The 57,671-nt window shown below is 53.1% G+C and carries 52 protein-coding genes (2 of these 52 cut by a window edge); 31 read left to right on the top strand and 21 right to left on the bottom strand.

Going from position 1 to position 57,671, the window contains the following annotated elements:
• Both ACMZ66_RS08670 and ACMZ66_RS08665 read left to right on the top strand, forming a co-directional pair.
• On the top strand, positions 1 to 1,012 hold the 3' end of the coding sequence (locus ACMZ66_RS08670) for a protein kinase family protein (protein ID WP_416936412.1). It extends 1,124 nt beyond the left edge of the window; only the last 1,012 of its 2,136 coding nucleotides appear in the window; its start codon lies off the left edge, out of view; the stop codon is at positions 1,010 to 1,012.
• Positions 1,013 to 1,021: 9 nt separating this feature from the next.
• Positions 1,022 to 1,498 carry a hypothetical protein gene (locus ACMZ66_RS08665; protein WP_416936410.1) on the top strand — a complete coding sequence of 159 codons (477 nt, stop codon included), beginning with the start codon at positions 1,022 to 1,024 and terminating at the stop codon, positions 1,496 to 1,498.
• Between the two features lie 99 nt (positions 1,499 to 1,597).
• Here ACMZ66_RS08665 and rpoH read toward each other — a convergent pair whose 3' ends face one another.
• Positions 1,598 to 2,464, bottom strand: a complete 867-nt coding sequence (gene rpoH, locus ACMZ66_RS08660; RefSeq protein WP_416936408.1) for an RNA polymerase sigma factor RpoH — start codon at positions 2,462 to 2,464, stop codon at positions 1,598 to 1,600.
• Positions 2,465 to 2,561: 97 nt separating this feature from the next.
• A complete protein-coding gene (locus ACMZ66_RS08655; protein WP_416936406.1) occupies positions 2,562 to 3,554 on the bottom strand; it encodes an RluA family pseudouridine synthase in 993 nt (330 codons plus the stop codon).
• A gap of 282 nt (positions 3,555 to 3,836) precedes the next feature.
• Between ACMZ66_RS08655 and ACMZ66_RS08650 the strand changes: the two genes are divergently transcribed.
• Complete coding sequence (locus ACMZ66_RS08650) at positions 3,837 to 4,208, top strand: hypothetical protein (protein ID WP_416936404.1); 372 nt, start codon at positions 3,837 to 3,839, stop codon at positions 4,206 to 4,208.
• A 44-nt stretch (positions 4,209 to 4,252) separates the two neighbouring features.
• Positions 4,253 to 4,741: a Mov34/MPN/PAD-1 family protein gene (locus ACMZ66_RS08645; protein ID WP_416936402.1), complete on the top strand. Its 489-nt coding sequence runs from the start codon at positions 4,253 to 4,255 to the stop codon at positions 4,739 to 4,741.
• 26 nt (positions 4,742 to 4,767) lie between these two features.
• On the opposite strand, the gene ACMZ66_RS08640 is transcribed toward ACMZ66_RS08645, so the two are convergent.
• The 3 genes from ACMZ66_RS08640 to ACMZ66_RS08630 form a co-directional block, all read right to left on the bottom strand.
• Positions 4,768 to 5,859 carry an HD-GYP domain-containing protein gene (locus ACMZ66_RS08640; RefSeq protein ID WP_416936400.1) on the bottom strand — a complete coding sequence of 364 codons (1,092 nt, stop codon included), beginning with the start codon at positions 5,857 to 5,859 and terminating at the stop codon, positions 4,768 to 4,770.
• Positions 5,860 to 5,967: 108 nt separating this feature from the next.
• Positions 5,968 to 6,990, bottom strand: a complete 1,023-nt coding sequence (locus ACMZ66_RS08635; protein ID WP_416936398.1) for a quaternary amine ABC transporter ATP-binding protein — start codon at positions 6,988 to 6,990, stop codon at positions 5,968 to 5,970.
• The gene (locus ACMZ66_RS08630; RefSeq protein WP_416936396.1) at positions 6,987 to 7,850 is read right to left on the bottom strand and encodes an ABC transporter permease; all 864 of its coding nucleotides are present in this window, start codon (positions 7,848 to 7,850) and stop codon (positions 6,987 to 6,989) included. The genes ACMZ66_RS08635 and ACMZ66_RS08630 overlap by 4 nt, the downstream gene beginning before the upstream one ends.
• Positions 7,851 to 8,099: 249 nt before the next feature.
• Here ACMZ66_RS08630 and ACMZ66_RS08625 point away from each other — a divergent pair, with 249 nt between their 5' ends.
• On the top strand, positions 8,100 to 8,483 hold the full coding sequence (locus ACMZ66_RS08625) for a thiol-disulfide oxidoreductase DCC family protein (RefSeq protein WP_416936394.1): 384 nt from the start codon (positions 8,100 to 8,102) through the stop codon (positions 8,481 to 8,483).
• A gap of 92 nt (positions 8,484 to 8,575) precedes the next feature.
• Here ACMZ66_RS08625 and ACMZ66_RS08620 read toward each other — a convergent pair whose 3' ends face one another.
• Positions 8,576 to 9,610, bottom strand: coding sequence for an ABC transporter substrate-binding protein (locus ACMZ66_RS08620; protein WP_416936392.1), 1,035 nt, complete (start codon positions 9,608 to 9,610; stop codon positions 8,576 to 8,578).
• A gap of 340 nt (positions 9,611 to 9,950) precedes the next feature.
• Between ACMZ66_RS08620 and ACMZ66_RS08615 the strand changes: the two genes are divergently transcribed.
• The 17 genes from ACMZ66_RS08615 to ACMZ66_RS08535 all read left to right on the top strand — a co-directional run bounded on the left by ACMZ66_RS08615 (position 9,951) and on the right by ACMZ66_RS08535 (position 31,063).
• A complete protein-coding gene (locus ACMZ66_RS08615) occupies positions 9,951 to 10,784 on the top strand; it encodes a 3'-5' exonuclease (protein ID WP_416936390.1) in 834 nt (277 codons plus the stop codon).
• Between the two features lie 205 nt (positions 10,785 to 10,989).
• On the top strand, positions 10,990 to 12,006 hold the full coding sequence (locus ACMZ66_RS08610) for a Fe(3+) ABC transporter substrate-binding protein (protein ID WP_416936674.1): 1,017 nt from the start codon (positions 10,990 to 10,992) through the stop codon (positions 12,004 to 12,006).
• A 247-nt stretch (positions 12,007 to 12,253) separates the two neighbouring features.
• On the top strand, positions 12,254 to 13,279 hold the full coding sequence (locus ACMZ66_RS08605) for a Fe(3+) ABC transporter substrate-binding protein (protein WP_416936388.1): 1,026 nt from the start codon (positions 12,254 to 12,256) through the stop codon (positions 13,277 to 13,279).
• 83 nt (positions 13,280 to 13,362) lie between these two features.
• Entirely contained in the window at positions 13,363 to 15,123 is a 1,761-nt protein-coding gene (locus ACMZ66_RS08600; protein ID WP_416936386.1) for an ABC transporter permease, read from the top strand.
• Positions 15,124 to 15,163: 40 nt separating this feature from the next.
• Positions 15,164 to 16,417, top strand: coding sequence for a gephyrin-like molybdotransferase Glp (glp, locus tag ACMZ66_RS08595; RefSeq protein ID WP_416936384.1), 1,254 nt, complete (start codon positions 15,164 to 15,166; stop codon positions 16,415 to 16,417).
• Positions 16,418 to 16,503: 86 nt separating this feature from the next.
• Positions 16,504 to 18,075 (top strand): MBL fold metallo-hydrolase, encoded by a 1,572-nt coding sequence (locus tag ACMZ66_RS08590; RefSeq protein ID WP_416936382.1) that lies wholly within the window; start codon positions 16,504 to 16,506, stop codon positions 18,073 to 18,075.
• Between the two features lie 133 nt (positions 18,076 to 18,208).
• The gene (locus ACMZ66_RS08585) at positions 18,209 to 19,411 is read left to right on the top strand and encodes a glycosyltransferase family protein (protein WP_416936380.1); all 1,203 of its coding nucleotides are present in this window, start codon (positions 18,209 to 18,211) and stop codon (positions 19,409 to 19,411) included.
• A gap of 21 nt (positions 19,412 to 19,432) precedes the next feature.
• The gene (locus tag ACMZ66_RS08580) at positions 19,433 to 20,707 is read left to right on the top strand and encodes a glycosyltransferase family 4 protein (RefSeq protein ID WP_416936378.1); all 1,275 of its coding nucleotides are present in this window, start codon (positions 19,433 to 19,435) and stop codon (positions 20,705 to 20,707) included.
• 11 nt (positions 20,708 to 20,718) lie between these two features.
• Positions 20,719 to 21,861, top strand: a complete 1,143-nt coding sequence (locus ACMZ66_RS08575) for a glycosyltransferase family 4 protein (protein ID WP_416936376.1) — start codon at positions 20,719 to 20,721, stop codon at positions 21,859 to 21,861.
• Positions 21,862 to 21,863: 2 nt separating this feature from the next.
• Positions 21,864 to 22,463 (top strand): histidine phosphatase family protein, encoded by a 600-nt coding sequence (locus tag ACMZ66_RS08570; RefSeq protein ID WP_416936374.1) that lies wholly within the window; start codon positions 21,864 to 21,866, stop codon positions 22,461 to 22,463.
• Positions 22,463 to 23,593, top strand: coding sequence for a glycosyltransferase family protein (locus ACMZ66_RS08565; protein ID WP_416936372.1), 1,131 nt, complete (start codon positions 22,463 to 22,465; stop codon positions 23,591 to 23,593). The genes ACMZ66_RS08570 and ACMZ66_RS08565 overlap by 1 nt, the downstream gene beginning before the upstream one ends.
• Positions 23,590 to 24,348 (top strand): polysaccharide deacetylase family protein, encoded by a 759-nt coding sequence (locus ACMZ66_RS08560; protein WP_416936370.1) that lies wholly within the window; start codon positions 23,590 to 23,592, stop codon positions 24,346 to 24,348. Before ACMZ66_RS08565 ends, ACMZ66_RS08560 begins: the two co-directional genes overlap by 4 nt.
• Entirely contained in the window at positions 24,339 to 24,968 is a 630-nt protein-coding gene (locus ACMZ66_RS08555) for a hypothetical protein (RefSeq protein ID WP_416936368.1), read from the top strand. Before ACMZ66_RS08560 ends, ACMZ66_RS08555 begins: the two co-directional genes overlap by 10 nt.
• A complete protein-coding gene (locus tag ACMZ66_RS08550; RefSeq protein ID WP_416936366.1) occupies positions 24,965 to 26,893 on the top strand; it encodes an ABC transporter ATP-binding protein in 1,929 nt (642 codons plus the stop codon). The genes ACMZ66_RS08555 and ACMZ66_RS08550 overlap by 4 nt, the downstream gene beginning before the upstream one ends.
• The gene (locus ACMZ66_RS08545) at positions 26,890 to 28,821 is read left to right on the top strand and encodes an ABC transporter substrate-binding protein (protein WP_416936364.1); all 1,932 of its coding nucleotides are present in this window, start codon (positions 26,890 to 26,892) and stop codon (positions 28,819 to 28,821) included. Before ACMZ66_RS08550 ends, ACMZ66_RS08545 begins: the two co-directional genes overlap by 4 nt.
• A gap of 77 nt (positions 28,822 to 28,898) precedes the next feature.
• Positions 28,899 to 29,897 (top strand): ABC transporter permease, encoded by a 999-nt coding sequence (locus ACMZ66_RS08540; protein ID WP_416936361.1) that lies wholly within the window; start codon positions 28,899 to 28,901, stop codon positions 29,895 to 29,897.
• On the top strand, positions 29,894 to 31,063 hold the full coding sequence (locus tag ACMZ66_RS08535) for an ABC transporter permease (protein ID WP_416936359.1): 1,170 nt from the start codon (positions 29,894 to 29,896) through the stop codon (positions 31,061 to 31,063). The genes ACMZ66_RS08540 and ACMZ66_RS08535 overlap by 4 nt, the downstream gene beginning before the upstream one ends.
• 70 nt (positions 31,064 to 31,133) lie before the next feature.
• Here the strand turns inward: ACMZ66_RS08535 and ACMZ66_RS08530 are convergent, their stop codons facing one another.
• Genes ACMZ66_RS08530 through dusA form a run of 4 tightly spaced genes read right to left on the bottom strand, consistent with a single transcriptional unit; the run spans position 31,134 to position 36,290 of the window.
• Positions 31,134 to 31,991, bottom strand: coding sequence for a class I SAM-dependent methyltransferase (locus ACMZ66_RS08530; protein WP_416936357.1), 858 nt, complete (start codon positions 31,989 to 31,991; stop codon positions 31,134 to 31,136).
• A 59-nt stretch (positions 31,992 to 32,050) separates the two neighbouring features.
• Entirely contained in the window at positions 32,051 to 33,259 is a 1,209-nt protein-coding gene (locus ACMZ66_RS08525; RefSeq protein WP_416936355.1) for a 3-phenylpropionate MFS transporter, read from the bottom strand.
• Complete coding sequence (gene mnmC, locus ACMZ66_RS08520) at positions 33,256 to 35,298, bottom strand: bifunctional tRNA (5-methylaminomethyl-2-thiouridine)(34)-methyltransferase MnmD/FAD-dependent 5-carboxymethylaminomethyl-2-thiouridine(34) oxidoreductase MnmC (protein ID WP_416936353.1); 2,043 nt, start codon at positions 35,296 to 35,298, stop codon at positions 33,256 to 33,258. Before mnmC ends, ACMZ66_RS08525 begins: the two co-directional genes overlap by 4 nt.
• Positions 35,295 to 36,290: a tRNA dihydrouridine(20/20a) synthase DusA gene (dusA, locus tag ACMZ66_RS08515; protein ID WP_416936351.1), complete on the bottom strand. Its 996-nt coding sequence runs from the start codon at positions 36,288 to 36,290 to the stop codon at positions 35,295 to 35,297. Before dusA ends, mnmC begins: the two co-directional genes overlap by 4 nt.
• Before the next feature lie 143 nt (positions 36,291 to 36,433).
• On the opposite strand from dusA, the gene ACMZ66_RS08510 reads away from it, so the two are divergent.
• A complete protein-coding gene (locus ACMZ66_RS08510) occupies positions 36,434 to 36,787 on the top strand; it encodes an ArsC/Spx/MgsR family protein (RefSeq protein WP_416936349.1) in 354 nt (117 codons plus the stop codon).
• 11 nt (positions 36,788 to 36,798) lie between these two features.
• A complete protein-coding gene (locus ACMZ66_RS08505; protein ID WP_416936347.1) occupies positions 36,799 to 37,473 on the top strand; it encodes an HAD family hydrolase in 675 nt (224 codons plus the stop codon).
• A 77-nt stretch (positions 37,474 to 37,550) separates the two neighbouring features.
• On the opposite strand, the gene ggt is transcribed toward ACMZ66_RS08505, so the two are convergent.
• Both ggt and ACMZ66_RS08495 read right to left on the bottom strand, forming a co-directional pair.
• Positions 37,551 to 39,359 carry a gamma-glutamyltransferase gene (gene ggt, locus ACMZ66_RS08500; RefSeq protein ID WP_416936345.1) on the bottom strand — a complete coding sequence of 603 codons (1,809 nt, stop codon included), beginning with the start codon at positions 39,357 to 39,359 and terminating at the stop codon, positions 37,551 to 37,553.
• Positions 39,360 to 39,506: 147 nt separating this feature from the next.
• Complete coding sequence (locus ACMZ66_RS08495) at positions 39,507 to 40,343, bottom strand: alpha/beta hydrolase (protein ID WP_416936343.1); 837 nt, start codon at positions 40,341 to 40,343, stop codon at positions 39,507 to 39,509.
• Positions 40,344 to 40,586: 243 nt separating this feature from the next.
• Between ACMZ66_RS08495 and ACMZ66_RS08490 the strand changes: the two genes are divergently transcribed.
• Positions 40,587 to 41,267 (top strand): Crp/Fnr family transcriptional regulator, encoded by a 681-nt coding sequence (locus ACMZ66_RS08490; protein ID WP_416936341.1) that lies wholly within the window; start codon positions 40,587 to 40,589, stop codon positions 41,265 to 41,267.
• A gap of 263 nt (positions 41,268 to 41,530) precedes the next feature.
• The gene (locus ACMZ66_RS08485; protein ID WP_416936339.1) at positions 41,531 to 41,905 is read left to right on the top strand and encodes a DUF423 domain-containing protein; all 375 of its coding nucleotides are present in this window, start codon (positions 41,531 to 41,533) and stop codon (positions 41,903 to 41,905) included.
• A 120-nt stretch (positions 41,906 to 42,025) separates the two neighbouring features.
• On the opposite strand, the gene rpmG is transcribed toward ACMZ66_RS08485, so the two are convergent.
• The 3 genes from rpmG to ACMZ66_RS08470 all read right to left on the bottom strand — a co-directional run bounded on the left by rpmG (position 42,026) and on the right by ACMZ66_RS08470 (position 44,418).
• On the bottom strand, positions 42,026 to 42,193 hold the full coding sequence (gene rpmG, locus ACMZ66_RS08480) for a 50S ribosomal protein L33 (protein ID WP_008890790.1): 168 nt from the start codon (positions 42,191 to 42,193) through the stop codon (positions 42,026 to 42,028).
• A 94-nt stretch (positions 42,194 to 42,287) separates the two neighbouring features.
• On the bottom strand, positions 42,288 to 43,916 hold the full coding sequence (locus ACMZ66_RS08475) for a S41 family peptidase (RefSeq protein ID WP_416936337.1): 1,629 nt from the start codon (positions 43,914 to 43,916) through the stop codon (positions 42,288 to 42,290).
• Positions 43,917 to 44,013: 97 nt separating this feature from the next.
• Positions 44,014 to 44,418: a DUF983 domain-containing protein gene (locus ACMZ66_RS08470; RefSeq protein ID WP_416936335.1), complete on the bottom strand. Its 405-nt coding sequence runs from the start codon at positions 44,416 to 44,418 to the stop codon at positions 44,014 to 44,016.
• A 186-nt stretch (positions 44,419 to 44,604) separates the two neighbouring features.
• Between ACMZ66_RS08470 and ACMZ66_RS08465 the strand changes: the two genes are divergently transcribed.
• Positions 44,605 to 45,387 carry an Hpt domain-containing protein gene (locus ACMZ66_RS08465; protein ID WP_416936333.1) on the top strand — a complete coding sequence of 261 codons (783 nt, stop codon included), beginning with the start codon at positions 44,605 to 44,607 and terminating at the stop codon, positions 45,385 to 45,387.
• A 76-nt stretch (positions 45,388 to 45,463) separates the two neighbouring features.
• On the opposite strand, the gene rnr is transcribed toward ACMZ66_RS08465, so the two are convergent.
• The 4 genes from rnr to dprA form a co-directional block, all read right to left on the bottom strand.
• Positions 45,464 to 47,890, bottom strand: a complete 2,427-nt coding sequence (gene rnr, locus ACMZ66_RS08460) for a ribonuclease R (protein WP_416936331.1) — start codon at positions 47,888 to 47,890, stop codon at positions 45,464 to 45,466.
• Between the two features lie 49 nt (positions 47,891 to 47,939).
• Positions 47,940 to 50,570 (bottom strand): type I DNA topoisomerase, encoded by a 2,631-nt coding sequence (gene topA, locus ACMZ66_RS08455; RefSeq protein ID WP_416936329.1) that lies wholly within the window; start codon positions 50,568 to 50,570, stop codon positions 47,940 to 47,942.
• A 168-nt stretch (positions 50,571 to 50,738) separates the two neighbouring features.
• Positions 50,739 to 51,122: a hypothetical protein gene (locus ACMZ66_RS08450; RefSeq protein WP_416936327.1), complete on the bottom strand. Its 384-nt coding sequence runs from the start codon at positions 51,120 to 51,122 to the stop codon at positions 50,739 to 50,741.
• 22 nt (positions 51,123 to 51,144) lie between these two features.
• Positions 51,145 to 51,993 carry a DNA-processing protein DprA gene (dprA, locus tag ACMZ66_RS08445; protein WP_416936325.1) on the bottom strand — a complete coding sequence of 283 codons (849 nt, stop codon included), beginning with the start codon at positions 51,991 to 51,993 and terminating at the stop codon, positions 51,145 to 51,147.
• Between the two features lie 287 nt (positions 51,994 to 52,280).
• Here dprA and ACMZ66_RS08440 point away from each other — a divergent pair, with 287 nt between their 5' ends.
• The 4 genes from ACMZ66_RS08440 to ACMZ66_RS08425 all read left to right on the top strand — a co-directional run bounded on the left by ACMZ66_RS08440 (position 52,281) and on the right by ACMZ66_RS08425 (position 55,916).
• Entirely contained in the window at positions 52,281 to 52,787 is a 507-nt protein-coding gene (locus ACMZ66_RS08440; RefSeq protein WP_416936323.1) for a hypothetical protein, read from the top strand.
• Positions 52,780 to 53,451, top strand: coding sequence for a PspA/IM30 family protein (locus ACMZ66_RS08435; RefSeq protein WP_416936321.1), 672 nt, complete (start codon positions 52,780 to 52,782; stop codon positions 53,449 to 53,451). The genes ACMZ66_RS08440 and ACMZ66_RS08435 overlap by 8 nt, the downstream gene beginning before the upstream one ends.
• 11 nt (positions 53,452 to 53,462) lie before the next feature.
• Complete coding sequence (locus ACMZ66_RS08430) at positions 53,463 to 54,125, top strand: YqiJ family protein (protein ID WP_416936319.1); 663 nt, start codon at positions 53,463 to 53,465, stop codon at positions 54,123 to 54,125.
• A 123-nt stretch (positions 54,126 to 54,248) separates the two neighbouring features.
• Positions 54,249 to 55,916 carry a flotillin family protein gene (locus ACMZ66_RS08425; protein ID WP_416936317.1) on the top strand — a complete coding sequence of 556 codons (1,668 nt, stop codon included), beginning with the start codon at positions 54,249 to 54,251 and terminating at the stop codon, positions 55,914 to 55,916.
• Between the two features lie 73 nt (positions 55,917 to 55,989).
• On the opposite strand, the gene plsY is transcribed toward ACMZ66_RS08425, so the two are convergent.
• Positions 55,990 to 56,634 carry a glycerol-3-phosphate 1-O-acyltransferase PlsY gene (gene plsY, locus ACMZ66_RS08420; RefSeq protein ID WP_416936315.1) on the bottom strand — a complete coding sequence of 215 codons (645 nt, stop codon included), beginning with the start codon at positions 56,632 to 56,634 and terminating at the stop codon, positions 55,990 to 55,992.
• 1 nt (position 56,635) lies between these two features.
• Positions 56,636 to 57,671, bottom strand: partial view of a dihydroorotase gene (gene pyrC, locus ACMZ66_RS08415; RefSeq protein WP_416936313.1) — the 3' portion only. The gene runs 287 nt beyond the window's last position; 1,036 of the gene's 1,323 nt are visible here — the last part of the coding sequence; the start codon falls outside the window, past its right edge; its stop codon occupies positions 56,636 to 56,638.

Below are 57,671 nucleotides of genomic sequence, written 5' to 3'. Positions count from 1 at the left end.
TCTTGGTGATAACGAACGCGCCAAGGCCATGGCCGATGCCATGCGGCAATTGCAATGGGCCGGGGCGGACAAGCGATCTGCGGAAGATGTCCTTGTGGCCCGCTCTATCCTGATTATGGATCCGACCGGGCCGATCCGGTTCAAGGGCTTTGCTGCCATGGTCGATGGGCTTGGTTTCATGTTGTCATACGACGTGCAGCATGGTCGCGGGCCGCAGCGTTTTGCTGATGTGATTGTGCGCGATATTCCGTCCTTCTGGTTCAGCCGCCAAGAAGGCTACAGCCCGGAAGTTCAAAAGCTTCAGCAGCTTTACAAAAACATGCGTTACTACATCCAGCAGCAAAGTGCTGGTTATGGATATGAGCGTTGCCTCTATGCCGTTGTGCGCAATCAGCATTGCCTAAGTCCGCTGATCGAACAGGAATATGTTGTCAGCATCTCGCAGCTTCTGCCCGCGTTGGAAAAAGCAGCTGAAAGTGCATCCGAGGATAGCTGGCCGGTTGATCGCCATATCGCGGCCTTCATCGCGACCCGCCTTGAAGATGACGTTGAAAGCCAGTTGATGGCGATGCAAAATCCGTCGGACGAGGTGGAATATAGCCGCGCGATCATTAGCATGCTTGCCATCGTTCAATGGCGCCACGGGCCAGATAACCTTAACAACTTGTCGCACTGGGTTGCGCGTCTGATGGAACCGGCGATCAAGGTCTTTCACAGCAAAGCGCGCCGGGAACGGGTGGAAACCGAAATTCCAAAACTGGCCAAGCGCGGCAATCTGGTCGAGCTTTACAATCTGATCAACGACGAACAGGAACGGCGCAAGGATCAGTCCGAATTTGTCGAGGCTGTGACGGAATATTCCGAAGCCGAAAGCGAAGTGTTTGACCTTGAATTGTCAGGGCCAGCACGACTTGAACTGGCCGAAAAGGTCGGACAGCAGGCCGCGGCCTTTGCGTCGACCATGATTGCGTTGCTGACAGTGTCGGCATTGTTCTTGATGCACATCTTCTAAGGGATCGACATGGCAAAAGGTAAAAGCCCCAAAAAGGGCCGCAGCGCATTTTCCGGTTTGTCGGTGGTTGCATCAGCAGTTTTGCTGTTCATGGTCGCATTGCCGACCTTCATCACGCTGGTAGTCGGATTGTTGCCATCCATGGTGGCCTTCATCTTTGACCGCAGCCCGGGCCGTACTATGGCGCGTTGTGTGTTTGGTCTGAACTTTTCAGGTGTCGCGCCCTATATCCTTGAGCTGTGGCAGGTGCCATCCCAAACGGTTGGCAGTGCAACCCAGCAGATTTTCCAGCCCTTGGCACTTTCGATCATGTATGGCGCAGCCGGTCTTGGCTGGTTGCTTTATCTGGCCATGCCACCCATCGTTGCCAATGTGTTGAACCTTTCTGCCCAACGTCGGGTGGGGGAGCTTCGTAAAAAGCAGCGCAGTCTGATCAAGACCTGGGGCGATAGCCTGATCAAGGAAGTCGACCGATCCGGCAATTGATCCGAAATCACACTTTACATTCCGGACAGGCAAACAAAAAAGCGGCGGACATCTTGTCCGCCGCAGTTCGTTGCAAAGGGGGGAAGAGGGTGATGATTATTAGTGTGGCAGATCGCTATGGATCGATTTGCGGACTTTTTCAAAGGCGCGCACTTCAATCTGGCGAATACGTTCGCGCGAGATGCCATAAGCAACACTAAGGTTCTCAAGCGTTACCGGGCTTTCAAGCAGGCGGCGCTGCGTCAAAATGTCGCGTTCGCGATCGTTAAGATGCGACATCGCACTTTTCAGCATGTTCATGCGCTGCAAGAATTCTTCGCGTTTGCCATACAGGGTTTCCTGGTCTTCATCGTCGCTTTCGATCCAGTCGACCCATTCGCCGTCGCCTTCAATCCTTACCGGCGCATTCAATGAATGGTCCGGCCCTGCGAGGCGGCGGTTCATCATGATCACATCATCTTCGGAAACGTTCAGCTTGGTGGCGATGAGCTCGACCTGTTCTGGCAACAGATCCCCCTCATCAATCGCCTGCATCTGGCTTTTGAGTTTGCGAAGATTGAAGAAAAGCTTTTTCTGTGCAGCAGTCGTGCCCATTTTCACAAGCGACCAGGAATGAAGGATGTATTCCTGAATGGCTGCACGGATCCACCACATAGCATAGGTGGCAAGTCTGAAACCCTTGTCAGGGTCGAAGCGTTTAACGGACTGGAGCAAGCCGACATTGCCTTCGGAAATCAATTCATTCAAAGGCAGGCCATAACCGCGATAACTCATGGCGATCTTGGCAACCAGCCGAAGGTGACTGGTAATCAGTCTTTCCGCGGACTTGTCACAATCCTTGTCACGAAAATCACAGGCGTACGTCGTTTCCTGTTCAGGGGTAAGCATCGGGTAACGGCGGATACGCTGCAAGTAGACAGTCAGACCATCTTGAGAGATTACTGGAAGAGCATTTCCTTGTTTCATTGAAGCCTCCCGTTATGCTTCGATAAAGTGCTGTTATCCCCTAGCACTTGAATCAGGGTATACGGGAGTATTAGAACTCGTCAATGAGTTTTACGACTTAAAGGTTAGGTGCTCCTATTCCTAGGGATAGGTTTAGGCTCTCGATCAGCTCCAAAAGGTCTTCCGGCAGGGGGGCAGTGGTCGAGATATACTCCCCGGTCCTGGGGTGCACAAATCCAAGCGTTCTGGCGTGTAGAGCCTGTTTGTTGAATGCGTTCAAAATCTCTTGCGTCTTAAAGTTGCACTTTTGAACAGTTCTATTGCGACCGTAAACTGGATCACAAACAAGTGAGTGCCCGATATGGCTCATATGCACCCGGATTTGATGCGTACGCCCGGTTGCAAGGCGGCACTCGACCAGGGATGCCAACGAGTTGTCGCGAATTTGCAGTGTTTTGTAATGAGTTAGTGCGTATTTTCCCGTAGATTTAAGCACTGTCATCTTCTTGCGGTTCTTCGGGCTGCGGCCAATGTTTCCCTCGATTTTGCCCTCTAACGGGCGCGGAACGCCCCATACAACCGCAAGGTATGCCCGGTCGATGTTTTCCTTATCCTCGGAAAACAGGGTCGAAAGTGCGCGATGTGCCGTATCGTTCTTTGCAACCACCATTGCGCCACTGGTGTTTTTATCCAGTCGATGGACAATACCTGGGCGCTTGACCCCGCCAATCCCTGACAGGCTATCGCCGCAATGCGCCAGAAGGGCGTTTACAAGCGTACCGCTTTCATTTCCCGCGGCAGGATGGACAACCATCCCGGCTGGCTTGTTGATCACCAGAAGGTCATCATCCTCGTAAAGAACATCAAGCTTGATGTCTTCTGGTTCAGGTTCCGCTGCCTCGGCCGGTGGGATTGTCAGGTTAAAGACATCGCCTTCCTTGACCTTGGTCGACATTTTGCGGGCGGGCTGACCGTTCAGGCTAAGCTGCCCGTCCTCGATCAATGCCTTGATCCGCGAACGCGACTGATCTGGCCATGCAGTTGCCAGCACCTTATCAAGGCGCGCACCTTCATCTTCGCTTGTCGCGGTATAGCTCAGTTCATCAGACATCGGATCGCGGTTGATTTCCAATTGGGATTAGATGGTGTGCAGCTTTTAGCGTCTTTGCACCGGATTGCAACGAATTGCGACATGATCAAATGACTTGTGTACAAACGTTAGAGCCAAGCACGTTTGATCCGTTTCACATCAATCATCTGCCAATATGTGCGATTGTCGTTGTCATCTTGCAATTGCGCGTGCTTGTCGCTATGGCCTTGGTTTATATTCTATATGCGCGGTAGCGTTTGCCGAGCATGCGGCTTTCACCCGGTTTTGTCAGTTGGAAATACGATGCGTGTAGTTAAGGCTTTGGTTGCGTTCATGGGGCTTTTGATCGTGATTGGCATTGGGCTTGTCGCCTATGGCCTGTCACTTGATAAGAATGCCAAGGACGATGGTGCGTCCCAAACGGCCTCAACGCCATCCGTTCCGGTTGCTGGTGATATGGTTGAAGTGATGCTGGCCCCGCAGATGCTTTCAGCCTTTGGCGATATCGTCATTGACATCGAACCGGGCGAGAAACTGGTCAGCTATGCCATTGACGGCAATCAGGCGACCGTTCACATCGAGGGCCCGGATGGGGCAGGTGCGCGACTTGTGGTCATCTCGCTTGCAGACAAGTCGGTTCTTGGACGTATTTTGCTTCAACCAACAGCGCAATAAGACGCAACAAAAGGGCAGGGCTTGCCATGGCGGACGGGCAGGGCGTGAGCAATCAGAAACATGCCAACGGCACTGCGGATAATGCCGTGATGCTTTCAACACGCCTGCATGATGAAATCCGCGACCTTGCCGCCCTGCAATGGCCCGAGGAATGCTGCGGCCTTCTGATCGCAGATCAAGACAGCCCAAACCGCATTCATCGCGTTGTTGCCGCGCGCAACGTTGCAACAGACCCGCTTAAAACCTTCGAGATTGATCCGCAAACCCTGATTGATAGCTACCGCACCGCCCGCCAGGATGGCGAAACGGTTGTCGGATGCTTCCATTCCCATCCCAATGGTAATGCGTTGCCATCAAACCGTGATCGCGCACGGGCTGATGAAAACGGGTTTTTATGGATGATTGTTGCCACCGATCATACAGGTGCGCTTGCAAGCGGTATGTATCGCATCATTCACCAGGGCGATCAGGCCAACGTGGAAGACAAGATGGTTCGCTACTTCCGGCGTTGCAAAGTCGTTGAGACGACTTGATTGGTTGAAGTTTGGTTTGATCTTCTTCAGGTGATGTAAAGCGGTGTCAGGGATGCACGGGCGACAATTGCCGGATGACCCATCATGGGTTTTGCCGTATCCATCGACCGTGCCAAAGCCATCACCAAGGCCTTTTCGACTTTCCCGGCATCAGCGAGCCCCATCAAAATCCCGAATGCCTTCTTAAGGCTATAGGGCTCCTTATAGGGGCGCCGTTCAAGCAACGCGCCCATGATGTCGCACACGGTCAAAATACGCGTCAGATCCGGGATTTCCTTACCCGCCAGGCCGTCAGGATAACCGGTGCCATCGAGAAATTCGTGATGATGGCGCACAGCATGAAGTACATCGACCGGAAGGCCACCTTGGGCGGCCAGCATCTGATAACCGATCAGGGGATGCTTGCGGACGACTTCAAACTCATCGGGCGTCAACTGCCCCGGCTTGTTGAGAATTTCGGCGGGAATATCGACCTTGCCGATATCATGTAAAAGCCCGGCATTGGCAAGCTTGACCGTGTCTTCAAAGCTCATGCCTGTTGCCTTGGCAAAGCCGACCGCTATCCCGGTCACAAGAAGGATGTGCTGGAATGTTGACTGATGATAAATCCGAACCGTCGTCAGCCAATCTTCGACGCCAAGTGATCCGACTGTATCGGCGATTTCGGCGCCGGATTGGCTGATGCGATCAATGTCGATATCAGAATTTTGCGTGATCATTTCAAACGCATCGGCAAGGGCCTGCGCCGCATTGCCGACGACCGCGCGCGATGAGGGTGGTGTGTTTCTGTCGCTATGGATCTGCTTTTCAATCACCCGCGCCAAGGCAAGTTCATTAAGCGGTCGGGGGACCGTCATATTCGCGCCAAGCGAATTGGCCTGAAGCTCCTGCCGGCGGCTTTTGGCGTCAATCGCAAAGACCTTGATTGTCTCGCGCGGCAGGCCCTTAAGCACAGCGCTGACTTCACCAAGTGCTGCGGTATCGCCCAGATCAATATCGATCACAAGTACACAGGGCGGGCGCGGCAATGGCGTAGCCAGCGATGCGATTTCAACGACAAATCCCAGAATGCTGGATGGCAAATCCGGAAGGTCTTCATGGTCGGTCAAAATGATCATATGCACGCTCTGTTTGCGTGAGAATTTATAAACTTAAAGACCAGTTTATAACTATCCTATGTCAAGAAAATGGTACCCCGATCCGACCATCCATTCAAGCAACCATGATCACGCATCAAGTGCAGAAATAACCTGTTCGGTCTTGATGATCCCAATTGGCGTTTGCTGCGCATTCACAACCGCCATGCTGGTTCCGTTTGCCAATGCGACGGGCAAAATATCTGCAAGTCTCGCATCGGCGGCGATCGCCGGAAGGTCATTGGCAATGATATCTCCATTGCCAATCGGCTCCATAATTGACCGTGCGCGCAGAACCTTTGATCTGTTCACATCGCGTGTAAAGGCCTGCACATAATCATCAGCAGGACGAAGGACGATTTCCTCGGGCCGCCCGACTTGCACCAGTTTCCCATCTTTCAGAATGGCGATGCGATCGCCGATCTTAAGTGCTTCATCAAGGTCATGGGTGATGAAGACAATCGTCTTGTGAAGCTCCGCCTGAAGCTTCATCAGCTCATCTTGCATGTCAGATCGGATCAGCGGATCAAGGGCTGAAAATGCCTCATCCATCAAAAGAACTTCGGGGTCCGTCGCCAGAGCCCGGGCAAGACCAACGCGCTGCTGCATACCGCCTGATAGCTGATCGGGGTATTTGGCCTCGTACCCGGCCAAGCCAACCCGCTCAATCCATTTTGATGCGGCGGCTTCGCGTTCTTTCCGCGCCACACCCTGGATTTCCAGCCCATAGGCAACGTTATCCATCACGTTGCGATGGGGCAGCAGGCCAAAGCGCTGAAACACCATGCCAAGCCGCTTGCGGCGAAAGGCATTGAGCGTCGGGATATCCATCGACAGGATATCTTCCCCGCCAAATGAAACTTCACCCGCCGTCGGATCGATCAGACGATTAAGATGCCGGATCAGGGTCGATTTGCCCGATCCCGAGAGCCCCATGACAACGAATGTCTCACCCTGTTCGATTGATAACGACACGTCATGAAGGCCAACCGTGTGACCGGTTTTTGCAAGGATCTCATCCTTGTCCGAGCCACCCTTGGCGAGTTCAAGTGCGGATTTTGGATCGGGGCCGAAGATTTTGAAAATATTGCGGATTTCGATATAGCTCATCATGCGTCCTCCGTGCTGTGCGAACGTTGTGATCGCTTGCCATAGGCCTGACCGATCCTGTCAAACACCACAGCCAAAAGCACAATCGCAATCCCGGCTTCCATGCCTGCGCCAACATCAAGACGCTGAATCCCCATCAGGACCTGTTCACCAAGTCCGCGCGCGCCAATCATTGATGCAATCACCACCATCGAAATCGACATCATCGTCGTCTGATTGATCCCGGCCATGATGTTGGGAAGGGCAAGGGGTAACTGCACACCAAACAGGATTTGTTTGCGGCTGGCCCCGAATGAACGTGAAGCTTCCAGAACTTCCGGATCGACCAATCGAATACCCAAATCGGTCAAACGCATCACAGGTGGTGCCGCATAAATCACGGTGGCGAGGATCGCCGGAACCTTGCCCAAGCCAAACAGCATCAGTGCAGGGATCAGATACACGAAACTTGGCATGGTTTGCATAGTATCAAGGATCGGCAGCATAATCGCGCGCAGGCGATTGGACATCGCCATGGCAATCCCGACCGGAATGCCGATCAGAACCGAAAGTGATGTCGCGACAATCATCAGGGCCAGGGTCTGCATCGCCTTGTCCCACAAGCCCAATGTGCCAATGGCAAACATCGCGATCACCAAACCAGCAACCAGTTTCCAGTTCTTGCTGGCATGCCAGGTGATGGCAGCAATGGCGATCAAAACCACCCACCAGGGCGCGCCGCGCAATACCTGCTCCAACGCAACCAAAACGGTCAGTAAACTGTCGGCAAAGGCCTCAAACGTCGCGCCATAATTGATCACCAGCCAATCAACAAACTGATTGACCCACTTGCCCAAAGGCACATTCAACTGTTCTGGAAACATGGCGCAACCGGCCCGATCTGCTCAAAAAATCAATGAGCGTAAGAGCCTAACAAGATCATTTGGCACGCGCGACCGTAAATCGCCCCCTGACTGACATCTCCTGACATCTTTTGGTCGTGTGCGTGACGCAGTGTGGCGTTACGGGTCTTTTGTGGCGAAGGTTTTGCGCGACCTGTTCCCATGCGCCATAATCCAATCGTCCGTCATGCCCGTAGCTCTTAACGACGCTGGCATTTCCAAGAGGTTGCGATGATCACTGTGTTCTTTGATGGAAAATGCGGTCTGTGCACGCGCGAAATCAACTATTACCGCAAGATCGCACCAAGCGGTGTTTTCGATTGGCGGGACATCACGGAGCATGCCGGTGATCTTGAAAAGCACGGCATTTCACATGTCCAAGCTTTAAAGCAGATGCGTGCCTTGGACGCAGACGGGCAATGGCACGCCGGGGCTGACGCCTTTATTCTCATTTGGCGACAATTAAGCAAGTGGCGTGTTTTGGCTGCTGTCGTTGCTCTGCCGGGTATTCGACAGAGCGCAAACCTTGTCTATCGGCTTTGGGCCGAGTGGCGATTTAAACGCCTGACGCATTGCCAGCTTGCGGCGGATCAGGAAGTGCTGCGACAAAACTAGCTTGTCCGCAATTCGATGTACTTATTTGCCAAACAAACCACCCCGCAAGATTTCTCCTGCGGGGTGTTTAAGCGATTTAGCGGCTGAATTGCTTACATCGCACTTTCAACGCGCGCTGCAACATCCGCAGGCACCCACGCTTTCCAGACATCCGGCTTGGATTTCAGGAAATACATCGCTGCCCCATCAGGCTTTTCGTTGTTTTCCTGCATATAGGCCAGCATCTCAGAGACCAGCGCGTTGCTGGTTTCGTAGTTGGTCAGGAAGGTGATCAGATTTGGTGCGGCGGCTTTGAAGTCGTTGTTCACACCAATCGTCACCGTGCTTTGCGGGTAGGCGGTTGCCTTGGTCGGGTTTTCGTCCGTTTTCAGCGCATCGAAAATGGCCTTGTCATAAACCGGTTCTTCAAGGCGAACACTGTCATAAAGACCCATCACCCAGGTCGGACCCCAATAATAATAAAGGGCCGGTTTACCGCGTTTATGCGCTGATGCAATGGCAGCAGACAGGGCTGCACCGGTGCCAGGGCGGAAGTTGGTGAAGCTTTCATCAAGCTTGTAAGCGCCAAGCTTTGATGAATTGACCTTTTCACAGACCCAGCCCGACGGGCAGTTATAGAAGCGGCCTTTGCCCGGTTCTTCGGGGTCTTCGAAGAGATCGGCATATTTGGGCAGATCATCAACCGATTTCAGATCAGGGGCCATCGGTTCGATGCCGCGTTCGGCGTCACCTTCGATAACATAGCTTGGTACGAACCAGCCTTCGATGGCGTCATCGAAATTCACCCCGATCTGGCTTACAGAACCAGCGGCCTCGGCCTTTTTCCAGGCATCGGCAACATTGTCGCGCCAGATTTCCATGACGACATCAACATCACCTTTGCCTGCACCGGTCAAAAGCGGAATGACGTCGCCGGGCAGGGCATCGGTTTGACAGCCATAGCCCTTTTCAATGATGAAGCGGGCAACGGCATTATGGAAAAGCGCGCTGTCGTAATTGAGCCCGGCAAACATCACCGGCCGGTCAATTTCACAACTGGCATCCTGTGCCTGTGCGCTTGTCGAAAAGGAAGTAAATGCAAGGCCAGCGGCCATAAGCATTGCGGCTCCGGTAGGCAGGGTTTTCATCCTTCTGTCCCTTCGTGGTTGCGGTCCGGAATCGCATCAAATGCATGGTCCTTGTGGTTGGATGTCCACGTGGTTCGCCTTTTTGTTGATCTTGTTTCGAACCAGACGATGCCCCTGATACAGGTATGGCAAGTTTAACCGTGGGGTCAAAAGTGATGCAACCCCCAGTACGTCAGATAACCATGACGTGATCATGATTAGTTATTGGCATCATTGCAGATTGCTCCTGACAGGGATGGCAGGAGATGTCAGCTAAACTGCAAATTCCTGATCACGATAAATCCGTGAAATTGACGCGGCATATCGTTATGTTGAGCAAAACCAACCAGTGGGGCCAGCCATGATGCATTCCAGTCTGTTCGTCTTTGATATCGAAACCGTGCCCGATATCGACGTCCTGCCGCAATTGACTGGCGAAACCGCACCTGATCCCGAAACCGGGCGCAAGATGCTTGAAGACTATCATCTTGAGGTCACAAGCGGTCGCAATGGCTTTGCCCGCCAACCGTTTCACAAGGTGGTCGCGATCAGTTTTCTGCGCGCGACCATCCAGCGCGACGGCGATCTCGAAATGTATGAGATCGAAGAATTGCGGTCGGGTGGGGATCTGACATCCGAGGAAAAGGACCTTGTGAACGGCTTCTTTGCCTATTGCGGGAAGCTTTATCCGCGATTGGTCAGTTTCAATGGTCGTGGCTTTGATCTGCCGGTTTTGAAATATCGCGCGATGAAGCATGGGGTGACGGCACGTTGGCTGCATCAGGCGTCGAACAAGTGGGAAAATTACACGTCACGCTATGCGCCGAACTGGCATTGCGATCTGGCCGAAGTTCTTTCCGATTATGGCGCATCGGCACGCACCAAAATGAACGAGGTCTGTGCCGCCCTTGATCTGCCGGGCAAGACAGGTGTCGATGGCAGCAAGGTGTCAGACATGTATGACAATGGCGAGGTTGATGCCATTCGTCGATATTGCGAGACGGATGTTTTGAATACCTATTTGCTGTATCTGCGCCATGCGCTTCATACCGGCCTGACCGATCATGATGGCTATAACCATGCGATCAATCTGACCGTGGGGTGGCTTGAGGAACGGGCAGGGGATATTCCCGCCTATCAGGAGTTCCTTGACGCGTGGCGGGTTTCAAGTGACGGATCGTTCAACGTTCTGTGATTGAACGCCCGCGCGCTGCTTTATCCTTTTATTCCATTGTTCGAATAAGTGATTTCATTCACATTTTTTGAATGGAAGATGAGAAACCTTGTTGAAATGCGAGCCATTTGCACTTAATTGCTAGCGCGGATGCAACTGATTTGCAAAGTCGATGATAGTGCGACGCAATCGAGTTGATGGAAAAGTTCAATAGGGATCGTTCATGATGGATATCAGGAAGTTTGTCGGTGGTGCTGTGCTTGGTGCAGTTGCCTTTGCCGGAACCGCAGCCAGCGCACAGGAAGTCAACGTTTACTCCCTGCGTCAGGAATTTCTGGTCGAGCCGCTGTTTGAAAAGTTCACCGCTGAAACCGGTATCAAGGTCAATGTGATCTTTGCTGAAAAAGGTCTGGTTGAGCGCATCAAGCAGGAAGGTGCCAACAGCCCGGCAGACATCCTGATGACAGTTGATATCAGCCGTATCCAGCAGGCCGTTGACGCCGGTGTTACCGAAGCCGTTTCCAACGATGTTCTGTCTGCTAACATTCCGGCACATCTTCGTGATCCCGAAGGTCACTGGTTCGCACTGACCCAGCGTGGCCGTGCGATCTACGCCTCAAAAGAACGCGTCGCAGAAGGTGAAATCACCTCCTACGAAGATCTGGCTGACCCGAAATGGGAAGGTAAGGTCTGCACCCGTTCTGGCACGCACGTTTATAACGTTGCACTGTTTGCTTCGATGATTGCTGTTCACGGCGAAGAAAAAGCCAAAGAGTGGCTCGAAGGTTTGAAAAACAACCTCGCACGCAAGCCGCAGGGCAATGACCGTGGTCAGGTCAAAGCGATCAAAGAAGGCGAATGTGATGTTGCCATCGGCAACACCTATTACTTCGGCAAGATGATGGACAACGAAGAGCAGCGCCCGTGGGCTGAGTCGGTCAATATCGTCTTCCCGAACCAGGATGGCCGTGGCATGTCGATGAACATTTCCGGCATGAGCCTGATCAAAAGCGCACCGAACCAGGAAAACGCTGTCAAGCTGATGGAATTCCTTGCAGGTGACGTAGCGCAGCAGATTTATGCTGAAGTAAACTATGAATATCCGGTCAAACCGGGCGTTGAATGGGCCGAGAACGTTAAGTCCTGGGGCACCTTCAAGGCGGATGAACTGTCGCTGGCAGAAATCGCGCGCCTGTCGCCGGACGCGATCAAAATGGTCGATCAGATCGGTTACAACGAATAATCAAACTGTTTGATACAGCACGATTTTCGAAAAGGGATGGCATCACGCCATCCCTTTTTTCGTTGAAGATGACAGGCAGATCGCAGGGGAGAAGTCGGGCGAAAGTCCGCAGTTCAATGCTTTAACATAACGTCTATGTGGTTTTGGGACTTGCAAATCAGGGGGTAGGGACATTAGGTTCTGCGAAGGCAAATACAAATCATTCCTAATTGCTGTCTTCTCACAGCCAATTCACTAAGAGGCATTTATGATCTCTCTGCGCAAAACCGTCCTTGGTCTCGTTGCTGCGACGATGGGACTTTCAATGGTGCAACCTGCCTTTGCGGCAGAAGAGGTCAATGTCTATTCCCTGCGACAGCCATTCCTGATCAAGCCGATGTTTGAACGCTTTACCGAGGAAACCGGTATTCGCGTCAATACACTGTTTTCGCAAAGCGGTTTGGTGGAGCGTATCAAGCATGAAGGCCGCAATGGCCCGGCTGATTTGCTTTTGACTGTTGATATTGGCCGTATTCAGGATGCGGTGGATGCGGATATTGCCCAGCCGCTTTCAACTGATGTTCTAAGCACGAATATCCCGGCCAATTTCCGCGATGAAAACGCGCTTTGGGTTGGTTTGACAACACGTGCGCGCGTTTTTTATACGTCGCTTGATCGTGTGGCACCTGATGCCATCACGACCTACGAAGACCTTGCCGATCCGAAATGGAAGGGCCGCATCTGTGTGCGGTCGGGCATGCATGTCTATAACATTGCCCTTATTGCATCGATGATTGCTCATCACGGCGACGACTATACCAAGACCTGGTTGACGGCAGTTAAAGATAATCTGGCGCGTAAGCCGCAGGGTGCCGATACCGATCAGATCGAAGCGGTATCGCAGGGCGTTTGCGATGTTGCGATCGGCAATTCCTATTATTACGGCAAGATGCTTGATGATCCGAACAAGGCCCCGGCGGCCAAGGATGTTCGCATTGTCTTCCCCAATCAGGGGGATCGTGGAACCCATGTGAACATTTCCGGTGTGGCATTGATGAAACATGCACCCAACATGGAAAATGCGATCAAACTGGTTGAGTTCCTGTCAGGTGACGAAGCACAGCATATGTATGCCGACATCAATTTCGAATATCCGGTAAAGCCCGGTGTCGCCTGGTCGGAAATGGTGCGTTCATGGGGCACGTTCAAACATGATGAACTGTCGCTGAATACGGTTGCTGCCAACCGTGGTGCTGCGATCCGTTTGATCGATGAGGTCGGCTTTAACGAGTAGACGACGGTTTTATCTCGGGCTATCAAGACCCTGTCATGTGAAATGATCCGATTTCACCTCTGACAAACAGGACGGATGCAACCTTGAACAACGCTTGCCAGACGCAAAAGGACGACGACCTTCGTCCAGCTACAATTGCGGAATCCCTTGATCCGATGCGTTCGCTGACCGGCAAAACCGCGATGCGGTGGTTGCCGCGTGGGCAGTCGGCCCTGTGGGTAATTGGTGCCTTCATCGTTGCTGCAATGGTTGCTGCCCCGATCATTGCGGTTGCCTATATTGCGTTCTTCCCGACGGAAAACATCTGGCCACATTTGGCATCGACCATGTTGCCGCGCTATTTGTCCAATACCGGCATCTTGATGCTGGGCGTTGGCATTGGCGTGACCTTGATCGGTGTTTCGTCGGCATGGGTTGTTACCATGTGTCAGATGCCCGGCAAGCGGTTCTTTGAATGGGCGATGCTTCTGCCGATGGCGGTGCCTGCCTATATCGTTGCTTATGTCTATACCGACCTTCTGGAATTTGCCGGCCCCATACAACGTCTGCTGCGCGATATGTTTGGCTGGAAATCTGCCGCTGATTATTGGTTCCCCGATATCCGGACTAAGGGCGGTGCGATCATGGTCCTGAGCGTGACGCTTTATCCCTATGTTTATATGCTGGCGCGCGCGGCCTTCCTGTCGCAATCCATCTGCGCGATTGAAGCGGCCCGTATTTTGGGACGGAGTGCCTGGAGCTCCTTTGCAACGGTAGCTTTGCCATTGGCGCGCCCGGCGATTGTTGTCGGTGTTGTCATTGCGTTGATGGAAACGCTGAATGACTTTGGCACGATTGATTTCTTTGCGGTGCATACCTTAACAGCAGGCATCTTTAATGTCTGGCTTGGCATGGGCAATGCCGGTGGGGCGGCACAGATTGCGCTGACCATGTTGGCCGTCGTCATCGCATTGATGGTGATCGAACGTTATTCGCGCCGTCGTCAGCGTTTTCATGACACGACCAACCGTTTTCAGGAACTACCGGGTTACGAACTTGGCCCGCTTGCCAAAGCAGGTGCGTTGGCCATTTGTGTTCTGCCGATCCTGCTTGGTTTTGTCATTCCGTCGATGGTGCTGATCTATTATTCGGTGGGCTATTTCGATCAAAGCTGGACCGAGGACTTCTTTGAATTTGCCGGTAACAGCCTTCTGGTATCCGGTCTTGCGACGCTGGTTGCCGTGGGTTGCGCGATCTTCCTTGCTTATGCGCTACGTCTGTTCCCACAGCCGTTACTGAAATTCTTTGTGCGCCTGTCATCAGTTGGCTATGCGGTGCCGGGTGCTGTTTTGGCGATTGGTGTTCTGATCCCGTTTGCGCGCTTTGATAATGCGCTTGATGCCATGATGCGCGACGTGTTTGGTATTTCGACCGGCTTGTTGCTGAGCGGGACGGTTTTTGCGTTGGTCTTTGCCTATGCCGTGCGGTTTATGGCGGTATCATATGGTTCTATCGAAGCTGCCCTGGGTAAGGTTCGACCCAGCATGGATGACGCGGCGCGCACCTTGGGCGAAAGCCCGTGGGGAACGCTCAAGCGTATTCATTTCCCGATGGTACGCGGTGGTATTCTTGCGGCATCGGTTCTGGTTTTTGTCGATGGGATGAAAGAACTTCCCGCGACTTTGATCCTGCGCCCGTTTAACTTTGATACGCTGGCAATTCATGTCTATCAGTTCGCCAAAGATGAGATGATCGAACATGCTGCCCTTGGCGCATTGACGATCGTCGTTGTCGGTGTTGTGCCGGTCATTATGCTGAGCCGCGCGATTTCCAAATCCCGCCCGGGTCACGGCGAGAAATCCTGATCATCTTCCATTATCAAAACGTCAGAAAAGCAGACCGACAATGCAAACCATCAAACCGGGACTGACCAAGCTTTCTGATGCGTTGGATATTGCGTTTTCCGAAGTTGCAGTAAGCAACCGTATTGAAACGCGACCACTGACGGAATGCTATGGGGCGGTTCTGCGCGAAGATGTGATTGCCACGGTTTCGGTACCATCGGTCGATAATTCGGCGATGGATGGCTATGCAATGCGCTTGGCGGATCTGCAGGCTGCGGCAGGTTCAATTTCCGTTGCCGGAGTTTCCTTAGCAGGCCATCCGTTCGTGGGAGATGTGCCAAGCGGGCAGGCGGTTCGTATTGCAACTGGTGCTGCAATTCCTGATGGGGCGGATTGTGTGATCATTCAGGAAAATGTCACGGCCAATGATGACGAAACCATCATTGAAATTGGTGAGGATGTGGTCGGGCGCACACGTCTTCATCAAAACATCCGCTGGGCGGGTGAAGACATCAAGTCTGGTGACGTCGTCCTGACCGCCGGATCGGTCCTGCGTCCGCAAGATATAGCGATTGCTGCGGGGCAGGGGCGCGGGACTCTGACGGTCGCCAAACCGCTTTCTGTTGCAGTTTTTTCGACCGGGGATGAGTTGGCCAAGCCGGGTGATCCGTTACCCGCAGGCGGGATCTACGATTCAAACCGGTTTGCCATGATCGGTATGCTCAAAGACTATGGCTGCGAGGTCACCGATCTTGGTCTTCTGGCCGATGACTTTGATGTTCTGTCCAATGCGCTTGGCAAGGCTTCGAAAACCCATGATGTGATCATGACATCTGGTGGGGTTTCGGTCGGTAAGGCTGATCTTCTAAAGCCGGTTGTCGATAAGCTGGGCGAGATCACCGCGTGGAAACTTGCGATCAAACCGGGAAAGCCCCTGATGCGTGGGCGGATTGGCGATTGCCTCGTCATTGGCTTGCCTGGCAATCCGGTATCAGTCCTGGTTTCTGGCTTGCTATTTGTCATGCCTTTGCTCCGTCATGCGATGGGGGCAAAGCCATCACAAACCGCACCGGTTCGCATGCCGGTAAAGGCCGGTTTTGAGTTCAGCCGTATGGCCGGGCGCCGCGAATGGTTGCGCGCGCGTCTTGTCCGAAATGACGATGGTGTATTTGAGGCCGTGGCGTTTTCATCAACCAGTTCGGGTATGCTGTCTTCGATGGTTTGGGCTGAAGGTCTGATCGAGATTGCCGAGGATTGTACGCAAGTCAGAAAGGGCGATGACGTGATGTATTTGCCCCTGCGCGGTTTGCAGTAATCTGATCACGAACTGATCCAAATCATTGCGCTGGAATGCTGTTTGCAGGATTCTTGTATTGTTTCCAATGTGTGCGAGTGATGACAATGACGGTATCGGTTACGTTCTGTGGTGCTGCCGGTGGAGTGACCGGTTCCTGTTATTTGCTGCAAACAGATCACGGCAATATCCTTGTCGATTGCGGGATGTTTCAGGGCAGTAAAACCGTTCGCGAGCTTAACTATGGCCCGTTTCCGTTCGACGTCAGCAGCATCGCGGCTGTTCTTCTGACCCACGCACATATCGATCATTCGGGGCTTATGCCCAAACTGGTCAAGGTCGGGTTTGCGGGGCCGATCTATGCGACTGAACCAACCTGTGACCTTTTGACCTATATGTTGCCAGATTCCGGCTATATTCAGGAAAGTGAGGTCGAGCGTCTTAACCGTCGCAATGCACGGCGCGGTCGTCCCGAAGTCACACCGATCTATACCCGCGAGGATGCGGAAAATACGCTTTCGCTTCTAAAGGTGCTTGATTACCACGATTGGCATCAAGTTGTGCCGGGGCTGCGTGCGCGGTTCTGGGATGCAGGGCATCTGTTGGGATCTGCTTCGATCGAGCTGGAAATCAGTGAAGGCGACGATGGCAAGCCAACCCGATTGCTGTTCTCAGGTGATATCGGTACGGGTGAGGCCGTGTTTAACGAAGCACCGGAAGCTCCATCAGATATCGACTATCTGTTCGTTGAAACGACCTATGGGGATCGCACTCGCCCAGAAATCAGTGATGATGAACGGCGCGCAATGCTGGGTAACGAAGTACGCGACGCGCTAAGGGCCGGTGGTAACCTTGTCATTCCAAGCTTTGCCGTTGCGCGCACACAGGAATTGCTCGTCGATCTGGCGTATCTGTTTAACAAGGGTGATCTGCCGCAGGCCAATGTGTTTGTCGATAGTCCCCTTGCACAGCGCGCCACAGATGTTTTTGCAAAGCATCTTAAACGAAGTGATGCTCATGCATTGGCCCATCCGAAGTTTCACATGGTTCCCGATGTCGAGGCCAGCAAACAACTGGCCCAGGTCACAAGTGGGGCGATCATCATATCGGCAAGCGGCATGTGTGATGCAGGTCGCATTCGCTATCATTTGAAAAACAATCTCTGGCGGTCGAACTGCACGGTTCTTCTGGTCGGGTTCCAGGCCGCAGGATCGTTCGGGCGCGTGCTTCAGGGCGGGGCAAAGCGCGTTCGTATTCACGGCGAAGAGATCGAAGTTCGTGCACGCATTCGGACGTTGGATGTGTATTCCGGCCATGCCGATCAGGATATGCTCTTGCGCTGGACCAAGGATAGACTACCTGTGTCGCGACGCATCTTCCTGACCCATGGTGAGGAGGGGGCACGTGCAGCATTCGCGCAGGTGCTTATGGCACATGGCATTGCAGAAACAATGATTTCGCAGCCGATGCTCGACGATACGGTAATGCTGCAAAAAGGATCGAAGAAAACCGCTATACCCGAACCGCGACTTTCCGGCGAAGAATTGTCGCGGGATGACTGGCACAATCTATATGCCGGAACGGTTACAGCACTTTCCGAAAAACTGCGGTCACTCAAAACAGCCGATGAAAGGCGCGAGATGCTCGAAAAAGTCTTGCGCGATATCGGGTCAGTGTGAGAGCAATTAGCCGGGAAAAAGATAAATTGGCGGAATCCTTCATATAAGGATTTCCTTGCCAAAGAGGGATAACCTGTCACCCTGTTGTAGGGTTGAACAGGACAATGGGACCACTACGCAGACGGGCGGAATCATGTCAATCGTTGGGAACTCCGGTTATCGGGTTCTTATTTACAGCCACGATACATTTGGGCTCGGCCATCTGCGCCGTTGCCGCACCATTGCGCATGCGCTTGTTTCGCGCCGAGACGATGTATCTGTGCTTATTCTTTCCGGCTCGCCGATTATTGGTAGCTTTGAATTTCGTTCGCGAGTCGATTTCGTTCGCATTCCGGGCGTGATCAAACTGTCGAACGGTGAATATACGTCGCTTAATCTCAACATCGATGTTGATCAGATTTTGGCGATGCGTGAATTGATCATTCAGCACACCGCCGATGTGTTTAATCCCGATATCTTTATCGTGGATAAAGAACCGCTTGGTCTGCGTGGTGAAGTCGAATCAACGCTTAAGATGCTGCGCCATCGTCGTACCCGTTTGGTGATGGGTCTTCGTGATGTGATGGATGATCCGGCCAATCTGCGCGAAGAATGGGATCGCAAACAATGCGTCCCGGCATTGGCTGAGCTGTATGACGAAATCTGGGTCTATGGCCTTCAGGAAATCTGTAATCCGCTTGCTGGTATCGATTTGCCGCCCGGTGTTGAGAACAAGATGGCCTATACCGGCTATCTGCCGCGAACCGCGACCCGTCGCCCGACACCGGAGCATGGCGCACTTGGTCTTGAAGAACCCTATTACCTTGTGACCACCGGCGGTGGTGGTGATGGGGTTGGCTTGGTTGATTGGGTCATCAGTGCCTATGAAACCGATCCGACGATTGCGGTGCCGTCGCTTATTGTTTTGGGGCCATTCATGGCACCGTCTGAGCAGAAATCGTTCATGGAACGGGCTGACAAGATCGATAAACTGTCGGTCATTACCTTTGATGCCAATGTCGAAATGCTGATGGACCGATCCGCCGGCGTTATTGCGATGGGGGGCTACAACACGTTCTGTGAAATTCTGTCATTCGATAAACCTGCCGTGATTGTTCCGCGCACCGTTCCGCGTCTTGAGCAATATGTACGTGCGTCTGCTGCCGAAAAGCTTGGTCTGGTCAAAATGCTGACCGAAGATGGCGGACGTGATCCGCGTGAAATGGCCAATGCCCTTCACGGCTTGATTGATCAACCAAAACCATCCCACGTTACAGTCCCGAACCTTATGGGCGGGCTTGATCGGGTTGGGGATCTGGTTGATCAGTGGCTTCCGCCGCAAATGGCTGCCGAATAAGAACCATCGGGAACAGAATTGATGACACGCGACAGTCTTGCAATCGTGGTGAAAGGGTATCCGCGATTGTCGGAAACCTTTATTGCGCAGGAACTTCTGGGCATTCAGCAGGCCGGTATTCCATATCGCATCGTGTCGCTGCGCCATCCGACGGACAAAAAACGCCATCCGATCAATGAACGGATCACGGGTGCCGTCGATTACCTACCGGAATATGCATATCAGGAACCACTGCGCGTTATCCGCGGGTGGCTAAAAGCACGCAAGTTCCGGGGCTATCGCCGTGCATTGAATATCTGGTGGCAGGATTATCGTCGCGACCGCACGTCAAACCGAGCCCGTCGTTTTGCACAGGCCATGGTGATGGCAGCAGAACTTCCTGATGATGTTACGCGCATCTATGCCCATTTCCTGCACACACCGGCGTCCGTTGCGCGCTATTGCGCGATTATTCGCGGTTTACAGTGGTCCTGTTCGGCCCATGCCAAGGATATCTACACCAGCGAAGACTGGGATATGCGCGAAAAGCTGCGCGATATGGATTGGCTGGTGACCTGTACCAAAGCCAATGTCGATTACCTGCGCGAACTTGCCGAAGATCCGACCAAGGTAAACCTTCTGTATCACGGTCTGGATTTTTCGCGCTTTCCAGAAGAGCTTCCTGACCGTCCGATGCGGGATGGTTCAGATGCAGCAAACCCGGTGACGATCCTGTCGGTTGGTCGTTTGGTCGGTAAAAAGGGCTATGACGATCTTTTGCGTGCCTTTGCCAAGTTGCCAGCGAACCTTCATTGGAAGTTCGTCCATATCGGCGGCGGAAATGGCGACAAGTATAAGCAACTGGCTTCCGAACTTGGAATTGCAGATCGCTGTGATTGGCAGGGACCGCGCGATCAGAAAGAAGTGATTGCCGCCTGTCAGTCATCTGACCTGTTCGTCCTCGCCAGCCGAATTGAAAAAGACGGTGACCGTGATGGTCTTCCAAACGTTTTGATGGAAGCGCAGCTTTGCGGACTGGCGGCAGTCTCAACCGCAATCTCAGCCATTCCTGAGCTGATCGAAGATGGCGTGAATGGCAAGCTTGTCCCTGAACGTGACCCTGATGCACTCGCCAAGGCACTTGAAGTCGTGATCACTGATCCGGCTGCCCGCGATCAAATGGGACGCAAGGGGAATGAAATCGTTCGTCGTGATTTCTCGTTCTATAGCGGTATGAAAGACCTGGCCAAACGCTTTGGCGTCGCAGAGCCGAGCGATGCGGATGACAGCACTATCCAACAGCCCGCCGCAGAGTAGGAGGCACGCATTTGCAGGTTGCCTTCCATGCCCCGCTAAAGCCCCATGATCACCCTGTACCATCCGGTGATCGACTGATCGCACAGATGCTGTGTGAGGCGCTTGGCGTTGCAGGGATGGAGGTTGATATTGCATCGCGCCTTCGCAGTCGTGTTGCTGATGGCAATATCCTCAAACAAGTGCGCTTGGCTGAACTTGGCACCAAACTGGCCGGTCGCTATTTGCGCCAAGTGCAATCAGGATCCCGCACGCGTCCGGATGTCTGGTTTACCTATCATCTCTATTACAAGGCACCTGACCTGATTGGTCCGATCGTCTCTGCGGCTCTTGATATTCCCTATGTTGTGGCCGAGGCGTCCTTTGCCCCCAAACGTGCAAATGGGCCATGGGCCCAAAACCATCAGGCGGTGAAGACCGCGCTAGAGCATGCAGACGCCGTTTTTTCCCTTAACCGCAGTGACATGGAATGCCTGCGTGATGTCTGTGAGCCGGATGTTCTTCATTTCCTGCCGCCCTTTACGCGGGTTGAAAACTGGGCCGTCGAAAGCCGACCAAAAATAGATCCAGCCAATGTCAAACTGGTCACAACGGCAATGATGCGTGATGGCGACAAGTTTCGGTCGTATCAGCTTCTGGCAAAGTGCCTTGGCAAGTTGATTGGCGAAGGTGTCGATAACTGGCATCTGACCGTGATTGGTGATGGGCCCGCACGATTGCAGGTGGAAGCTTTGTTTGATGAAGCAGGCGTTGGTGCAGGTCATGTGACTTTCGCTGGTCTTTGTGTGCCCGATGAAACACGCAACATCCTTGCGGCATCTGACTTGTTCGTTTGGCCTGCCATCAACGAGGCGTTTGGTATGGCGCTGCTTGAAGCACAGGCATCCGGCTTGCCGGTTCTGGCAGGGGACGTTGGCGGTGTTTCCGGAATTGTCTCGCACGGGGTGACGGGCTGGCTTGTGCCTGTTGACGACATGGATGCGTTTACCCGGTGCCTTAAGAATTGCGTCACGACAGATGTTGATGTTTTACGCAAATACGGTGTTGCCGGGGCATCAAAGGCACTCCAGCATCATGCAATGGCGTCAGCAGCCGACATGTTGGGTGGCACACTGCGTAAGCTTGTTGCTCAGAACAGATCCGGGCAGGGGGCGTGATCATGTCCGTACAATTTGCTTTGCTGCGCCATGGCGTTACGGAATGGAACGCCGAAAAACGTATTCAGGGCCGATCTGACATTGGTCTTAGGGCTGATACGGTTGCGACGTATCAAACGCGCCGCCTTCCAACAGAATGGAATGACGTCCGCTGGTCTTGCACCCCACTTTCAAGAACGCGTCAGACGGCTGATGCCTTGGCGATTTCACCGGTCACACCTGAACCTGCCTGGATCGAAATGGATTGGGGAACATGGGAAAGCAAAAAGCTTCCTGACTTGCGCTGTGAGCTTGGTGACGCCATGCAACAAAATGAAGATCGCGGGTGGGATTTCAGGCCTGATGGTGGTGAAAGCCCGCGTGACGTGCTAGCGCGCGTATCACACTATCTGGCTGACACCAGTCAGTCCAAGTTTGGTGTTGTAACCCATAAGGGGGTTATTCGCGCAGTATATGCCGCTGCACGTGGTTGGGACATGATGGGTAAGATGCCTGATCGACTGGATTGGGAATGCGTGCATGTCTTTGACTGGTCCAGGGAAAATGGATTTTCGATCATTGGGTTGAATGTTCCGCTTGTCCCGGCACAGGAGGAACGCTGATGACCGATGTCATGGTCTATGTTCAGCATCTCTTGGGGATTGGGCATGTCCGGCGCATGGCGTTGATTAACCGGGCGATGCAAAGCCGTGGATTATCTGTCACGGTTGCCAGTGGCGGTATTCCGGATGACGGTTTGGATTTCGCTGCGGATGAAGTCGCGCAGCTCTCACCCTGTAAGACGGCGGACACCAGCTTTTCTGAATTGGTCGATGCCGATGGCACGCCGCTTGGCGATGAATGGAAAGAAGCGCGCAAGCAAGAGCTTTTGCGTGCATTCGAGCAAGCCAGTCCCAAACTTCTGATGATTGAAATGTTCCCGTTTGGAAGACGCGCTTTCAGGTTTGAGCTGATCCCGCTTTTCGAAGCCGCCCGCGCGTCAGGTGTTCCGATTGTTTGTTCCGTACGCGATCTTCTGGTGCGCAAAAAGGACATCAAGAAAACCCAATGGATGCGCGATATTGCGCGCAAGTATCTCGATGCGGTTTTGGTGCATGGTGATCCGAACCTGTTTGATTTTGGCCACAGTTTTGAATGTGCGAACGATATCGCCGATTTGATCATTCACACAGGTTACGTCGCGCCAGATGCGCCGTTGGATGTCATTGGTGAACGGTCAGGGGTTTTGGTGTCGGCGGGCGGTGGTGCCGTCGGGGCAGAGTTGATTGATCTTGCGATTGCTGCCCGACCGTTTTCAAAACAGTATTCAGATGCACCTTGGAACATTGTCGCTGGGCCGCATTTTCCGGACGATAAGTTTGCAAGGCTTGCGAAAAACCTGCCAGATGGAATTGTTTTGCATCGCTTCTTGTCTGATTTCCGTGAACGGATGGCCGGGGCTTCGGTATCGGTTTCGCAGGCTGGTTATAATACGCTGATGGATGTGCTTGCGACGCGTACACCAGCCGTGATGGTTCCCTTTGCCGAACGCGGCGAAAGCGAGCAAACAGAGCGCGCAGAAATTCTTTCAAAAGAAGGGGTTATTTCCCTGCTTGATCTTGATGGCCTGTCTGCGCAATCATTAGCAAAACAGATAGATAGTGCCACCCAGCCGCGCGACATGAATGTCGATCTGGATGGTGCAACAAAAACTGCGTTAATTATCGCAGATATGATTAAGGGACGGGCATGAGCAGTTGGGATCATTTGCGCACAGAGCTTGATCTGTGGCAGTCCGAAGGACGGATTGCCACGGCATGGTGGCGCGATGATGATGCCGTGACCGTGACGCCGGCCCTTGAAACCCTTTTGGGGTTTGAACAGGACTATAAAGTCCCGTTGGCCTTGGCCGTGATCCCCGCTGATCTTCAGGATGATTTGCCAGAACGTCTGGCTGAAACACTTGATACCCGCGTTTTGCAGCATGGCTGGTCACATCAAAACCATATGCCCGAGGGCCGCAAAAAGCAGGAACTTGATGATGTTCGCGATCTGAGTGCGGTGGTCACTGATTTGCGACATGGTTTGGCATTGATGAGTTCGCGGTTTGGCAACCGCTTCTTGCCCGTCGTCGTGCCGCCGTGGAACCGGGTGGCAGATGATGTTGTTGCATCGCTGCATTCATTGGGCTTTGTCGGTATCAGCACCTATAATGCCCGTGCTGCGGCCCATCCATATGCGGGCCTTTTGCAGGTCAATACGCATGTTGATGTGATCGACTGGCGCGGCACACGCGGTTTCGTTGGCGAGGACGCGGCCCTTGGCGCGATGGTGAGCCACCTGGCTGCGCGCAGAACAGGGCAGGTTGATCCAGACGAGCCTACCGGCATCCTGACGCATCATCTTGTGCATGATGCGGACACGACGAAGTTTCTCGATAATCTGTTTTCTATGGACCATTCAGCTTTGAACTGGTTACGAATACCCGGAGTATTTCCATGGCAATAAGCCCTCAAGAACAACCGGATAACGAACAACCAGTTGGGTCCGAAGCACGTGATCCGGTCAAGCCGGCAGGCGTTGGCGACAGCGATGTTCAGATGATGGCCTATCCGGCCCATTTGATGGCGCCGGATTTGGCAAAATCTGTTGTCGGTTTGCTGATTTGCGGTGTGATTGCCTTTATTCCGGATATGTTGGAAATCATTCAGTGGACCGCAGCCGGGCTGGCACTGCTTTTCATCTTCTATTTCGCGCGCACCCTGATCCGGTTCCAGTCAAAAATCTTTGTTTCTGAATATGGTATCCGGCTTTCAACCATCCGCGGTGGTACTGCATTCGCCTGGCCGGAACTTTCCAAATTCCGTTTGCGTTACTTTAGTACCAAGCGTGATGGCAACAAGGGTTGGTTTGAGCTCAGCCTGCAGGCCGGGGATGCGAAAATTGTCGCAGAATCTACACTGGATGGGTTCGACGATCTGCTTGATATTTCTCGCGATTGGGCGAAAGATAACCAAATCCTTGTGGACGATGTCACAAGAACAAACCTGATGCGGATGGATGAAGCAGAGACGCTGGTTCAGGCCGCTGCATCCGAACGCACACAAGGTGGTGCCAAGCGAACATGACCGATATTCTGCGCATCAAGGATCTGAAAGTTGAGTTTGTCTTGCCGCATATGCGGGTCAAGGCAGTCGAGAATGTAAGCTTTCGCATTGGTGCGCAGGAAACTGTCGCTCTGGTCGGGGAATCCGGGTCGGGCAAAAGCACGATCTCGCAGGCCATTATGGGGCTTCTGCCCAAGGCGGCCGAGATCACCAATGGCTCGATCATTTTTGCTGATCCCAAAAAGCCCGGAACGCGGGTTGATATTGCACTTCTGAACCGATCCGGTCCGGAAATTCGTTCGATCCGCGGTGGGCGCATTTCCATGATCTTTCAGGAACCGATGAGTTCCCTATCACCGTTGCACACCATCGGTGATCAGATTTGCGAGGCAGTCCGCCTTCATCGCAAAGTCGGCAATGCCGAAGCGCGCGAGCTTGCGGTCGAGATGTTGACCCTGATTGGCTTCCCGCAGCCCAAAAGGTCGCTTAGAACTTATCCATTCGAACTTTCCGGTGGTCTTCGCCAACGCGCGATGATCGCCATGGCCCTTGTGTGTCGTCCGGCATTGCTGATCGCCGATGAGCCGACAACCGCCCTTGATGTGACCATTCAGGCGCAAATATTGCGTCTTATCAAGGAAGTGCAGGGTGAACTGCAGATGTCGGTTCTGCTGATTACCCATGATTTGGGTGTAGTGGCCAACATGGCGGATCGCATGGTGGTGGTCTATGACGGACGTGTGGTTGAGTCTGGCAAGACCGATGATGTGTTCATCAATCCGGGCCATGCCTATACCAGATCGCTTTTGGCGGCTGTGCCGCATTTCGATATGGGGCCGGACGAACGCCTTCGTCCGCTTCGCGAAATCAAACCCAAGACCGGAAGCCTGTTTGCCGAAATGGCTGAAGGCGAAGGGCCGCGCGAACCGATCGAAGTTCCGCCTTCATTGGCACTTCACCCGACCATGGCAAGTGAACCCGTTTTGGCGGTTCGTCATCTCAGCAAAAGCTTTAGCAGCCGCAAGGGCAACTGGCTTAAATCCGAAGAACGCCTGATCCCGGCAGTATCTGATGTGTCGCTGACGGTGAACCGGGGCGAGTGCGTTGGTCTGGTCGGTGAAAGTGGTTGTGGCAAGACAACGCTTTCAAAGCTGATCATGCGGGCGATGAACCCGGACGAAGGGTCGATCTTGTTCCGTGGCGAAAGTGGTCAGATGACAGAACTGACCGGGTTGGATGAAGATCAGCTCAACCCGTATCGCAAACGCATTCAGTTTGTGTTCCAGGATCCGTTTGGCTCGTTAAACCCGCGGATGACGGTCCAGGACATCATCACCGAGCCGCTTCTGATCCATGGGGTCGGGGACGCGGAATATCGTAAGAAGATGGTGCTGGAACTGATGGATCTGGTCGGGCTTGATCCGCGTTTTCTGAACCGCTATCCGCACAGTTTTTCCGGTGGTCAGCGCCAGCGTATTGGCATCGCCCGCGCGCTAAGCCTGAAACCTGATCTTTTGATCTTTGATGAACCAACATCTGCACTTGATGTGTCGGTTCAGGCGCAAATACTTAACCTTTTGAAGGATTTGCAGCGCGATCTTAATTTAACCTATCTGTTTATATCTCACAATCTGGCCGTGGTAGATTACATTGCGGATCGGATTGCGGTGATGTGTGCCGGGCGCATAATTAAATCCGCTCCGCGCGAACAGCTGTTTAGAAATCCGGTTCATCCATATACGCAAGCACTGCTCAATGCAGTTCCGTTTGCCGATCTGGATCACCTGTTGGACTTTGACAAGATCGTCGATGGCAAGGCATCAGATCCGTCGCGCTGGCCCGCACCCTTCACGATCAACGGACCAAACGCACCCAAGATGATGCAATTTGCCGAGGATCATTTTGTCCGTGCCGAACGTGCCGATTTTAAGGAGATCGCGATATGATCGCTCATTCTCGCAATTCGAACTTCTCGGTTCGTCGTGTGTTTACCCGAATGGTCATGACAGCGGGATTTCTTGGTGCGACCCTGATGTCCACTGCTGCTTGGGCAGAAGTTCCATATTTCGAAGACGCGGTTGCCAAGGGCACCATGCCTGCGATGCTTGACCGTCTTCCGGAACATCCCAAGGTGATCGATTTCGGCGCAGAGGATAAAACGGTTGGCAAATATGGGGGCGAATTCGTCACCATCATGGGCCGGTCCAAAGATATCCGTATGGCGATCGTCTATGGGTATACCCGTTTGGTCGGATATGATCAGGATTTGAACCTTCAGCCCGATATCCTTGAGGCACTTGATGTCAACGAAGCCGGTAACGTGTTTACCCTGCATATCCGCAAGGGCCATAAATGGTCGGATGGCGAACCATTCACGGCTGAGGATTTCCGCTATTTCTGGGAAGACATCGTCAATAATGACGAACTGTTCCCGGTCGGCCCGCCGCGTTTCCTGTTTGTCGGCGACGAAACGGCAACCTTTGAGATTATTGACGAATATACGGTGCGTTACAGCTGGTCACAGCCAAACCCGTTCTTCCTGACCGAACTTTCGGCAACGCGTCCGCCGTTCATTTATCGCCCGGCGCATTACCTGAAACAGTTCCACGAAAACTACCGTGACGCGGCGGAACTTGATGCCATTGTTCATGAACGCGGTCTTCGCAGTTGGGCGGTTTTGCATACGGACATGGATCGTCCCTATAAGCTGTCAAACATTGACCGCCCATCGCTAGAACCCTGGCTGATCCGGACCGAAGAGCCGTCTGATCGCTTTGTGTTTGAACGCAACCCGTATTTCCATCGTGTCGATCCGGAAGGCAATCAGCTGCCCTATATCGACAAGATGATTTTCAATATTTCGAACTCGAAACTGGTTCCGGCCAAGGTTGGCGCGGGAGAAGTTGATCTGCAAAGCCGTATCTTGTCGCTCAAGGACTACACCTTCCTGAAGCAGTCCGAAGCCAACAAGAACTATCAGGTCCGACTTTGGGACGTTGGGGCAGGTGCCTATGCCGCCCTTTATCCGAACCTGACATGCAGTGATCCGGTTTGGCGTGGTGTGATCCGTGATGTCCGGTTCCGCCGTGCATTGTCGCTGGCAATCAACCGGACAGAAATCAACCGCGTTCTGTTCTTTGGTCTGGCAAAGCCGACCAACAATACGGTTCTGCCAAAAAGCCCGCTTTATAAGGCTGAGTACCGCGAAAACTATGTCGAATTCGACGTCAAAAAGGCCAATGCGTTGCTTGACGACATGGGACTTGGTGATCGTAACGACGAAGGCATTCGTTTGTTGCCCGATGGCCGTCCGATGGAAATCATCGTCGAGACCACCGGTGAAAACCCGGAACATGACGACATGCTGGAACTGATCGGCGATAGCTGGAAACAGGTCGGCATCAAGATGTTTGTCAAAGGTTTGCAGCGTGAAGTTCTGCGCAACCGTGCCTATAGTGGTGAAACCATCATGTCGATCTTTAACGGCATTGATAATGGCCTTGCGACCGCAAACTCGGTCCCGTCAGAATTCGTCCCGGTTCAGCAGGACAATCTGCAATGGCCGAAATGGGGCCAGTATTATCAAACCGATGGCGAAGCGGGTGAAGCACCGGATATGCCTGCCGCCAAGGAATTGATGGATCTGTATCAGAAATGGCAGACCAGCAATGAAAAGGGCCGCAAGGAAGCATGGCAGGCCATTCTTGATATCAACTCGGAAAACATGTTCTCGATCGGTTTGATCGGGAATGTCCCGCAGCCTGTGGTGGTCGATAAAGACCTTCGAAATGTGCCGGAAAAAGGCATCCACAGCTGGGAGCCGGGCGCGTTCTTCGGGATTTATCGTCCCGATACGTTCTGGTGGGACAGATAAGAGCTTAATTCGAAAACAAGCCGTTTCATCGCCATGAGGGAAAGGGGATGAAACGGACAGGGGGAGCGATACCGCCGATGCTAACCTATCTGGCAAGACGGCTTTTTGTGATGGTACCGACGCTGTTTTTGATCAGCGTGCTGGTATTCGTGATCATTCAGCTCCCACCTGGTGACTTTCTGTCGACCTATCTGAACGAACTGCAGTCGCAGGGCGAGGCGGTTGACCCCGCAAAGATCGAATTCCTTAAAAAGCAATATGGTCTAGATCAGCCGATCTATGTCCAGTATGGCGAATGGGCCTGGGGCCTGTTGCATGGCGATCTGGGATTTTCGTTCGAATATAATCTGCCGGTCAGTGATGTGGTTGGGGATCGGCTTTGGTTGTCGCTGGTGCTGAATTTCAGCACCGTGATCTTCATCTATATCGTCAGCTTCCCGATCGGTATCTATTCCGCCACCCGTCAATATAGCTGGGGCGATTATGGTTTCACGCTCTTGGGTTTCCTTGGCCTTGCGATGCCAAACTTCCTGTTTGCGCTGATCCTGCTTTATTACGCCAATGTGGTGTTTGGCACCTCGATTGGCGGGTTGATGGACCCTGAATTCATTAATCAGGGTTGGTCCTTTGCCAAGGTGATGTCGGTTGTCGAACATCTTTGGGCGCCAGTCCTTGTCATCGGGACGTCTGGGACCGCATCCATGATCCGGCGCCTTCGTGCTAATCTTCTCGATGAGCTTAGCAAGCAATATGTCGTGACGGCCCACGCCAAGGGCCTGTCGCCGGGCAAGGTGTTGTTCAAGTATCCGCTGCGCATGGCGCTGAACCCGTTCATTGCCGATATTGGCAATATCTTGCCACAGGTGGTGTCGGGCTCTGTTCTGGTGTCTGTCGTGATGTCCTTGCCTACAACCGGGCCGATGTTGCTTGCAGCTCTGCAAAGTCAGGACATGTATCTTGCTGGATCATTCCTGATGTTCCTGGCCCTTTTGACCGTGGTCGGGATGTTTGTCTCGGACGTGCTGTTGGCCTGGCTTGATCCCCGAATTCGCTTGCAAGGGGGGATCGGCAAATGAGCATCAGTGATGACAAGCGCAACGAACATTTTGTCGATACCGCACCCTTCAATCCGTGGGACCGTGAAGAACTGACGCCAGAGCAGGAAAAATACTATCTGGCATCGCAATGGCAACTGATGTGGTGGCGCCTGAAACGCCATCGCTTGGCCTATTTCTCGCTGATCATTCTGGCGATCATGTATGCGTCGGTCTTTATCGTCGAGTTTATCGCGCCCTACGCGCAGGAAACGCGTAATTCCGAATACATCCATCATCCGCCGCAAAGCATCCATTTGTTCCATGACGGATCCTTTGTCGGGCCATTTACCTATGGCACCGATTTCTCCGTCGATATGGAAACCTTGAAGCCGACCTACACGATCAATCCCGATCGGGTGGAGCCCGTGCGTTTCTTCTGCTCGGGCGATGAATACGCCTTCTGGGGCATGGTCGATATGGATTTCCATTTCGTCTGCCCGTCTGAAAGCGGTACCATGTTCCTGTTTGGCACCGACAGGCTTGGGCGTGACATGTTCTCGCGCATTATCTACGGCGCGCGTGTGTCGCTTACGATCGGCCTTGTCGGGATTTCGGTCAGCTTCCTTTTGGGTATTCTGATTGGTGGTGCGGCTGGCTATTATGGCGGCTGGGTCAATTCAACCGCGCAGCGCGCGATCGAAGTCATTCGATCCTTGCCGGAAATCCCGCTTTGGATGGCGTTATCAGCAGCCTTGCCGGTGACCTGGAGCCCCATTCTGATCTATTTCGGGATTACGATCATCCTTGGTCTGATCGACTGGACTGGACTTGCCCGTGCGGTAAGGTCAAAGCTCCTGGCGCTGCGTGAAGAGGACTATGCTTTGGCTGCCCGCCTGATGGGGGCAAAACCAAAACGCATCATTGGTCGTCACCTTCTGCCAAACTTCGCAAGTCACCTGATCGCATCCGTAACACTTTCAATCCCCAACATGATCCTTGGCGAAACAGCGCTGAGTTTCCTTGGGCTGGGCCTACGTGCCCCGGTCACCAGTTGGGGTGTGCTACTCAACGAGGCGCAGAACATCAACGCAGTTGCGGTTTATCCGTGGCTCATGCTGCCTGTGATCCCGGTCGTGATCGTCGTGCTGGCGTTTAACTTCCTCGGTGACGGCCTGCGCGATGCGGCGGACCCCTATAAAAACTGATCTGTTTGACCGACATAAAGAAAAAGGGCAGCCCAATCAGGCTGCCCTTTTTTGTGTTGGCTTGTTGAGGCTACTTCTTGCGCAGCCAGAGGCTGGTTTCATGTGCGCCGTCGGGTAGGTGGATGCCATCTGCGATCGATGCCTTGACCAGATCGGACAGGCGCGTGGTCGCATAGGCACTTGACCACAGGATTTCAAATCCGCCGCCTGCGAGAAGTGCTGCAACACCTTGTTGTTCATTGTATCCGCGCCACTGCCAGATTTCCGGATAATCATCGGGCAGGGTGATGTCGTGGATGTGAATGATCGTGCCGCTGGGCAGCATCGGGATTACCGATGAAAATAAAAGATCGACGTCGGTTCCCGGCATCAGGATGTGGCTTAAATCAATCGATAGAATATCCGCACCCGTTAACGTGCCAAAGATCGCCGGATCGGCCTTCTGCACGATGGTGCGTTCAATCGTGATCGGCAGTTTGGCGATATCGGCACGTGGTGCCGGATCAATCGCATGAAACGCACAATCGAGATCGCCATCCTTGATCGCCCGGTAATAAAAGCGCGTTGAATGGCCCGATCCGATTTCAATGATGCGGCTGGGGCGGAATTCACGCGTCAGGATATAGGCCATCATGCCGTCAAGACGCGGAAACCAGCTTTGCTGCCAGCGCGGATCAGGTGGTGTCGCGTTGCCAAAACTGGCAAAGGCATCGTGATAATTGGCAGCCTTCGTCAGCCACGCCTTCATGGTCGGTGCAGCATGTTCCATCATCGCCTCAACCGCGGGGTAGGTCGGACGACCGACTGTTTTCGCGGTTTCACTGGCATAGCGATAAGGGATGAAATAGCCCGCAGGTGAACTGCCAAACAAGGTTTTCAGACCGAATTTCCAACGGCGCATTCTACGTGAGAACGGCAAGGAGGTCATAATGGAAGTCCCTTTGATTTGGCGTTTAAGATTTGGATGAATGCGTTTGCATCGTCGCGTTAATCACAGAAAGTCTGATCTTCACCGCGCCAGCTTCGCATGAGCCAGAAGGCAAATACCAGCGCAATCCCCGAAAGAACAGCCATAACGTAATAGGCCTGTGATCCAAATTGCTCGTAAAGCGGGCCCGATGCCCAAATACTGCTGCCAAGGAAGATACCCATCGACAATGTTGCCATCAGGCTCTGTGCCGATGTTGCCAATTGCGGCGGGATGGCACGCGCGATGAAGCTGACAGCTGCAAGATGGGTAATGCCAAAGGTCATGGCATGTAATGGCTGAACAAGAATGATCATCCAAAGATTGTCGCTACTGCCCAGAACGATCCAGCGGACAATGCCGGCAAAGGCCCCAAGGGCAAACAAAATGCCCGGATGACGCCCGCGAACGAAACGCCCGGCAACGGCAAACAATGCGATTTCGGCGATCACCCCGATTGACCAGAAAATCCCGATCATCTCATGGGAAAAGCCAACAGATTCCCAATGTACTGAGGCAAAGCTGTAATAGGTGCCGTGCGCACCTTGGGCAAAGCCAATGCAGGCCAGATAGATCAGAAAGACTGGCTTGCGCAGCAAATAGATCAGCGATGATCCGGATCGCAGCGGACGGTCAGTTTGCGGATCTGGCATACGGGTCGTGATGGCAAAATTCACAATCCCGGCAATGAACAGCATCCAGACGATCCATGCGGTCGATGTCCCATCAAGAACCCAGCCTGCGCCATAGGATGCAAGAATAAAGGCAATCGATCCCCAGAGCCGCACCCGGCCATAATCAAGTTCGCGCGCCTTGCATTCATGCACCGTAATCGTCGTGCCAAGCGGCAGAAGTGGCGAGAATGTAAAACCGATCACGACCGAAAGTGCCGCAAGCCACCAGAAGTTGCTTGAAACCGGAAAGGCCAGAATGGAAAGCGCGTAAATCCCGGCCAACCAGATCATCGGTGTTTTGCGGTTGCCAGTGCGATCAGCTCGCTGGGCAATCAAGGGGTCGGCAAAGACACGCACCCAGTTTGGCAGGGATAACAAAATGCCGATTTCAGCCGCACTTAACCCTTGGGATTTAAGCCAGACCGGCCAATAGGGCAGAAACACGCCTTGGATCAAAAATAAACCGCAGAAAAACAGCGCAAGTACCGTTGCCGTCTTCATGCGTTCCGGGTCTTTGATCGGTGAAGGTGCGGTCGTGGGGCTACTGCTACTCATACCGTGATCTGCCGCCGTTTAAGGCCACGAATAATGAACCGGGCGGGATGCAGGGCATGCATCAGGGGCTTTTCCAATGGCAGGGGCAAGGCGCAAATCTCACTGGCAAGAATTTCGGCGGCAAGTGGGGCACCAATCAATCCACGCGCCCCAAAGCCTGTACAGATATACACGTCTTTGTGGTACTGCGCATTGATATATCGCGCGTTTTTCTTGCCTTTGTCGATATCGCCATAGGATGCCAGATACAGATCAAAATCCGGTGCCGGGCCAATCAATGGCAAGTGATCAGCTGTTGTGGTGCGTAGCGATGCGCGGCCTTCAAGTTGTTCCGGTGACAGTTTGGCAGCGATTTCAGGAAGTACCTTTGCCAACTGACCGATATTGAAATCATGATCGGCATCGCGCAGGTCAGTTTGATCATCATCACGGCCAAAAGTTGCACCAAACACATGTTGCCCATCGCGTGCGGGCGTGACGTAACCTTTATGGCTAAGCACACATTTGATCGACGCGTTGTTATGGGCCTGATGAACAACGTCTTCTCCGAAATAACTGATCTGCCCTCGAACCGGATTAAGATGAACACCAAGCCAATTGGTTTGTGCAAGCTTTGCCGTTTCACGCGCACCGGCAATGATGACGGCATCAAATGGGCCAAATGCCTGTCCGGTACTGCTCATCAGTATCTCGCCGTCTGAAGTATCCTCAATCGCCGTGATATCGGTCGAAAGTTCCTGATCAATCCCGTCGCACAGTGCACGGACAAATGACGGCGGATTGACCCAGCCGGCAGAAGGGTAAAACACCCCACCAAATGGCAACGGCAGGCCAAAGCAGTCAGATGCTTCGTCACAGTTCATCGCGCGGACAAGATCGGGCTTGTCACCCAATCGCGCGATCAGGCCATCCAGGCGTTCCTGTTTGCGTGCGCTGGTACCAAGATCAAGCACACCGCAAAAGGCTGCCTCAACCCGCCCGGTATCAGAAAGGCGTTTGATCATACGATGGCTGTATCGATAGCCAGCCTCATAAAACCGGCCTGTGATCGCATCATCGACCGTCAAATAGGGCTCAAGCATCCCAATCGGGTTACCCGATGCGGCACTGGCAAGCTGATCAGATTTTTCAAAAATCGTGACAGCACAGCCGCGTGCTTTAAGTGCTGCAGCACAGGCAGCACCGGCCATCCCGCCACCAATCACGGCAACGGATTTTACATTGCGCGGCGTTGGCAGGTTGAACCATGGGTCATCAGAGATTTGATAGCCTGCGGTTTCCGGGGCATTTTCCGATGCGGGCAGGGCGGCCGTAATCATGTCACGCTTATAGCCATACCCCTTGCGCTTGCTGATTTCAAACCCGGCACCTTCAAGGCCATCGCGGGCGATGCGCGCGGCGGTGAAGGTTGCAAGCGTTGCACCATCGCGGTTTGATGCTGCCGCCAATGCACGAAACAGGGCTGGATCCCACATATCGGGATTACGCGATGGGGCAAAACCATCAAGGAACCAGCAATCAATCGCGCCGCCGTAATTGGCCCAACTCTCAATCGCATCGCCAATCAGGATCGTCAGGCTAATTGTGCCATTGGCAAGATCAAACCGATGAACACCCGGGAGCATGGTTTCATGCGGCCAGATTTCGGCAAGCTGGCTTGAGAATTCCAAAAGTTCCGGCCAGCTTTTATGCGCGCGGATCATGTCATCGCGCGATAGCGGGTATTTTTCGACCGATACAAAATGCAGGCGCTTGGATCTATTTGGATCATTTGCCCAGCATTGCCAGGCCGCAAGAAAGTTGAGCCCGGTACCAAGCCCGGTTTCACCGATCGTGAAGTTTTCTTTGGTTTGCCAAGCACTTGGAAGGTTGTTGCCCTCAAGAAACACATAGCGTGTTTCAGCCAGGCCATCCTTTGGATTGTAATAGATATCGCCAAAATGCGGAGAGAAGGGAACATCACCATCTTGCCAAGTTATCTCCCCGGCAGGTCTTGGGTCATCGCCTTCTGGCAAGCTGGCACTATCACCGGCCGTCATGCAGACAGGACCTCTTCATCCTGTTCGGGAACCAGGGCCAGTGCTTCGCGCACAACCTCGGTGCCAGCACCTTTGCGATGGGCGTTTTCACTCAGATAACGCCGCCATTGTTTAGCACCACGCATCTGCTGGAACAGGCCCAGCATGTGACGCGTCACATGGCCAATGGTGCCGTGTTCTTCCTTCAGATGTTCTTCGATATAGGGCAGCATAGCCTCAACCACCTGATGGCGGCTAAGCGGCTTGGCATCATCGCCATAGAATCTGCGATCAACATCAGCCAGAACATAGGGGTTCTGATAGGCTTCGCGCCCGATCATGACCCCATCGACATGCTCAAGATGGGCTTCAGTTTCATCAAGCGTCTTGATCCCGCCATTGATCAGGATTTCCAGTTCCGGAAATTCCTCTTTCAGCTGATAGACCAGCTCGTATTTAAGGGGCGGAACTTCGCGATTTTCTTTGGGTGATAGGCCTTTGAGCCAAGCCTTTCGTGCATGAACGATAAAGGTTTTGCAACCCGCATTGGCAACCGTTTCGGTAAAGCGTTTAAGCGACGGGTAATCTTCCTGATCATCAATGCCGATGCGGTTTTTAACCGTGACCGGTGCGTCACTGGCCGCGATCATCGATTTTACGCAATCGGCGACTACGTCTGGTGTGCCCATCAGACATGCGCCAAATGCGCCGTTCTGAACGCGATCAGACGGGCAGCCGCAATTCAGATTGATCTCGTCATAGGCATAGCCATTGGCAATTTCGCATGCGCGCGCCAGATCATCCGGGTCACTCCCGCCTAGCTGCAAGGCAATGGGATGTTCGGCGTCGTTATAGCGAAGATGCCGGTCAACACCGCCATGGATGATCGCACCCGTTGTGACCATTTCGGTATAGAGCAACGTATGACGACTGATCTGCCGCAGAAAATAGCGATCATGTCGGTCCGTCCAATCCATCATCGGAGCGACGGAAATACGTCGATTAACAGTCATGTGCCTACCGTTTGTCATCAAACTGGGTGAATGGGGTTGCCGTTGATAATGCGTGGTCTTTATAAATGCTAGCGGATTTGGGGTCAAAACCGTTTGCGCGATGCATGGCAGCATCCCGCCGATTAGAAAATACAGGAATTGATATGGTTACGATTTACGGCATCAAGAACTGCGACACTGTCCGGAAATCCCTTAAATGGTTTGACGCCAAGGGTTTGGAAAACAAACTTCATGATTTCCGCGTCGATGGCATTGATGCCAAAACCATTGCGGGCTGGCTTGATGAAGTCGGCGGTGCGGTCTTGATCAATAAACGCGGGCCTTCCTACCGCGATCTTTCGGATGCGGACAAGGCGACCCTTGATCAGGGTGGTGCAGCGGCAGCCGAAATTCTTGCAGCCAACCCGACCGTGATCAAACGTCCGGTCGTTGATTTTGGTGCGACCCGCACGGTTGCCTATGACGAAGCGCGCTGGACCGAACTGGCTGGCCTTTAAGGAATATTTGCATGTCAAAGCCTGTGGTGCGTGGTGTCATCTTTGATTGTGATGGCGTTTTGGTCGATACCGAAACGCTTGCCTGTCGTGTCCTGACCGAGCAGCTCTGCGAATATGGCTGCGACATGAATATGGACAAGACCCATGATCTGTTCATTGGCGGAACCCTTGCGATGGTGCCGCCAAAGATGGAAGAGCTGTTTGGCATCACATTGCCTGAAGACTGGCTTTCGGAATGCTATGAACGGACCTTTGTCGCTTTCCGCAATGATCTTGAGCCGTTCCCGGACTTGGCGCCAATCCTTGATCTGTTGGATGAAAACAACATCCCGATGTCGGTGGGCAGTAACGGCCCGCATGACAAGATGGATGTGTCGCTTGGCAAGGTCGGGATCAAGCATCGCTTTGAAGGCCGTATTTGTTCGGCCCATGACGTGCCAAACGCCAAACCGCATCCGGATGTCTATCTGTTGGCCGCAGAAAAGATGGGTGTCGATATTGCCGATTGCATCGTTGTCGATGACAGCCAGAACGGTGTCAGGGCAGGGGTGGCATCGGGTGCAACCACCATTGGCCTTGTTGATATCACACCGGCCAGTTACTTGCTGGACGCTGGCGCGCATCACATTGCACAGAACCACAAGGAACTGTTTGCCCTGTTGGCCGACTGGATTTCGCGAGATTGACGCTGGTCGCAGTGCTTCAAATGAAAACGGGCAACCTAGAATGAGGGCTGCCCGTTTTTTGTTGAACTTGATTGGCGTTATTGGCCGATCACAATGCCCTCACGACGGCTATCGGCACCGCCGATCAAACCATCATCGGTAATCATGATCGCGTGAATGCCGGAATTAAGGTCACGGATGCTGGTTTCAAAACCCATCGCCTTCAGGGCAGGCTCAAGGGCCTCTGCATCGGTGCCGGCTTCTATGTCAAACGAGCCAAACCGGTTGACCAGATGGGGCATGTCGATTGCTGCTTGCGGCAGCATATCCCAATCCATCATGGCGATCAGTGATTGCGCAACATAACCAATGATACGCGACCCACCGGGTGAACCTGTCACGATTACAGGCTTGCCATCTTCAAGCACAATGGTTGGTGCCATGGATGACCGCGGACGTTTGCCCGGTGCCAGGGCATTGGCAATCGCTACACCATCGGAATGGGTGCGGAAGGAAAAGTCCGTCAGCTCGTTATTGAGCATGAAGCCATTGACCATCAGCCGTGAGCCAAATCCGTTTTCAATTGTTGTCGTCATGGAAACGGCATTGCCATAGACATCAACAATCGAGAAATGGCTGGTGCTTGGAAGTTCAATCGCTTCGTCATCTGCCAGATGCATGGCGTGGCTAAAGCTTGGTGCGCCCGGTCCAACCGTTTCAAGCGCCGTTTCACGATCAAGCAATTTGGACCGTTCTGCCAGATAAGTTTGATCAAGCAAGCCGGTCAAAGGCATCGGGACAAAGTCGATATCGGCCATGTAGCGTCCACGATCAGCAAAGGCCAAACGTGATGCATCGCCAATCAAGCGCCAGCTTTCTGCTGATTGTGGCCCCAGTTTTGCAATGTCATAGGGGGCTATAAGTCCAAGGATCTGCCCAACTGTCAGCGCACCCGATGATGGTGGCCCCATGCCACAAACATCACGTTCGCGGTATTCAATGCAAACCGCCGGGCGTTGCTTGACTTGATAATTGGCGAAGTCGGCAAGTGACAAGACACCCGGGTTCCATTCTGCCCCTTTGACCTTATCAACAATGTCTTGTGCGATTTGCCCCTGATAGAAGTTGTCCGTGCCGTTTGCCGCCAGGTCCTGCAAGGTTGCGGCGTATTTCGGGTTGCGAAGGATCGTGCCAACACTCAGGGGGGTGCCTTGACTGTCAAAAAAGTATCCCTTCGCCTCTGGATCGCGTGACAGCTTTTCCTGATCATTGGAAATCAGCTCAGCCAAGCGCGGTGATACGACAAAACCGTTGTTTGCGACCTCAATTGCCGGGTTAAACAAACGGCTCCAGGGCATTTGGCCCCATTTTTCATGGGCGGCCTTCATTAGCGCTGGCGTGCCGGGCGTGCCAACCGATCTACCGCCCACGACGGCGTCATAGAATTTAAGCGGTTTGCCATTTTCATCGTGAAACAGGGTGGGCGTCGCATTCAGTGGTGCTGTTTCGCGCCCATCAAGTGTTGTCAGTTTCCCGGACTTGGCATCGAAATAAACCAGAAAGGCACCACCACCAAGGCCAGAAGATTGCGGTTCAACAAGACCAAGCATGGTCTGGATCGTAACCATCGCATCGATTGCATTGCCACCGGCGCGCAGGATGTCCGCGCCAGCCTGAACCGCAAGCGGATTGGCAGCACTAATCATCCAGTCCTTGGCGCGTACAGATGGCCGGGATTGCGTGTTTGTCGTTGTTGTACTTGCCTCGGGTGCTATGGCGTCGGTTGTTTGTTGGGCAATTGCTGTGGGAGCAAAGCTTGCGGTGAGGGCAGCGGTAATGACGGTGGCAATCACCCGTTTACTAGCGGGGAAGGATGCTTTGAAAGATACAGGAGCGTTAAGGGGCATGTTCCAGACCTTTTGATTGTTTTGTTTGATTTGCTCGTTTCGATTTCGCGTGGCGCGCAAAAACGAACACCCGCATCGTGGCAGATGCGGGTGCAGATGTGCAGCAAAAATCTATTCGAGGTTGCTTTGGGCTAATGCCTTGGTCGTCTAGGCCGCACTTTTGTTGCCCTTGTTGCGTTCTTGGGTCACCAGTTTGACCTGAAGCCATTCAACAATGGTTTCGCCGACCTTTTCCCAATTCTGATCCAGCATCATCGCATGATGGATATTATCGATCAGTGCATAGTCCGCCCCGTAGCGCTTGGCAGTATGGTGGGTGAGCTCGCTTTGGATGATTTCGTCATCACGTGCGCCAATCACCAGCATGGTTGGTGCTTCTTCCTTGGTCAGGAAAATCGGGTTGGCTCCCATCATGTCCATCAATGCGCGCTGGCTTTCAGTTTCCAGTCGCCCGAAATAGATCATGCCTTCGTCTTCTGCGATGTCAGGCGACAGCATGGCGCGGCCAAGGCGCTCACGCAGGAAAGTATGTGGGCCAATTGCCTGCAGGCACGCCATCTGGAAAAACAAATCTGGCTGGGCAAAGGCCATCATCGCATTGCTGGCAAGCAAACCTTCAGGCGGGACCGATGCCATCAGGACAGCAGCTTCAGCGCTGTGGCGTTCAAGATACTTCTGAATGACATAGCCACCCATCGAATGGCCAATCAGGATAGGCTTCTGGCCAAGGGTTTCGACTACCTCTTCAAGGTCTTCGACATAGTCATCGATGGAGGCAAGGTTACGAAGTTGTCGGCAGCCGCTGCCGCCATGACCACGCAGCGAGAAGGAGACAGTCTCAAACCCCTGATCGGCAAACCAGGCGAGGAAATGTTCGTTCCAGCACCACGCACCGGTGAAGGCACCGTGGACAAACACTATCGGGTGTTTGCTTTTGGGTTTGCCCGTCGGGCTGCGACGGAAAATTTCCAATTCTGAACTCATGGCCGGTCTCCTCGCAAACGGGATGGACGCAAAATGAAGTCTTGGTTGAAAACCCGAATTGCATGTTCGCACATGCAGCATATTCTTGTCTATCGTGATTCAGTTGATCCGCGCGCCCCGGCAACGATTGTCAGTCCTGATATGTTTGCATATGATTGGCGCGGGACAATGGAGAGACAACAGACACATCGCCATAAGGCGGGGTCTTAATAAAAACAACAAAGCACAAAAAAGAACGGATACATGGTCAAATTATCTGTCATTGGTATCTTTGGGGAGCTCGACGAAGACGCACTTGCAGATGTCGAGCGTCACATAAATCGAAAAACATTCTCTGCCGGGGCGCAAATTATTGAGCCCGAAGCAGACAGCTCTGACGTGTACCTGATCCTGCGTGGACGGGTACGTGTGGTAAATTATTCTCTTTCCGGAGGTGAAATCACGCTTGAGGAAATCGGAGCAGGTGGCTGTGTCGGTCAGCTTTCAGCGATTGATGGCGAACCAAGATCAGCCTGCGTTTTTGCTGTTGATGACACAGACGTCGGCATTTTGAGCCCGGCGAATTTTGAAAAGGTCGTCCGAAGCCATCCGTCTGTTGCCTGGAAAGTGATTTCCGAGCTTGCCCGGATCGTGCGCGCCTCCACGCGCCGCATTCTTGATGTCAGTACTCTTGGCGCGAACGAGCGCGTGGTGGCCGAGATTTTGCGCCGTGCCCGTGATGTTTCCAATGACGAGGGATCGGCAATCCTGTCACCGGTGCCTGTGCATTCCGAAGTCGCCGGTCGTGTCAGTACCTCGCGCGAGACGGTTGCACGCGTGATGGGGACGCTGGGTCGCAAGGGGCTGGTTGCCAAGGTGGATAACGGCCTTCATGTGCCAGATGTCCGCCGACTTGAAGAATTTCTAAGTGAGTCAATTCACTAGAAGACGCATCGCGACAGAAAAATCACTTTTTTGGCGATATTTTCTAAACCGTGTGATGGCTGTCACAGAATTTGGGGAAGCCAAAGGTAATACTAATCATGTGACGGGCATTTCGATGGTCCGGCACATCTCCCCCAAGAGAGTTTACTGGCCGTACATTTGATTGTACGGCCATTTTTTTTGCGTTTTCGCATGGCCGAAGCAGCTCTGCCTGATTAATCTGTCGCGACATAACAGTTTATCAGGCAACGGGAAAATCACACATGCGGCTATCTGTGGTAATGGCGGGCCTTAACGGGGCAATGGCAGTCGGTCTGGGGGCGTTTGCAGCCCATGGCATGGCTGGTAGTGACATGGACTATGCGCGCGGTCTTCTGGAGAAGGGCGCGCATTACCAACTGGTACATGCAGTCGCCCTGGCTGCGATCGCAGCCCTTGTTCATCATGTCCCTGATGAAAAGTTCCTGCGGCTAAGTGCCTATGCCATGCTGGCAGGCATTCTGTTTTTCTGTGGATCGCTTTACGTCATCGCCTTTACCGGCATGTCCGTATTTGGTGCGGTTGCCCCGATTGGTGGCTTTGCCTTTATCGGTGGCTGGCTGCTTTTGGCCGCGGCGTGCTATCGACGGTTTGGCTGAGACAGGATGGCGTGTAGGGCACGGGAAGCTGTGCCTGCTTGGGCTTAAAACAAAAAAAGACGTGACCCGAAGGACACGTCTTTTTTTTAATTCTATGCAATCAAGTTCCGAGGAACAAGATTACTTCATTTTCGCTTCTTTGAACACGACGTGCTTACGCACGACCGGGTCGTACTTGCGAAACTGGAATTTCTCGGTGGTATTCCGCGGGTTCTTCTTCACAACGTAGAAGTAACCGGTATCTGCGGTGCTTACCAACTTTACGAGGATCGAAGCGGGCTTCGCCATGTCTCTGCATCCTGTGTTCAGGTGTATCTCAGGCGGCGGAACATAAAGGTTATCGGCAGAGTGTCAAGCCATTTTGGCAAAAAAGAATGCATTTTTAATGGGCGGCAAAAGTATCGGCGATTTCCTGCTGCCCGACGAAGGCGAGATTCTTGTATTCCGGGCGGTTTTTCAACAATTCCAGTGCAACTTCGACGTCAAAACGATCGGCATTTGTATTGGCCGGACATACATTGCGAAGTTCCCGACGGCTTTTTTCATCCTGATAATCAAGATTGCGCCATTTCACCATCACAGCCGCAATCTGTTCGCGCTGTGACAGGGCGGTACTAACCTGATGGATGGCGTTTCGATCATCGCTTTGCGTGCAAATCGCCGGAAATAATCCGATTCTGTCAAATGTGTAGCCCGACGGTGCGGTCATGCGTGACCAGGTAAATGTCAGTGTGCCCTGATTGGGCAGGTCATTGATCGCCTGCACTGAGCCCTTGCCAAAGCTTGTAGAACCCACCAGAACGGCCCTGTGACGATCTTGAAGGGCAGCAGCCACAAGTTCCGCTGATGAGGCTGTACGCCCGTCTATCAGAACAACAAGCGGTGCGCCGTCACTCAGGTCATTGGTTTCAGCGGTAAAGATATGGCGCGCAGCCGTTACGCGTGAAAACGTGTTGCCAATCGGACCGTTGGGCAAAAACAGATCCGCGACAGCAACACCTTGTTGCAAAAGGCCGCCACGGTTGCCGCGAAGGTCAAGGATCACGCCTTGCAATCCGCCGTCATAAAGTTGCGCCTTCAAGATACTGTCGGCCAATGCGGTTGCGGTTGCGGAATTAAAGCTGGTTATGCGCGCAATCAGGACATTGTCGCGGAGTTCAGTAAATACCGTGCGGTCGATCACGCGTTCGCGCATGATTTCCATCGGTGTGATGTCAACTGTGCCAGCTGAGTTCACCTCGATCCGAACGCTTGTACCTTCTTCACCATGCAAAAGCTCGGCGGCAACGCCACTTGCCTTGCCATACATGTCCAGACCATTCACCGAAACGATCTGATCGCCGGGATGAAGGCCCGCGGTATCGGCCGGGCTTTCAGGATGGACCAGTTTGACAACCGGATATCCTGTGCCGCCAACCAGACGCACGCCAATCCCGATATAGCCATCCCGACGATTGCGTGCGGTCTCGGCCTGTTTCGGGCCTTCATAGCGGCTGTAGCGATCAAGATTGCGGATTGCGCCACTTACAAGGGCGGATTGGACATCCGCTGTTGGTGTGGTGCGCAGAAGTGACGAATAGGCGCGATAAGACCCCAGGCCACGCAAAGTGATCTCAGACCAGATCTGTGCACCTTCGGGCGTGCTGGCGTCATAAGCGCTTTGCGGCAATGAGATCGTCTGAATGGTACGGTCATCATATTGTAGCACCAGATCATCTGGTGTGATGCCAACCCGGATGTTGTCATCAATTTCTGCCAGACCATCAAGGGTGTTGACCAAAATCTGCTCGCGGCTGATCGGATCGATATAGCGCGTGGCAACAAGTTCGATGGTCTGGGTAATCAGATCACGGGTTTGCGGATCGTCCGGGGATGAAATGCCAGCCTGTTGCGAGGTCGAACAAGCCGCCTGAACAACACACAAGCCAATAACGGCTCCGATGCGTCGGCAATGGCGCAGGCCGTTGGCAAGTTCAAGGCGTTCCAGTCTAGCTAGGCCAAATGCGACCAATTCAACAATCCGATAAGTTTTAGGAAAGAGTTCCAGGAACCGATGTCCTGACCCTTATGGCGTCATTCTAAGGGATAATCAGCTCACAAGCCAATGACTATCCTTTGATGCGCATGGCCCATTGCGTGCCAAGTACCGCGCCCTTGATAAAGGGCAGAAAGGCAAGACACAGCAAGACCGTCGTCGGAAGCCAAACAGACAGCTGAAGCGTCATGGACGGGCTCATGGTCTGTTCCATCGCAAGTGCGCCGGGAACAACGATATGACCGACCAAGAAGATGGTGAAATAGGGCGGGGCATCGTCACAGCGATATTCGCCAATCGGGTGGCTGCAGACATCACATTCCGAGCGAAGCTTCAGATACCCGCCAAAGGCAAAGCCATGACCGCAATTGGGGCATTTGCGGCGAAAGCCACGGCGAATACCGGTCATAAAGCGGCTGGTGTTGCTTTTTGGGGCGTCATTTTCGGTGTGGGGATAGGTGTCGTGGGGCGCAGTCATCGGGTAGCTTACTCCTGTTTCGTCTCATGCCACACTTGATCCGGAGGGCAAAAAGGGGCATTGAAACGGTATCACATCATCATGATGTTCAATAGCGCAGGCAAGAAAAATCGACCCGCTCTAATCACCTCAGGGGCGAATTTGATGCTGTTGGGCAAGATTGAATACCTGCCAAAGGAGACCCCAATGGGAAATGCGGACGATATCGTAGCCAGTCTGAAACAGGATTTCATTGAGGATACCGTAGAGCGCATTGATCGTATTGAAACAACGATCGATCGTATTGCTGGCGGCATGGATCAGGCGGGGCCCGGCATTGCCGAATTGCGCCGCGAAGCGCACACCGTCAAGGGCCTTGCCGGTTCGTTCGGTTTTCCGCTGGTCGGGGCAATTGCGCACCGCATGGAAGATTATATCGCCGATCTCAAGGAAATTGATGATCTCGAAGCCGCATCGCTGGTCGACTTCACAAGCTGGATTCGCGAAATCATCGAAAGCGGCACCAACCCGCCGGCCGACGAAGAAACCCGTATCCTCCGGTCGCTACCGACGCGCAGCGTGAAGGCCGATGAAGCAGATGGCAAAACGACCACCACAACCGCCCATGACAAAGAAGTTCTTCTGGTCACCGCAACGGCTGTTCAGGCCCATTTCCTTCAGCGCGAGCTGCGTGAGAAGGGCTTCCGCACCATCACGGCCCGCACCGCGGTCGAGGCATTTGAAACCGTCGTGCAATCTCATCCCGATGCGGTCATTACGGCGGCGGTTCTGGACGGTCTAAGCGGTATTGAGCTGATCCGCGCACTGGCCGCAATGAAGACTTTGTCGGACAAGAAACTTGGTCTTCTGACGAGCTTTGATGCGTCACATCCTGACCTTGAAGGGCTTCCGGCCAATGTCGCGATCATCAATAATCGCGGCAAGCAAACCGCAGAACATCTGGCAAAGTTCATCGAAACCATGCTCTGAAAACCTGCTGCGAACTCGCTGATAGTCAACGAAAAAGGGCGGCTGATCGGCCGCCCTTGATGTTTGGAAAGTGCAATTATTCCGGCTTGTTGTCGCGCTTGGCTGTAGATCGCGCTGCGCGGTTAGATGCCACAAGTTTGCGCTGCTTTTTCGGGGTGGTTTTCTTTTTCGCACCTTTGCCTTTGGATTTGGTGGCAGATGTGCCACCCGGTCCACTGGCATCACGCGGGCCCGAACGGAAGCCAGGCTTGGTGCCGTGACGATGGCTGCGATCACCGGGGCTTCCACGGCGTTTATTGCTGCCACGACGGCCACGCGGACGTTCAACAAGATCACGTGCCGTGATATCGGCATGTTCTGCCAGTCGAAGTGCAAGCGAACCGGTGGCTGCATCCGCATCGGCAATACGTACAACAACCGTATCGCCCAGCTGGAACTTCTTGCCACGGTTCTGCCCGACCAAAGCATGGCTTGCCGCATCATGGATGTAATAGTCATCGGGCAGGGTAGAGATCGGTACAAGCCCGTCCGCACCCGTTTCATTGAGCGAGATGAACAGACCAAAATGCGTCACCCCGGAAATCTTGCCCGGGAATTCTGCACCGACCTTGTCAGACATATAGGCCGCGACATAACGGTCAACCGCATCACGTTCTGCCATCGCAGCACGGCGTTCGGTGCCGGAAATGTCTTCGCCGATCTGCTCAAACCGTTCGCCATCCTCTGGCGGTAATCCGCCTTCACCCAGTTTCAAACCGGCAATCAGCGCGCGATGGACCAAAAGGTCGGCATAACGACGGATAGGCGAGGTGAAGTGCGCATATTTTTTCAACGCCAGACCAAAGTGGCCAATATTGTCCGGGCTATACATCGCCTGTGACTGGCTGCGCAGTACGACGGTGTTGATCAGCTCGGCCTCTGGTGTGTCTTTGGCCATCTCAAGGATGCGGTTAAAGTCTCGTGGACGCAGAACCGATGCCTTATTGAGTTGATAGCCAGCACCTTCAAGAAACTCGCGCAGTGCTTCAAGCTTCTCTTCGCTCGGTGCATCGTGGATACGATACATGCAAGGCTGCTTGATGCGTTCAAGTTCCTCGGCCGCGCAAACGTTGGCCGCGATCATGAATTCTTCGATCAGCTTGTGGCTGTCAAAGCGTGCGCGTGGTGCGATGGCAACGATCTGTCCCTGATCATTCAGCTCGATCTTGCGTTCGGGCACATCAAGTTCAAGAACACCACGGTTTTTGCGCGCTTCAAGGAATGCGTGAAACGCACCATAAAGCGGTTTGATGATGGTATCGACGAGCGGGCCAGTTGTGTCGTCGGGCTGCCCATCCATTGCGCGCTGAACCTGATCATAGGTCAGGCGTGCTGCGGATTTCATCATCCCACGGCAGAATTTATGGCGCAGTTTGTGGCCATGTTTATCCAGCCACATCTCAACGGCCATACAGCCGCGATCTTCGTGCGGAACCAGCGAACACCAACCGTTTGAAAGTTCAAACGGCAACATCGGCACGACGCGATCGGGGAAATAGCAGCTGTTGCCGCGCTTTACCGCTTCCCGGTCAAGCGCATCACCCGGGCGCACATACCAGGACACATCGGCAATCGCGACCATAATGTGCCAGCCGCCTTCGTTGGCGGGATCGGTATCGGCCTCGGCCCAAACCGCATCGTCAAAGTCGCGCGCATCCGCGCCATCGATCGTAACCAATGGAATGTCACGAAGATCGGTGCGTTTGCCCAGCGGGGTAGCCTTCGATTTACGGGCCTGAAGTTCGACCTCTGGCGGGAATTCAAATGGAATACCGCGGGCATGGATCGAAACAAGGCTGATGGATTTCGGTTCGTTGATATTACCAAGAACCTCGGTAATCCGGCCTTTGCGCAGGCCAAAATGCTTGCCCGGCAGAATTTCGGTCAAGACCAGTGCGCCCGCTTCCAGATCAGGATGATCATCAAGCGGGACTGCAATCTCGCCGCTATCCTTGCGATCTGTGGGCACAACGCGGCCTTCGCGTTCATTGGGGCGATAAAGTCCCAAAACGCGCTGAGGGCCGCTTCCAAGCACCCGCATGATGCTTGCTTCGTAGGTCTGTTTGCCGGTGTAGCGCAGCTTGGCAAGGATCTTGTCACCAATGCCCGGCGCACTTGGTCCACCACGGCGGATCGACTTCACCACGATCAGTGGTGGCTCATAGTCGTTCTTCCAGACATTCGGTTTGGCCAGAACTTCGCCGTCATCGTCAATGCCGGTGATTTCCAGAACCTCAACCGGGGGCAGGCGATCGGGTTTGTCAAACCGCCGGCGTCCCTTGACGACATCGCCGCCGATTTTCAGGTCTTTCAGGATCTTTTTAAGCTCGATCTTCGCAGCACCCTTGATGTTAAAGGCGCGCGCAATCTCGCGCTTGCCCACCGGGGTGGGGCTCATATCGATGAATTCGATAATCTCTTCCTTGGTCGGGAAGTGCTTTTTGTCTTCTGTATCGTTCGCCAACTTTGCGGCGTCCTTTCAATTCTTTTCCGACGAAAAAGGAAGGCGGCGATTAATTCGCCGCCGCCTTTTTCGTGGTTGTCTTTTTCGCTGCGGTTTTCTTTGCAGCTGGTTTCTTTTTGGCAGGCGCTTTCTTGGTCGCCGTTTTCTTTGTCGTGGCTTTGGATGTTTTGCCCGACTTGGCTTCCTTGTCCTTGATCGCCTTGATCGCCATTTCCAGCGTGATGTCATCGCGTTCGACATCGCGGATATTGGCGATTGTTTTCTTATGCTTCACAAACGGTCCCCAACGACCAACCGCTACAAAGATCGGTTCATTGTCATCTGGATGTTTGCCAATTTCCTTGCCCGATTTTTCGCGCTTGTCAGCAATCAGGGTAATTGCACGGTTTTCGCCAATGGTCAGGACGTCATCATCAGCCTTGAGCGACGCAAAGATGCTACCTGCCTGAACATAGGGGCCAAAACGCCCGACATTGGCTTTCATTTCTTCGCCGGTTTCCGGGAAAATCCCGACCAGACGCGGCAAGGTCAGAAGTTCTTCGGCCTTTGACAGGTCAACCACCGACGGCTCCAAACCCTTGGGCAGGGAGGTGCGCTTTGGTTTGACCTTTTTGGGTTTGCCGTTCTTGCCTTCGACTTCTTCCTCTTCGCCAAGCTGGACGTAAACGCCATATGGGCCCTTGCGAAGGGTGATTTCCTTGCCGGTTTCCTTATCAATGCCCAAGACTTTCGGTCCGGCATCAAGTTCGGAATCGCTGCCATTTTCATTAGCAACCAGCGGACGGGTAAAGTTGCATTCCGGATAGTTCGAACATCCAAGGAACGCACCAAATTTACCCAGCTTGAGGCTCAGCGTGCCATCTGAGCATTTCGGGCATTTATGCGGGTCTGCTCCGTCCTCGCGGGTCGGGAACAGATAATTCTCCAGCATCACCTGAAGCGCATCAAGAACGTCCGTGATCTTCAGTTCCTTGGCTTCGTCGACATTGCCCTTGAACGACTTCCAGAATTCATTCAGCACATCTTTCCAGGCAAGATTGCCCATCGAGACTTCATCAAGCTGGTTTTCCAGATCTGCCGTGAAGTTGTACTGAACATATCGTTCAAAGAATTTCGACAGGAACGCCGTAACAAGACGGCCACGGTCCTGTGCGACAAAGCGGCGGCGTTCAAGCAGAACGTAATTGCGATCCTGCAGAACCGAAATGATCGATGCATAGGTCGATGGTCGGCCAATGCCGAGCTCTTCCATTTTCTTGACCAGGCTTGCCTCGGTGTAGCGGGGCGGGGGCTGGGTGAAGTGCTGATCAATGCTGACTTTGCCAAGATCAGGTTTCTGACCTTCTTTGAGTGGCGGTAAGCGACGATCATTCTCGTCCTCGGCCTCATCATCCTTGCCTTCCTGATAAAGCTTCAGGAAGCCGTCAAATTTCACGACCGAACCGTTTGCGCGCAAAACCACGTGATTGTCATTGGATGACAGATCAACAGCAACCTGATCAAAGCGGGCATCTTCCATCTGACAGGCAACGGTACGCTTCCAGATCAGTGTGTAAAGTGCCAGCTGGTCCTTATCAAGGTGACGGGCAACCTGATCCGGGCGACGGAACAAATCGGTCGGACGGACTGCTTCGTGGGCTTCTTGTGCGTTCTTTGCCTTGTTGGCAAAGCTGCGCGCGCTTGGCGGAAGGTATGCCTCGCCATAATCCTTGGAAATCAGGCGGCGTGCAGCAGCCAGGGCTTCCTGGGACAGAACCACGGCATCAGTACGCATATAGGTGATCAGACCGACCGTCTCGCCACCGATATCGACACCTTCATACAGGCGCTGGGCAAGCTGCATGGTGCGTTTGGCACCAAAGCCAAGCTTACGCGATGCTTCCTGCTGCAGGGTTGAGGTGGTGAAAGGCGGCTGCGGACGACGTTTGACGTCTTTGCGCTCAACCTTTGAAACAGTGTAGTTGCGGCTCTCAACCTTGTCCTTGGCGATCTTGGCTGCACTTTCATCACCAAGTGAAAGCTTATCAAGCTTCTCGCCATTAAGGTGGGTCAGACGCGCCGAAAATTTGCCTTCGGGAACGGTAAAGCCAGCTTCAAGCGACCAATATTCGTCTGGCTTGAAGGCTTCAATCTCGATCTCGCGCTCGCAAATCAGGCGAAGTGCAACCGACTGCACACGACCGGCAGAACGCGAACCCGGAAGCTTGCGCCACAGAACCGGTGACAGATTAAAGCCCACCAGATAATCAAGTGCGCGGCGCGCCAGATAGGCATCGACCAGTTCCTGATTAAGCTCGCGCGGATTGGCAATCGCGTCTGTAACGGCTTTCTTGGTGATTTCGTGGAACACAACGCGGTGCACATCGCGCCCGCGGAGCAGCTTTTTCTGCTCAAGAACCTCAAGAATATGCCACGAAATAGCTTCCCCTTCGCGATCCGGGTCAGTCGCGAGGTAAATGGTGTCGGAGTCACGTGCAGCAGACGCAATTTCCTTGATCTGTTTGTCAGAACGACCGTCCGTTTCCCAAACCATCGCAAAATCATTGTCGGTATCAACCGAACCATCCTTGGATGGCAGATCGCGGATATGACCAAAAGAGGCCAGGACCTTATAGTCGTCACCTAGATATTTGTTGATCGTCTTGGCTTTGGCCGGGGATTTGACGATGACAAGGTTCATTACGTTTTTCGTGTCCGGTTCTTGTGCCCGAAGGCGATAATTATGTTGTGCTTCAGATGACCTGAATGCGTGACACACATATATATAGTGTGTCGTCATTTCAGATCAGATTGCGCAAATTGCAGCAAATCACAACAATATTTGTCGCATCTTTTTTCGACGCGACTCTCATTTGGCGATACGCGATACCCTATTTCCGGGGTGACGTTCAACCCTTCCTGCAAGTTCAAGTTCAATCAAAATTGTCGAAACCTGCTTTGCAGGCAAGTCCGACGTACGGATGAGTTCGTCAATCAGAAGGGGGCTTGATGACAATAATTCAAACAGCTTTTCACTGGTTTGATCACCATCATGCGTAATGTTGTAGTCGATGGATTGTGTTGTGATATCAATGTTTTGTGATGGTTTCTTGGTGGTGTTGTTCTGCGCATCACGTTCAAGCGATACAAAGATATCATCGAATGTGGCGGGATGGGGGTTGGGGGCCGGAATACGTCCCTCTGTGTTGAATTGATGAAAACCTTCAAAAAGCTGTGTGTTTTTTTCTGCCAATCGCAAAGTGTCCAAAATCACATCAGCAGAGTTCGCACAAGATCGCGCCGTCACGGATCAAACTATTTGGTCCGGCAGATCGCGGATCGGTCGGTGATCCCGGAACTGCGAAAACATCGCGTCCCTGATCGGCGGCAAATCGCGCGGTGATCAGGGATCCTGAATTGCGTCCGGCCTCGATCACAACTGTCCCATGCGACAGGCCCGATATGATGCGGTTGCGTCTTGGAAAATGGCGTGCTTGTGGTTTCAGGCCCGGTGGCATTTCAGAAATCACGCACCCCTGGTCACAAAGTTGTTCATACAATTCCTGATGCTCGCGCGGATAAACAACATCAACCCCGCCACCCATAACCGCAACCGTGCCGCCAAGCTCGGCTTTTGTTCCTTGAAGGGCCGCACTATGGGCCGCGCCATCAATGCCGCGCGCCATGCCCGATGCGACGACATAGCCATTCGCGACCATCTCATGGGCGATTTTGCGGGCAAAACCGCATCCGTTGGCCGACGCATTGCGTGCCCCGACAATGCCAATCGCGGTTTTTGATAAAAGCTCGGTTCTGCCAATTGCATAGAAATAGGGTGGGGCATCCTCGATCCGCGCAAGCATGGGCGGATATTCCGGATCCCCCAATATGATCGGGCGGGCATTGCATTGTTTGGCAGTTTCGATTTCAGCGACCGTCTCGTCACGTTCAGCGAGCACGATCTTCCGGCTGCCTTTGGTCTGGGCGATGATATCAGGCAGCGCATCAATCGCATTTCTAGCCGATCCAAACCGTTCGAGCATCTTGCGAAAGGTGATCGGGCCAATATTGCTGCTGCGCGCAAGCCGCATGCGGGCAAGGCGTTCTGATTGAGAGTGTCTCATTCGACCTTAATTATAATGTGAAAGAATGGAAAGTGTGCCGCTAGGTTGTGTAATCGTCAAGAAGATCAATTATTCGTGATAGGCATCACATCAAGTAACACGATCAATCAGATAAGTTTCGGTTGCCTTCCAGAAACCACCAATCGGCACCTGTCATCAAGTGTTTACGTTTGTAATCATTTGTATTGACAGCTCTCAAAGGGTGTATAATCATAGCGTGTGTTTAATTAAAAGTAGAGCTAAGAAGAAGTGGCTCTGCCATTGAATGTAGATCAGGGAGCTTCGTCGTGTCTGGAAAGTCTGTTCCATTCAGTGTCCGGTTGGCTGCAGAGGATGCAGAATTTATCGCATCACTCTCTATTCCCGGTGCTGTGACCCCGAGTGACAAGATACGACTGATCATCTCGGAAGCAAGGTTGCGCAAAGATATTGGGCAAGAATTCAGTGAGGTGCTCAAAGCTATTCAGGAGGACCTCCGTCCGTCGTTGGATAACCTGAGGGCATATGAGCGCGAGCGAGAAATCGAGTCTGAGCTACTTCACTACTTCGCTGAATGGTTGTGTGAAGCCCAGGCAGAGTTTGTCTCAGGGCCAAAAGATGGGTCTGACTTGATCAAATTCGAAGCACGAATTGCACAGCGAATTGCAAAGCTAACGGAATATGCCCTCCGGCTTGCAATTACAGCGGATGCGCCGTGCTTCGCTCCTGATCTCATGACCAACCTGACCCGACGGATCGTCGAGTTATCGCGCTTGGTAGAAGCGCACAACAGTAAGGAGAACAGTGGTGTCTGAAGGTTTGTCTAGCCGTGTTGGCCGTATCATCAGTGGTGGCCTGAATGCAATTCTTGATGCTGTTGAAGATGCAGCACCTGATGCAGTGATGGAACAATCAATTCGTGAAATTGATGACGCCATTGAGGAAGTGCGTTCGGAACTTGGACGTGTGATTGCTACCAAGCATTTGGCGAACAAGAAGCTCTCTGACAAGAACTCTGAACATGAGGATCTTGCCGAGAAAATCGAGATCGCTCTTTCCGAAGGACGAGAAGATCTTGCTGAGTTTGCTGTCTCTCATCAGCTTGATATCGAGGCGCAAATTCCGGTTCTTGAACAGAGTATTGCCGAGGCAGCTGAAAAAGAGCGAGAACTAGAGGGCTATGTTGCAGCTTTGCAGGCGCGAAAACGTGAGATGAAAGAGGAGTTAAAGCGTTTCCGAGATGCAAGATCTGCAGCAAAGATTGATGCAAGTGCGGATGCTGCCAATCCGTCTATCGGTCATGGTGTCTCGCAGGCGACCCGCGCTTTCGAGCGTGTAATGGAACGCCAGGGCGGTATCTCAACTGGTAGCATGACCGAGCCGAAGACAGCAGCGCAACTGCAGGAGCTTGAAAAGCTGGCGCGTCAAAACCGTGTCAACGAGCGTTTGGCGGCAATCAAATCACGCATGAATAAATAAGTGGTTCAGTAATGTTCCTGTCCTTTGCGAATGACGCGTCAAATTTTCCTTTCTCGGTTGCGCTGGTGGTTGTCGCAATCCTGGCGGCAATTGAGGGCGTCGGTTTAATGATTGGCGCCGGGATATTTGGTTTTCTCGATGGATTGTTGCCTGATGTTGATCTGGGTGTTGATGCACCCGATCTAACGTCGCCGTCGTTGAGCGGTCAGTTCCTAACTTGGCTTCGAATTGGCCAAGTGCCAGCGATTTTTACCTTGATTGTCTTCCTTGTGGCCTTTGGCTTGATCGGATTGTTCTTACAAGGAATTGTCGGCTCAATTCTCGGCGCGCCTTTGCCAGCGCTTCTTGCGACAGTTCCGGCACTAGTTTTGGCTATTCCAGTTGTCAGGACTGGTAATGCGGTCTTGGCAAAGACCATTCCTAAGGATGAGACCTCTGCTGTATCACGTGACAGCTTCATTGGTAAGCTGGCGATCATCACCGGTGGCACAGCAAAAGCGGGGTATCCTGCGCAAGGCAAGATTAAAGATCAGCACGATCAAACGCACTACATTCCGGTCCAACCTGATATCGAAACAGATGTGTTTGCTCAGGGCGAGATTGTCTTGCTCGTTCGTAGGAAGAAATCTGTCTATTTCGCCATCCGACCTGAATCGGAAGGTCTGACCAGTTAAATTTTCTCTTCAATGAATGCTCGTGGAGTTACTTAAATGTACGGAAGAACAAGTATGTTTGACGGCATGCTCGGGGTAGGGACTGTCGCAATCGTGATTGTTGTCGCGCTTCTGGCGATGGGAATGATCCTGATGCGCCTCTATGTGCGCGCATCCAAAGAAATCTCATTCGTCCGAACCGGATTTGGCGGTCAGAAGATCATTATGAATGGTGGAGCGTTGGTGTTCCCAATCCTGCACGAAACCATTCCTGTGAACATGAATACACTTCGCCTCGAAGTACGTCGGGACAATGACCAAGCACTGATTACACGTGACAGAATGCGTGTCGACGTTGTTGCGGAATTCTACGTACGCGCGCAGCCGACGGAAGAGTCTATTGCAGCGGCTGCACAGACACTTGGTAAGCGGACGATGCAACCAGACCAGCTCAAAGAGCTTGTCGAAGGTAAATTCGTCGATGCATTGCGTTCTGTTGCTGCCGAGATGACGATGGAAGAACTTCACGAAAAGCGAACTGACTTCGTTCAGAAGGTTCAGATGGCCGTGACGGAAGATCTTCTAAAAAATGGTTTGGAGCTAGAATTTGTTTCGCTAACTGGTCTTGATCAGACGGGTATGGAATTTTTCAATCCAAACAACGCTTTTGATGCCGAGGGCCTAACACGCCTCACAGAGGAAATCGAACGACGTAAGAAAATTCGTAACGACGTCGAGCAAGAAACTCAGGTTCAAATTAAGACCAAAAACCTTGAGAGTGAAAAGCTTCATCTCGCCCTGATACGTGATGAGGAATACGCCAAGCTTGAGCAACAGCGCGAAGTTGAAGTTCGCAAGGCAACCCAGATGGCTGAAATTGCCCGTCACCGTGCCGAACAGGAACAGGCTGCAAAGCAGGCGGAGATTAACTCGCTTCAGAATGTTGAGAAATCAAAAATCTCGGCAGACAAAGGTGTTGCGGAAGAGCGCATCGAAATGGAGCGTCTGATCCGCGAGCGTGAAATTGAGAAAGAGAAAGCAATTGAATTGGCAGAACAGGTACGTGCCATTGCTATTGCCGAGAAATCCAAAGAACAATCCGAAGCTCAATCTCAGGCAGATACAGCACGTGCAAAAGCCGTTCAGGCTGAAGAGCGTGTTACAACGGCGCGTGAGAATGAAGTCGCCGAACGTCTTAAGGTCATTGAGTTGATCGAGGCTGCCAAAGAAGCAGAGAGACAGGCGATCGGCATTAAAGTTGCTGCCGAGGCTGAGAAGGTTGCTGCAGCTGATCGCGCGGAGGCCCTTCGTGAAGAAGCAGAAGGGGAGGCTGCGGCTGAGAAGTTGCGTGCGGAAGCAGCAGAAATTCGTTACCGGGTTGATGCAGAGGGTGCGCGCGCAATTAACGAAGCCCACAACATCCTTTCTGCAGAGCAAATCGCAATGCAGATTAAGATCAAACTCATTGAGAACCTTGATCAGATCATTCGTGAGAGCGTCAAGCCGATGGAAAACATCGACGGGATTAAGATCATTCAGATTGATGGGCTTAATGCTGGATCATCTGGTGGTGGTGCCGGCGCTGCGGGTGAAGCAACATCTGGCGGAAACCTGGCGGACAACGTCGTGAACAGTGCACTCCGTTACCGTGCGCAAGCACCTTTGCTTGACTCGCTTTTGAAGGAGGTGGGTATCAATGGTGGAGACATCAACAGCATTGCGTCGATCCTGCCTGATATTGCAGGACCAGCTTCGACGAAAGATCCTGCTGGTGATGACGGAGCAGGAAAACCCGACGCACCGGTGAACTGATTTCTCGAACTTTAAGACAACAGCCCCATTCTCTGCATAAGAATGGGGCTGTTTGCTTTTAAAGACCAGGTTGTCATCCCTGTTCGGATGAATTTTCTTTTTTCTTCTGGCCTATCTTGGGTTCTTCACCGCGCAGTAGGCGGCCGATATTGGCGTGATGGGCTGCCCAGACGATCACGGCAAGGAAAACACCAAGCCAGCCGGCACCGGGATCATTGGCGATAAAGAAGGCCGCGATCGGTGCTGCGATCATCGCAATCAGAGCTGAAAGGGATGAGATACGGAAGATAAGCGCCATCACAAGCCATGCAAGTGCAGCACACAGACCCATGATCCAGTTAACAGCTGCCAAGGTGCCAAGCGTTGTGGCAACGCCTTTGCCGCCCTTGAACCGCAGCCAAATCGAGAACATGTGACCGATTACCGCTGCACCACCGGCAAAAATGCCGGCTTCTGCGCCATAGGCGTGGGTAAACAGAAGGGCCGCTGCTGCACCCTTGCCGCTATCACCAATCAGTGTCAGGAAAGCGAGCCCCTTGCGACCGGTACGTAGCACATTGGTTGCGCCAATATTGCCCGAACCAATCTTGCGGATATCGCCCAGGCCTGCCATGCGGGTCAGCACCAAACCAAACGGGATGGAGCCCAGCAGATAGCCGCAAAGTGTTGCGATCTGAAGCGACATCAACATCGCCTTATAGCCTTCATCAAGTTCCATCTCAGGCACCTTCCGTAAAGATTTCGCGACCGTCGATCAGAGTGCGCAAAACGCGCCCTTGCGTCAAACGGCCATCAAACGGCGAGTTTTTCGATTTCGAATGGAACTGGTAGGGATCGATTTTCCATGGACGATCCGGATCAAAGATCACAAGATCAGCTGCCGTGCCTTCATTGAGCGTACCGGCACCCTTGATGCGAACAAGTTCCGCCGGGGTTCTGGTCAGCTTGGTGATGACATCCAGAAGCGACATGTGGCCGTTGTGATAAAGCTCAAGCGCGATGGGCAGAAGCGTTTCAAACCCGACGGCACCTGCAGCAGCCTGTGCAAACGGCAGACGTTTTGAATTTGCATCTTGCGGATTGTGGTCCGATGCAATCGCATCAATCGTGCCATCGGCAAGACCCGCAACAATCGCCTGACGGTCGTCTTCGGAACGAAGCGGCGGGGCGAGCTTGGCAAAAGTGCGGTAATCGGAAACCGCATTTTCATTCAGCGCAAAGTAGGGCGGTGCTGTATCGCAGGTGACCTTAAGGCCACGTTTCTTGGCCTTGCGGATCACGTCAACCGATTTACCGGTCGAGATATGCGCGAAATGAAGTCTGCCGCCGGTCATCTCGACCAAGCGCAAATCGCGTTCGATCTGAATGACTTCGGCAAGCGGCGAAACACCCGAAAGTCCAAGGCGTGTGGCAAGTTCGCCACTATTCATCGATGCACCCTTGGAAAGTTCGGGCTCCTCTGGATGCTGGACAATCATGCCATCAAAGAATGTCGAATATGACAGCGCCTGACGAAGCAAACGCGCACTGGCGATCGTTTTGATACCATCACAAAACGCCACGGCACCTGCCTGATGCAGCAGGCCCATCTCGGTGATTTCCTGGCCTTCGATGCCCTTGGAAACGGCACCATAAACAAAGACCTTTGCCAAGCCGACCTTGCGGGCGCGGCGTGCAATGAACTCAACACCTGCCACGTCATCAATCACCGGATCGGTGTTGGGCAGGGCGATGATTGTGGTAACGCCACCAATT

This window comes from Thalassospira sp., assembly GCF_048059015.1.
Lineage (GTDB): Bacteria > Pseudomonadota > Alphaproteobacteria > Rhodospirillales > Thalassospiraceae > Thalassospira.
The sequence above is the reverse complement of the archived record's forward strand: the minus strand, read 5'-3'. Positions and strand labels throughout refer to the sequence as shown.

Coding starts and splice junctions, on each gene's coding strand:
- ggt (WP_416936345.1), bottom strand. CDS start 39,359: ATGCCCCTTAACGCTCCTGTATCTTTCAAAGCATCCTTCCCCGCTAGT.
- ACMZ66_RS08655 (WP_416936406.1), bottom strand. CDS start 3,554: ATGTCTGATGAACTGAGCTATACCGCGACAAGCGAAGATGAAGGTGCG.
- ACMZ66_RS08605 (WP_416936388.1), top strand. CDS start 12,254: ATGATCTCTCTGCGCAAAACCGTCCTTGGTCTCGTTGCTGCGACGATG.
- ACMZ66_RS08610 (WP_416936674.1), top strand. CDS start 10,990: ATGGATATCAGGAAGTTTGTCGGTGGTGCTGTGCTTGGTGCAGTTGCC.
- ACMZ66_RS08640 (WP_416936400.1), bottom strand. CDS start 5,859: ATGATCATTTTGACCGACCATGAAGACCTTCCGGATTTGCCATCCAGC.
- ACMZ66_RS08530 (WP_416936357.1), bottom strand. CDS start 31,991: ATGACCTCCTTGCCGTTCTCACGTAGAATGCGCCGTTGGAAATTCGGT.
- ACMZ66_RS08470 (WP_416936335.1), bottom strand. CDS start 44,418: ATGACTGCGCCCCACGACACCTATCCCCACACCGAAAATGACGCCCCA.
- plsY (WP_416936315.1), bottom strand. CDS start 56,634: ATGGAACTTGATGAAGGCTATAAGGCGATGTTGATGTCGCTTCAGATC.
- ACMZ66_RS08485 (WP_416936339.1), top strand. CDS start 41,531: ATGCGGCTATCTGTGGTAATGGCGGGCCTTAACGGGGCAATGGCAGTC.
- ACMZ66_RS08545 (WP_416936364.1), top strand. CDS start 26,890: ATGATCGCTCATTCTCGCAATTCGAACTTCTCGGTTCGTCGTGTGTTT.
- ACMZ66_RS08550 (WP_416936366.1), top strand. CDS start 24,965: ATGACCGATATTCTGCGCATCAAGGATCTGAAAGTTGAGTTTGTCTTG.
- ACMZ66_RS08430 (WP_416936319.1), top strand. CDS start 53,463: ATGTTCCTGTCCTTTGCGAATGACGCGTCAAATTTTCCTTTCTCGGTT.
- ACMZ66_RS08585 (WP_416936380.1), top strand. CDS start 18,209: ATGTCAATCGTTGGGAACTCCGGTTATCGGGTTCTTATTTACAGCCAC.
- ACMZ66_RS08635 (WP_416936398.1), bottom strand. CDS start 6,990: ATGATGAGCTATATCGAAATCCGCAATATTTTCAAAATCTTCGGCCCC.
- ACMZ66_RS08665 (WP_416936410.1), top strand. CDS start 1,022: ATGGCAAAAGGTAAAAGCCCCAAAAAGGGCCGCAGCGCATTTTCCGGT.
- ACMZ66_RS08535 (WP_416936359.1), top strand. CDS start 29,894: ATGAGCATCAGTGATGACAAGCGCAACGAACATTTTGTCGATACCGCA.
- rpoH (WP_416936408.1), bottom strand. CDS start 2,464: ATGAAACAAGGAAATGCTCTTCCAGTAATCTCTCAAGATGGTCTGACT.
- ACMZ66_RS08650 (WP_416936404.1), top strand. CDS start 3,837: ATGCGTGTAGTTAAGGCTTTGGTTGCGTTCATGGGGCTTTTGATCGTG.
- ACMZ66_RS08510 (WP_416936349.1), top strand. CDS start 36,434: ATGGTTACGATTTACGGCATCAAGAACTGCGACACTGTCCGGAAATCC.
- ACMZ66_RS08565 (WP_416936372.1), top strand. CDS start 22,463: ATGACCGATGTCATGGTCTATGTTCAGCATCTCTTGGGGATTGGGCAT.
- ACMZ66_RS08525 (WP_416936355.1), bottom strand. CDS start 33,259: ATGAGTAGCAGTAGCCCCACGACCGCACCTTCACCGATCAAAGACCCG.
- dprA (WP_416936325.1), bottom strand. CDS start 51,993: ATGAGACACTCTCAATCAGAACGCCTTGCCCGCATGCGGCTTGCGCGC.
- ACMZ66_RS08630 (WP_416936396.1), bottom strand. CDS start 7,850: ATGTTTCCAGAACAGTTGAATGTGCCTTTGGGCAAGTGGGTCAATCAG.
- ACMZ66_RS08490 (WP_416936341.1), top strand. CDS start 40,587: ATGGTCAAATTATCTGTCATTGGTATCTTTGGGGAGCTCGACGAAGAC.
- ACMZ66_RS08570 (WP_416936374.1), top strand. CDS start 21,864: ATGTCCGTACAATTTGCTTTGCTGCGCCATGGCGTTACGGAATGGAAC.
- ACMZ66_RS08505 (WP_416936347.1), top strand. CDS start 36,799: ATGTCAAAGCCTGTGGTGCGTGGTGTCATCTTTGATTGTGATGGCGTT.
- topA (WP_416936329.1), bottom strand. CDS start 50,570: ATGAACCTTGTCATCGTCAAATCCCCGGCCAAAGCCAAGACGATCAAC.
- glp (WP_416936384.1), top strand. CDS start 15,164: ATGCAAACCATCAAACCGGGACTGACCAAGCTTTCTGATGCGTTGGAT.
- mnmC (WP_416936353.1), bottom strand. CDS start 35,298: ATGACGGCCGGTGATAGTGCCAGCTTGCCAGAAGGCGATGACCCAAGA.
- ACMZ66_RS08495 (WP_416936343.1), bottom strand. CDS start 40,343: ATGAGTTCAGAATTGGAAATTTTCCGTCGCAGCCCGACGGGCAAACCC.
- ACMZ66_RS08540 (WP_416936361.1), top strand. CDS start 28,899: ATGCTAACCTATCTGGCAAGACGGCTTTTTGTGATGGTACCGACGCTG.
- ACMZ66_RS08615 (WP_416936390.1), top strand. CDS start 9,951: ATGATGCATTCCAGTCTGTTCGTCTTTGATATCGAAACCGTGCCCGAT.
- dusA (WP_416936351.1), bottom strand. CDS start 36,290: ATGACTGTTAATCGACGTATTTCCGTCGCTCCGATGATGGATTGGACG.
- ACMZ66_RS08465 (WP_416936333.1), top strand. CDS start 44,605: ATGGGAAATGCGGACGATATCGTAGCCAGTCTGAAACAGGATTTCATT.
- ACMZ66_RS08625 (WP_416936394.1), top strand. CDS start 8,100: ATGATCACTGTGTTCTTTGATGGAAAATGCGGTCTGTGCACGCGCGAA.
- rpmG (WP_008890790.1), bottom strand. CDS start 42,193: ATGGCGAAGCCCGCTTCGATCCTCGTAAAGTTGGTAAGCACCGCAGAT.
- ACMZ66_RS08555 (WP_416936368.1), top strand. CDS start 24,339: ATGGCAATAAGCCCTCAAGAACAACCGGATAACGAACAACCAGTTGGG.
- ACMZ66_RS08620 (WP_416936392.1), bottom strand. CDS start 9,610: ATGAAAACCCTGCCTACCGGAGCCGCAATGCTTATGGCCGCTGGCCTT.
- ACMZ66_RS08590 (WP_416936382.1), top strand. CDS start 16,504: ATGACGGTATCGGTTACGTTCTGTGGTGCTGCCGGTGGAGTGACCGGT.
- ACMZ66_RS08560 (WP_416936370.1), top strand. CDS start 23,590: ATGAGCAGTTGGGATCATTTGCGCACAGAGCTTGATCTGTGGCAGTCC.
- ACMZ66_RS08580 (WP_416936378.1), top strand. CDS start 19,433: ATGACACGCGACAGTCTTGCAATCGTGGTGAAAGGGTATCCGCGATTG.
- ACMZ66_RS08425 (WP_416936317.1), top strand. CDS start 54,249: ATGATCCTGATGCGCCTCTATGTGCGCGCATCCAAAGAAATCTCATTC.